This is a genomic window from Rudanella lutea DSM 19387 (assembly GCF_000383955.1).
Taxonomy (GTDB): Bacteria; Bacteroidota; Bacteroidia; order Cytophagales; family Spirosomataceae; genus Rudanella; species Rudanella lutea.
In genome coordinates this window covers 1,600,824-1,658,494 of the sequence record NZ_KB913013.1, presented here as the reverse complement: position 1 = coordinate 1,658,494, position 57,671 = coordinate 1,600,824, and the positions used below count along the sequence as shown (strand labels likewise).

Genomic DNA, 57,671 nt, shown 5'->3' with positions numbered 1-57,671 from the left:
GGAGCAAGACATCCATCGACTGCCCGTTGCCCGAGTCGCCAACCTGCCGAACCGACAACCGGTACCGGCCGGGCACAACTCCGCCTACTCCCGGTGCTACCGGCGAGTAATTACGGAAATTGTTGTAGCCGTTGTATTGACCGCTGCTGGTTGCATTGCCCCAGTTGCTGTCGGCAAACGAACCGTCGAGCCGTTCCAGCCGCATTTGTACCGCTACGGTAGCCAGAGACAACAGCTGGAAACCATGTGTCGGCATATCGTACTTATAGCCAATCGACTGAATAAGTCCGGTGGGAGCCGTCGGAGTCGGAGCGGTAGGTTGAGCCTCCGTGACGGGTTGGGTTGGTTGCGGAGCGGGCTGAGCAGGCGCTGGTGCGGGGCTTGTAACGCTACCGGCCCAGGCTTCAAACAGGCCATTGCCCAGCGTTATTTCGACCGATTGTCCATTGCCGGTATCTCCTGCCAACCGGGCCGACAGCCGGTAACGACCCGCTTCCACACCGCCCACACCCGGTGCTACCGGTGCGTAGTTACGGAAACCGTTGTAACTGCCAAACTCGCCACTCGCGGTAACAGCGCCCCAATTGGTCTGGGCAAATGGGCCGTCGAGCCGTTCGAGCCGTACTTCTACCGAACCCGTAGCATCGGTCAGGAGCTGGAACCCGTGCGAAGGCATATCGTATTTGTAGCCAATCCGTCGAATCTGGCCGCTCGTTGAGCCGCCTGTAACGGGAGCTGGCGTTGGTGCGGGCGGGGTTACGCTATTTTCGGTGGGTTGTTGCGGAATGGGCGTTGTGGTGGGCGTTGATGTACCAACTCCGGCCTGAAACTGCCCGTTTTGCAAGGTCACTTCTACCGAAACTTCGGTACCGGCGGTACCTGCCCGGCGCGCCCAAAGACGGTAGCGACCCGGCTCGACCCCACCCACGCCCGGTGCTGCGGGTGAGTAGTTGCGGAAGTAGTTGAACGCACCAAAGTTTGCTGTAATGGCACCACTTGCCCAGTTGGTTTCGCCAAACGGTCCGTCGAGTCGTTCGAGTTTGAGGTCTACGGGGCCCTGCGCCATCACCAGCAGCTGAAACCCATGCGAAGGTCTGTCGTATTTGTAGCCCAACTGGCTCACGTAATCAACCGAAGGAGTGGTTGTAACGGGGGGCGATGTCGGGGTGGTTGGTACCGATGGCGAAGTAGGCGTTGTGGGGCTTGGCTGGGTGCTGTCGGAGGTAGTGAACACCGTAGTACGGCCATTAAGCAGGTTGATTTCAACTTGCAGACCGTTGCCCGAGTCGCCGGCTTTCCGTACCGACAACCGGTAGCGGCCCGGCTCTACACCACCCACACCCCCGGCAATGGGGCTGTAATAACGCACCTTGTTGAAGCCCGGATGCTCGCCATTGTCGCCTGCCGGTGCCCAGTTGGTTTCGCCAAAGTAGCCACCGTCTACGCGTTCGAGCCGCACTTCAACCGGCCCCGATGAACTCACCAGCAAATGGAAACCGTGGCTGGGCATGTCGTAGCTGTAACCCAGACGGCTGATGCTGGCGTCGGCCGTGCCACTGATGGTAGCGGGCTGAATCGGTGTTTGTGTGCCGGTTTCGGCCGCACCGGGCACTACCCGGAACACCTCGCCGGTGGCACCCGGTACTGAATATTGCGCCGACACCACACGGGTGCGGTAATTGCCGCCGGGCAGGTTACCCGGCAGAGTGAGGGCAATGGGGTTTTGGTTACCCGCCGACGACTCGGTTACCACCCCGCCATCGCTGTTGAGGAGCTGGGCTTTAAACGAGTTGCCGGGGCTGTTGTTGAGGTACGGTACCCAAATCTGTCGACCGGGAGCCGTTGTGTTGGGCAGAACGTAACCGGCCGTTGTGGCGGGTGCGTCGGCCGAGGGGCTAACGGGCTGCGAACGGCTGAAGAAATCGTTGGACAGGCTCAGGTTCCACAGGGCAATGAGTTGAATCAGACCCGATCCGCCAAAGTGCACATCGTCGAACCGGTTTTCAGGGCCAACCAGCACGTCGGTATTAGGTCCGGCAAATACGTTCGGGACACTGTTGATGATTTGCTCCTGCGCCTGAATAATGCCGGGGTTGTTGCGGCCCTGCGTGTAGCTTACCCGCGAAACCACCCACGCCATAGATCCGGCGTTGGCCTGCTGACGGCTTTTGTCGATCACATAGCGCACATTGTCGATGTAGGCCTGACCACTGCGGTCAATATCGCCTTCGCCCTGATGCCAGAGCACCGCCCGAACACCCGTGCGGGCAATGTAGTGATACAGCACCGAACCTAACCGGCGGTACGGGAACAGCGAACCCGACAGGCTGGCGTCGCCCTCGGCCGACCGGCGCCATTCTTCGCTCGTGGTACCGGGCTGGGCAGCCCCCAGAAACAGTACGGGTACTTGTAACCGGCTCACAAGCTGATCGCCCAGTTTACCCCAGATATAAAGTGGATTGGACGGCCCTACGTTACCACCGCCATCGGCATGGCTAAATCGCATGGGCAACAGTTGTTCGTTCACATCATTATCGCGGAAATCGACAACCGAAACCCGGTCGTCGGAGGCTCCACCGGCCTCCTGAATGCCAAAGGCGTTGGACTGCCCGGCAATCACAAATACCTCGCCCACACCTACCCGGTCGATGCTCGTTTCGGCGGCCAGGTTACCGTCGGCCCAGGCCCGGACTTCGAGCCGGTACCAGCCGCCCGACCCCGTGATAGAGCCCCGGAAGGCTTTGTTGGCGTTGAGTAACCCAATTGGCGACCAGCCTGTGGTGGCGCCCCCGGTCAGAGCCACCAGCCGGGCTTCTACGCGGGTTGCATTTTGTGGGGCTGTGCCCATCACTACGATATTGGCCTGATTGGCCCCGTTGCGCTGATACACAATGCGCGATTGGGGGGCGGTAAGGTTCAACTGAGCCAATACCATCCCGGGCCACCACAACAGCAGCCACAGCAAGGAAAATTTATTCATGAACTAAAGGGGTACAATAAGGGGGTAGAAACGGATTGTCCGGGCGGTCGTGTCCGGCAATGACGTTCGGTTAGGTAGATGATCTTCGCATGCTGCCTGGCCAGATTGAGTACGCGGCCATTGACAGATCAGGCACAACCCAGAGGAGGGGTAAGGGCACTATTGATCACAGGAGGGCAAAAGACAGGGGGGCGTGTTACGCAGAAGCGAGAGGGGAGTAGGCCAGTGTAGGATCTGGCAACAAATAGGATTTTACCTCAAAGAGGTACTCCAAAAAGGCAATGTGAAGTTTAAAACGCATGATCAAACTGCTCAGAATCAAAATTGCATTACTTGGTTTCGTGATTCAAAAGTAACCAATAAGACTCTTGCGGAATTATATTTCGCCATTCAAATTGTTTAAAAAACTTTTTTAATGTCCTGTTTTATACACAGAAATTTCTTCTAAATAGGCCCCTACAATCGCCATTGGCCGTTTTTGGTCTTGAATTAAAATTTGATTTTAATTTTATATTCTCTATACCCTTAGTCGGATACGCACGAAAAGAAGAGTTAGCTCGTTTCGCGCCTGCACAAGCTTGACGTGGTCCATTCAATCATTTATTCCATTGGCTCTATGGGTATAAACAATTTTGGGCGACTATCTCAGTTGGTCATGTACCGGGGTTTATACCGACGGGTGTACTTTTTACTCAAAACATGATGAAACGTATGAAGAAGCAATGGATGTTCGTGCTTGGCTTAGCCGTAGTGACGGCGGGTGGTGTGCAGGCCCAAACTAGCCCCGCGGCTAATTCGGGTCGCGACCAAAGCGGTACCACGACCAATGCCCCAACCACAGGTGTATCGACCAATGCCGATCTGGCAGCCAGCGCAGCCCTGTCATCGGATCATTCGACTTTATTGCAGGCATTGCAGGCAGCCAGCCTGACCGACATGGCGCAGAAAGGCGGCCCTTACACAGTATTTGCGCCAACCAACGCGGCTTTTGCCAAAATTGATGCGGCTACGCTTGAGTCGCTCATGCAGCCCGCCAATCGACAGCAACTGTCGCAGTTACTGGCCTATCATGTGGTGCGGGGGCGCTACACCTCGGCTACGCTCAAAAACAATCAGACCCTCACCACGGTGCAGGGAGGCAAGCTGACCGTGAAGAAAGAAGGCAATACGCTCGCCATAACCGATGCGGCTGGTAACACTTCGACCGTCAACATGGGCGACATTACGGCCACCAACGGTATTGTGCATTCAGTCGATACGGTGCTCATGCCCGGTGCCCTGAGCACGGGTGCCAAGTAAAACGGCGGGCTTGTCCATTGCCGAACAACCGACGTCCGTAAACGGACAGGCAGCCTCTTAAAAAGCCGCTCTCTACACCGGGAGCGGCTTTTTTGTGTATCTGGCATACGCGTTGCGCATGGGTTATCATCTAGTTTTGTTGTATGATCCAGCTAACCAACGTCGCCAAATATTATCCGACCGGATTCGGAAAAACATACGTCCTGCGCCAGATCTCGCTTTCGATTGAAGAGGGCGAGTTTGTGTCTATTATGGGGCCGAGTGGGTCGGGAAAATCGACCCTATTGCATATTCTTGGGTTGCTCGAAGAACCCTCAGAGGGAGAGTATCGGTTGCTGAACGAGCCGGTGCAGAAACTGTCGGAGAAGAAACGGACCGAGCTGCACCGAACCCAGATCGGTTTCGTGTTTCAGGCCTACCACCTGATTGATGAGCTGACCGTGTACGAAAACATCGAGACACCGCTGCTGTACAAGGGCCTGTCGGGGTCGGAGCGGAAAAGCCGCGTTGCCGAACTGCTTGACCGCTTTAATATAGTGGCCAAAAAAGATCTGTTTCCGGCCCAACTATCGGGGGGGCAGCAGCAATTGGTTGGCATTGCCCGCGCTATTGCGGCCAGGCCGCGCGTCATTTTTGCCGATGAACCAACGGGCAACCTGCATTCCGATCAGGCACGCGAAATCATGGAGTTATTCCGAAAACTGAATCAGGAAGATGGCGTCACCATTGTGCAAGTGACCCATTCGGAGGGCAACGCAGCCTACGGCAACCGGGTGCTGAACCTGAAAGACGGCTGGATGGAACAGTGAACAGTAGGCAGTGGCAGTAGGCAGTAGGCAGTAGGCAGTAGGCTTACTGCCACTGCCCACTGCCACTGTCCACTGCCTACTTTGTTCCGTCCGTTTATCCCAAATCGGTAGGTACTGCCTGCTGCTTATCCTTAACATTGAACCGAAAATACGTCATGAATATGCGAGTGGAGTGGAGAAAGGCTGCCTTGATCGGGGCCCTGTGCTTACAGGCTGGAGTCGGGGCGACATGGGCGCAGAATACCCAGGCCCCCAACGCGGTTTCGCCGGGCGTCGCCACGCCGGGTGTCGCCACGCCGGGTGTCGCTACATCGAGTGCGGCCAACGGGGTGCCGGTACTGTCGTTACAACAATGTGTTGATTTGGCGTTGCAGAACAATATTCGGGTTCAGCAGGGGCAGATTCAGGTACGTGGTTCCGAATTGCAGCTTCGGCAGTCGAAGTTCAACCAGCTCCCCACGGTCAACGGGTTTGTGTCGCAGGGACTTAGCTCGGGTCGTAACATCAACCCCGGTACCAACACGTTTGTCGATCAGGCCGTTCGGTCCAACAACTTTCAGGTGGGTGCCAACGTCCCAATCTTTCAGGGCTTTCAGCTGAAAAACCAAATTCTTCAGAACCAGACCAACGTACAGGCCGCTTCGAAAGAACTATCGGCTACGCAAAACGACGCTGCTCTGCTGGTGGTGCAGCAATACCTGAATGTACTCACTGGCGCCGAGCAGCTCGAAATTGCCCGTCGACAACTGGAGGCTACGCAGGCGCAGCTCGATCGCACCCAGCGGCTGGTCAATGCAGGTTCATTGCCTGAAGCCAATTTGTTCGATTTGCGGGCCCAACTCGCCAACGATGAGCTGGCAATCGTAAACGCCCAAAACAACGTCGATCTCGCCAAACTGGCCCTGTTGCAGGCCATGAATTTGCCGGGTGGACAAAACTTTGAAATCGAGTACCTGAAGCTGCCCGATCCGCGTGTGGAAACCTACTCAGCTACGGCCCAGCAGATTTACGAAATAGCCGTAGCCTCGCAGCCGCAGGTGCTGGGTGCCGACTTGCGGACGCAGAGTGCCCGTCGGGCCATCGACATTGCCCGGGCGGGTTTGTACCCGCGCTTGTCGCTCAACGGCTCCCTGTCGTCGCTGTTTTCGAGCGTAGGACTTCAGCGCCGGATTCCCGACGGTACCGTGCAGATTCCGCAAACGGTTATTCTGCCCGATGGCTCGTCGCAGCAGATCTTTTTCTCGCAGAACAACTTCCGGTTTGAGGATTACAGTTTCTTCGATCAGCTGGGCAATAACCTGAACCGTTCGTTACAGATTTCGCTCAACGTGCCTATTTTTAATCAGCGACTGAGCCGGACTCAGATTATGAATGCCACGTTGCAGCAGCAAAATGCACAGCTCAACGCCGACAATATCCGGTTGCAGCTCCGGCAGCAGATCGAAACGGCCTACACCAACCTGACGGCTTCGCTCAACCGCTACCGGGCTACGCAGGTGCAGGTGACGGCTCTGGAGCAGGCGTTGCGGGTGGCCGAGAGCCGCTTCAACGCGGGTGCCCTCAATGGAACCGATTACAACATTGCCAAAACAAACCTTGACCGGGCTCGCGCCAGTTTGGTGCAGGCTAAGTACGACTACGTGTTCCGCACCAAGATTTTAGATTTTTATCAGAATAAACCAATTGCATTTTAATAAGCGAATGCGTGCTTGTGCGACCGTCTGACGTTTCGATGAGCGAATGCCCGCCTGGTCGGGTGCCCATCTGCTGATTCGTTTGTTCCGTATTCGCCCATTCACTCATTCACTCATTCGCTCATTATGAAGAAGAAGTCGAACCGTATCTGGTGGATTTTAGGAGGGCTGGTTGTCTTGCTGGCTGGTGGGCTGGTAGCGGCCAAACAGGCCGGGGTGATCGGCAAACCCAAAACAACCGACGTGGATTTTGCCGCCGTCAAAACAACGGACATCATCGAACGCGTCAGCGCTTCGGGACGTGTTCAGCCCGAGGTTGAGGTAAAAATCAGCCCCGACGTGTCTGGCGAAATTATCGGCCTGTACGTGAAAGAAGGCGACCCGGTCAAAGCCGGTCAGTTGCTGTGCCGGATTCGGCCCGACAACTACGAGTCGTTTCTGGCACGGGCTCGCGCTACGGTCGATCAGAGCCGCGCGCAGTTTGAACAGTCGAAAGCCAATGTGGCCCAGGCCGAAGCCCGACTGCTGCGTGCCAAAGCCGATTATGAGCGGAATCGGAAGCTGCTGGCCGACAAGGTGATCTCGTCGGCCGATTTTGAAACTTCGGAGGCTAACTACAGCGTAGCCCGGCAGGAGGTCGAAGCCGCGCGGGCCAACGTGCGGGCGGCTCAGTTCAGCATCAAAAGTGCCGAGGCCAGTCTGCGCGACGCGAGCGAGAACCTCCGCAAAACGACCATTTACTCCCCCGTCAATGGTACAGTATCCAAGCTGAACGTAGAAGCCGGTGAGCGCGTGGTAGGAACCTCGCAGATGGCCGGTACCGAAATCATGCGATTGGCCAACCTGAATAACATGGAGGTGCGGGTCAACGTCAACGAAAACGATATTGTGCGGGTAACTCTCGGCGACACAGCCGACATTGAGGTGGACTCGTACACGACTACCGGCCGCCGGTTCAAAGGGATTGTTACCGAAATTTCGAACACGGCCAACGGTATGGCAGGCAACACCAACTCGGCGGCCTCGGCCATGTCGAACGATGCCGTGACGGAGTTTGAAGTGAAAGTGAAAATCCTGAACTCGTCGTATTCCGACCTACTGGCCAGTCAGAGCAAAGGGTTTCCGTTTAAGCCCGGCATGACAGCATCGGTTGAGATCATTACCGACCGCAAGTCGAATGTACTGGCCGTGCCTATCGCGGCCGTGACAACCCGTATGCCTGAGAAAGAAGAGTCGGGCGACGAAGAAAATACCTCGGTGCAAACGCCCGAAGCCAAACCCGCCAAGAAAGAGGAGGTAAAAGAGATTGTATTTGTGAATCAGGGCGGAAAGGCCGTACAACGGGTAGTGAAGACCGGTATCAGCGACTTCGAAAATATTCAGGTTGTATCGGGCCTGAAAGCGGGTGAGCAGGTAGTAGCGGGGCCGTTCCTGGCCGTCTCGAAAACGCTCAAGGAGGGCGACCTGATTGTGAAGCGTGACCCGAACAAAGAGAAGGAGAAAAAAGAAAAGAATAAAGAATAACCCTAATTACACGAACGCCCGGCCGACATCGGCCGGGCGTTCGTGTAATTAGGGTTTAGCAAAGATTTTGACTTAGGGCTAACCAAACATGGCGGAGCTTTTGTAAATTGATAATCTTTTCTGAATGGGCCTTGTTTAGAAAGGGAAACAGGTACAACAGGAGTAGGATGAAAGAGCTCGTTTTTTTAGTTGAGGAAGACCCCGATGGCGGGTACACCGCGCAGGCCGTGGGTGAAACTATTTTCACGCAGGGAGAGACAGTAGCCGAGTTAAAAGCAATGATCAGAGATGCCATTGATTGTCACTTTGATGACCAATCGGCCTGGCCTCAGGTAATTCGACTCCATTTCGTGAGAGACGAGGTATTCAGTCTATGAAAATACCCCGTGATTTGACTGGTCTCCAGCTGATTAAATGTTTGAAACCGTTTGGCTACGAAGTGGTGCGGCAGACCGGAAGCCATATTCGTATCCAGACATGGCAAAATGGGCTGCATTTTGAGACCATTCCGGCTCACGATCCGATCAAAATTGGAACCCTCAATGCCATTTTGAAAAATATAGCCACTCATTTCGGACTCACTAAAGATGAGTTAGCCAATCAGCTGTTTGGATAAAGATATGGGTCTACACACGAACGCCCGGCCGACATCGGCCGGGCGTTCGTGTTATTAGGGTTTGGGTTTGGGATAGATCCCAAACTGGACGCGGGCTTCCAGTCGCATGGTTTTGACCATTTCCTGCACCGAGTCGATCAATTCATCCACAGCCAGGTCGGCAATCGTCGGATTCGTCTGGTACAGGTCTTTAATCCGTCGGAGGTCGCGGGTGGTTCGGTCTTTGAGCTGGTCGAGCTCGGCGGTGAACTGCCGGTAAAAGTCATGCTGGTAAGCTAATCGACGCAGTTTCTCGTCGTTTTCGCGGAGCTGGTTCAGGCTGTTTTCTGTGGCAATGAGCTGCTGCATGAGCCATCGGTTATGACGCCAGAGTATTTCATTTTGGGCACCTGGCGGCAGCGACCCAAACGGCTGGGCCGTATTGTCGGGTGGTTGAACAGAGGGAGACATGGTGAACAGAAGGTGAAGTAGGTGGGTGAGCCCGGTTCGTCAGAATCAGTTTCGTAGGGTAAGTATACAGCTCATTGGGCTACTTTCGAAACCGAAACCGTATATCTGGCGTGGTTAACCCATCATCACCAACCGAAAGTCTGTTAAGTTTGCCGTATGAAACACGACTCGCCGGTTCGTATTACTATGGTGGGCGGGGGAAGTTGGGCCACAGCGCTCATCAAAATCCTGTCCGAAAACAATGTTAGTATTAAGTGGTGGATGCGGAGCAAGACCGACGCCAACCACATTAAAACATTTCATCACAACAAGAGCTACCTCAGCGATGTACAGATTAACCCACGAAAAGTAAAAGTCTGCACCCGCGTGCGCGATGCTTTCCGGGAGAGCGAATACGTGATTCTGGCAGTGCCGGCCGCGTTTGTGAGCGACGCCCTCGCCGGGCTCGACACACGCGATTTTACCGGCAAATGCATTATTTCGGCCATCAAGGGGATGATTCCCGAGAAAAATCAGCTTGTAACCGATTGGGTCGCCGATCAGTTTGGGGTACCCAATAGTCGGATGGCCGTTATTGCCGGGCCTTGCCATGCCGAGGAGGTGGCCCTCGAAAAGCAATCGTACCTCACCATTGGCTCCACCGATCTGGCCTGTGCCGCCGAAGTAGCCCGGCTGTTGACCTGCCGGTTTGTACAGGCGTCGCCCTTAGCTGACATTTACGGCATTGAGTACAGTGCCGTTATGAAAAATATCATCGCGCTGGCCTCGGGTATCACGCGGGGCATTGGCTACGGCGATAATTTTCAGGCCGTGCTGGTCTCCAACGCCATGCAGGAAATCAAGCGGTTTGTGGATGCCGTGTACCCCCAACACCGCGACCTGAGCGGGTCGGCGTACCTCGGTGACCTGCTCGTAACGGCGTATTCGCCTTTCAGCCGTAACCGCACGTTTGGTACGCTCATCGGGCGGGGTTACACCATTCAGTCGGCGCAGGCCGAAATGAACATGATTGCCGAGGGGTATTATGCCGTGAAAAGTATTCATGCTATCAACCGGCAACACAACGTGGATATGCCTATTACCGACGCCGTTTACAATATTCTGTACGAACGGGCCTCACCGGTAGCTGAGATGAAAATCTTGCAGGGCAAACTTACCTGACAGCGAAGGGCAGCCACATGGCTGCCCTTTTTATTTGAGCACTCTCCAGGTTATCCGGCGGCCGTCGGTGGTTTCGATGGTGAGCAGGTACACCCCGGTGGGTAAATCGCTCATATCCCACTGTTCCCGGCGCGAGCGGCCTGTTAGTCCCTTTTGGCGCACGATGCGGCCCCCAACGTCGGTGAGTTGCAGGATGGAAAACGGAGCCACTGAGGGTTCGGCCTCAATCGTTAGCCACCCGACTACGGGGTTAGGAAACACCCGAATGCCCGTGTTGAGTAGGGGTTCGCTGGCCAGCGCCAGTGCACTCACGACCAAACTGTTGCGGATGGTGCCGTTAGGGCAGTTGGCGTCGATCAGGTTGCTCAGTCCAAGGGTATAATTGGTGGGTTGAGTCGCCGTGACGGTGGTCAGGTAAGGGCTCTGACTGGTCTGGACAACCTGACTGTCCCAGCGCGTGAAACGCCAGGGCGGGCTTCCCGTGAGTGCTACGCTCACGCGGGCGCTGTCGCCGAGCACAAACGCGAGTTTGTTACTACCCAGCTCGGCCGAAGGTCGGTCGGCTACGTCGATCAGCAGCGAGTCCGGCGAGCGAAGCTGCGGCTGGGTCATGGTGATGTACAGCACGTACCGGCCGGGTGTCACGGTGGGTGGCAGAAGACTTTTTGCGGTAGTCTGCCGACCCTGCGTACTCAATGCAGATGTCAGGGAGAGGGCAGGACTCGGCGCGCCCTCTCGTTTCAGCACCAGACTGAACTGGTTGCCGGCGTCTGCTTTTCCGGCCAGACTATAATCGAGTGCCAGCGTATCACCGTGGCAAAACACCTTTTGGTTTACGGTTCCCACAAGCAGTTTGGGCTGAACCGTAATGGTCAGGACTGCCTCGGATCCCGAACATCCGTTCTCTGCACACCGACTGCGGAAGGAAGTGGTGCTGGCAGGGCTTATTGGTAACTCGTTCGTTCCCCGAACAAGACGGTTTGTCACTGTATCCGACTCACTCACCCAGGACCATAGTACATCGGTGCAGCCTTTGGCTGTCAGGGTGGTACTCTCGCCAAACTGGATCGTTGTCCGGCGGGCCGTTAGCTCGGGCCGGGGTACATTAATGCAGGTAGCGTACCGCATAAGCCCAAACAGCCCACTGAACCACACATTGCCCTGCCCATCGATAGTCATGTTGTTCAGGTTGGTGTTGAAAGGCAACTCGTCGCCGAGCTTTTCCCAGCTAAGGCCGTTGGCCCGGTACAGCACATAGGGCGGGCTACCCGTAAACACATAGAGTCGGCCGGAGGGGTCGGTGGTGAGGAATTGAGCCGACGTGATAGGCCCGGTTGGGGGCACAGTCCAGGCTTGCCCATCAAACCGGACAAGGGGCGATTTGGCTGAGCGTGTAGCCTGAGCAACCCATACGTGTCCCTGTTCGTTGAGCGCAATCCGGTAGATAGAGGAACCGAGCTGTGGGGTGTTGAGCGAATTGTAGGTTTGTACGGCCCGGCTGACCGGGTCGAGCCGGAGCACTTCATTCTGCCCCAGGCTGGTGTTGTAAACGAGCATCCAGACGGCCCCGGCCCGCACCAGTAGCTGGTTGATGGTGACAGGAAACGGGGGCGTATATATCGAACCCAGTGAAAAATCGTTTATCTCACCAACGTGGTTAGACCCCGACAATACCAGCGGATTGGGGTTCAGGTATTGCGGGCTGTAGCTGTTGGTGGTGAACGTGTAGCGGTCGGTCAGGGAGCCAGTTTGCTCATCCAGCCGCCCCAACTGATTGTACAGTACTGGAAACCCATCCTTAAACGTGTTGATCGACACCCGGTTGGTCACCCAGAGGGTTCCGTTGGCATCGGCCCCGTGGGACAGCACACTGTTGCCCAGCCGGCCGTTGGTGGTGCTTTGGTTGTACACCCGTAGCCGTAAGCTGTCGAGGCCGATGCGGGTGAGCCCATTCGAAGTGCTGTACCAAAGGCTGTTGTTGCCCACCGACAGCGGGCCGTACGCGCCCCCCTGCGGCCAGTCGGGGTGGGTGGAGTTGTTGACAAACGACCACCGGTCTGATAAAGGAGCTGCCCCGGTCTGAAATGACCGCCTTACCCGCGTGAGCAACCCCAGAGGCAGGTGTGGGTTGGCTGTATTGTATTCTTCGGCACGAACGTAATACGTGGTATTAGGCAACAGATTTTTGAGCAATAAAGCGTATGTCTGTTCGTACTGAAACGCCTGACGATGTACCGGCCGGGCAAACGAGGTATCGGTAGCCACCGTGAGCACCACCTGACTCTCGCGCCCGGTCACGCTATAGTAAGCAATGGGGAGCGTCAGCGGGGCGGGCTGTGGGGGTTGAAAAGGCAGGCCTATGTAGTAATCGGGTGGGTTAATGCTGTACAGGCTTTCGGCCGACCAGGGGCCGGGTACGTTATTGACCACGGCCCGAATTCTGGCCCGCACCATACCGAATACCTGCGGACTGTACGCGTCAGTAAGGCGGCTGATGGTGAGGGTCGTAGCCGACCGGAAGAGCAGATCGGCGCTGCTTGTTACCTGAATCTGGTACATTGAGGCTCCGTCGACGGGCTGGATTGCCGCCTGAAACGCGGTCTGACCCGCATAAAAGCCGCTCGCGGGTGGTGGCAGCAGCAACGGTGCCTGCATACCCGGTGCCCGGTGCCGTTGAAGCTGCCCCGTGGCCGACCAGGCCGATGTGCCCAGGGCGTTGGTGGCTCGTACCCGCACAAAGTAGGTAGTACCAAACGGTAGCGATCCCAGCAGATACCCATTCAGACTACTGGTGTCGCTTCGGAATTTCTGGGTGAAAAGGGCATCGGTGGCTACGTCGATTTCGTAGCGGTCGGCGGAGGGTACGGGGGACCAGCTCAGAAAAGGCGTTTGGGTAAGCGTTGTGCTGGCCGGCAGGGTAGGGGCCGAGGGGAGCGTAATCCGGCCGAGCATCCGGTCGGTGGCGTTGGTCATCAGGGCCTGGCATAGCGGGTGAAACGTGAGCCGGGTGTCGGTGCAGTAGCTCATGAGCGTACCGGGGGCATTCTGAAGGGAACCACTGTAGCAGTCGCCATTGCTTGACTCAACGGTGGAGCAAAAGTCAATGGGGCCACCCGGCCACGCGCAGTTGTGCGTGTGGGGTGAGTCGAAGCAATGCCCCAGTTCGTGGGCGAGTGTAGCCACCGACGTTCGGTTGGCCGCAATAGCCTGGCTACCTCCGCCCAGCCCCCCGGCCCCCGAGGTGCTTTTGGTGGGCATGTACACCCGCTTATCGTACGGCACCGGCACAGACAATCGGGACCAAACCCCGTTCATGATCGAGTACAGCGTGTACAGATTTCCTTCGCCCCGGTACGGATCGGGTTCGGTATCTTTCCAAATGTGCACGTACACCACCACCAGCTGGGTGTTGATTTCACGCTCGAATATCCGGGATGCCTGCTCTACCCGGTTCAGGTAAAACTGCTTGATGCGGTTCGTATCCCGCTCAAATTCGACGTACGTATCCGAGTCGACTTCCAGCGCAATCCGGCAGATTTTGCGTTCGCTGGCGGCCATGCGGGCGCGTTGTTGCTGCATGAGACGGGGGAGCTGGCCCATCAGCCGAATGGTGCTGTCGGGCAAAACGCGATCATTGACTCCGCAGGGTAGCCCATCCTGGGCCGAAGTGGCCCCAATGAGTCCGAAAAGCAAAAGTGATTGGAGTAGCAGGTAACGGAATGTCATGAACAGAGGTGTTGGCCCGGACGCCGATTGTCCAACCAAGTTCCGAAGATAGCGGGCGTGCCACAAACCGATACCATTCATCGGTAGCAAGGCTTATTTTCCGGTAACAGTTTTAAGCCTTCTTGATGAGGGGGGGGCTGGCACATGGTTAAGACCCGGCCCGTATCGCCTTTTCCTCTTGTTGTTCAATGCTTCGTTTCAACCCCTTATTTCCTATTCATTGAAAAAGCTTCTGCTCTTATTTCTCTTGCCAGTGACCCTGCTGGCTCAACCCGCCGAACGGCTGGTAAAAGTGATTGTTGCCCCCGACCGCACCGACTGGACGTACAAAACCGGCGACCCGGTGCGCTTCACCATTCAGGTAATGCAACACGGCAACCCGGTGCCCAACGCCAGTGTGCGCTACGAAATCGGGCCGGAATTACAGCCCGCTACCAAAACCGAAACAGCCTCGATTGCGCAGGGACGGCTTACCGTCGACGGGGGCACGCTGCGTAATCCCGGCTTTTTACGCTGCGTGGCCAAAGTGCAGCTCGACGGCAAAGAGTACCGGGCCGTAGGAACGGCGGCATTTAGCCCTTCGGAGATTAAACCCACCGTAGAGAACCCGGCCGACTTTGATACCTTCTGGAGCAACGCCAAGGCTGACCTGGCCAAAATTCCGCTCGATGCCCGCCTGACGCTCCTGCCCGAACGATGCACTGAAAAAGTAAACGTTTACCATGTGAACCTGCAAAACTGGGGAATCGGTGCCCCTTCGCGCTGGTACGGTATTCTGTGTGTGCCCAAAGGGGAGGGTAAGTTTCCGGCCTTGTTGCAGGTGCCGGGTGCGGGTATCCGGCCTTACGCGGGTGATGTGGCCAATGCCGAACAGGGCGTTGTGACGTTTCAGGTTGGTATTCACGGGGTGCCGGTCAACCTTGACCCATCGGTGTACACGAGCCTGGCCGCCGGGCCTTTAGCCGGGTATCAGAATTTCAACCTCGACGACCGCGACCGGTACTACTACAAGCGGGTGTATCTGGGCTGTGTGCGATCCCTCGATTTTCTGGCCAGTTTGCCGCAGGTGGATGCGAGCCGGATGGCCGTAACGGGCGGCTCGCAGGGGGGCGCGCTGAGTTTGGTGACCGCCGGGCTCGACGAGCGGGTGAAATACCTGGGGGCTTATTACCCGGCCCTGTCCGACGTGACGGGCTATCTCAACGGCCGGGCGGGTGGTTGGCCGCATATGTTTGCCGGTCAGGCCACTAACTGGATGAATAAGCCTGAAAAAGTGAAAGCCGTTGCGTATTACGACGTGGTCAATTTCGCCCGCCGGGTGAAGGTGCCGGGCCGCTATTCGTGGGGTTTCAACGACGAAGTGTGCCCACCTACCTCGATGTATGCCGCTTACAACCTGATTTCGGCACCTAAAACGCTCGCCCTGTATCAGGATACCGGGCATTGGACCTATCCCGAACAAACCGAACGCATGACCGCCTGGCTCATGGAGCAGTTGAAGAAATAAAACGGCATGGCCCCGTAACGATGCGTTACGGGGCCATGCCGTTTTGTAGGTAAGGGGTCTTACAAATATTTCCGAATCTGGGCGGCTGTTTCGGCCAGTTCTTCGGCCGACGGTTTCATCTTGTTGTTGAAATTCATGTCGGCCATCGAATTGAGCGGAATCAGGTGGACGTGAGCGTGTGGCACCTCCAGGCCTACCACCGCTACGCCCACGCGTTTGCACAGAATGGCTTTCTCCACGGCAGCGGCTACGGTCTTGGCAAAGGCCATCAGACCCATGTACAGCTCATCGTCCAGATCGAAAATGTAATCTACTTCTTTCTTCGGAATCACCAGTGTATGCCCGGTGGTGGTGGGCATCACATCCAGAAACGCCAGAAACTGATCGGTCTCGGCGATTTTGTGGGCCGGAATTTCACCGGCTACTATGCGGGAAAAGATGCTGGGCATAATGTCAGTCATCAACGAACAGTGAACAACGAACAGGTATCAATGTACAGTGAGTTGTGAACAAGGGTAGTGATTAGTTGACAGCTTGAAATACTGTTCACTGTTCGTTGTTCACTGCTCGTTGTTTTTATCGATCGATTTCGATCACTTCGAACTCAAGTTTACCAGCGGGTACGGTGATTTCGGCGGAGTCGCCTACTTTCTTGCCCAGCAATCCTTTGCCAATGGGCGAACCTACCGAGATTTTCCCCTGCTTCAGGTCGGCTTCTTCTTCCGACACGAGGGTGTACGTCATCTCGGCACCGGTCTTTTTGTTCTTGATCCGAACTTTCGACAGTACCGATACCTGCGACGTGTCAATCGTCGACTCGTCGAGCAGGCGGGCATTGGCTACGATGTCTTCCAGCTTCGAGATCTTCAACTCCAGCAAACCCTGCGCGTCTTTGGCGGCATCATATTCCGCATTTTCGCTCAGGTCGCCTTTGTCGCGGGCCTCGGCAATTTGGCGGGCAATATCAGCCCGGCCTTTGGTTTTCAGGTCGTTCAGTTCAGCTTTTAGCCGGTTTAGGCCTTCCTCAGTGTAATAACTAATCTTTCCCATGATGCAAATAATCTGGAATCAACGGATTAAAACCGGGATTTTATCAAGACCAGAAGGATTACGCTAAAGGCTGGTTACGGCATATACGTACCCTCCCTATTGCGTAATCCTTCTGGCCGGAACAAAAGCCCGGTTGGTCTGATTCTGACAGGTTTCCCCCCGTTATATAAAACAAAAAACGGTCTACTGACCGTTCTGCAAGCAAAATCCATTTGTTTTGCAGCCACGTCAGATACCACCGCGGTATAGCGTATGTTTTCGCGTTTTTCGCATAGACAGTTCGCTTTCCCGATATTAAATCGGGATTACAAAAGTAGTAATTCTCCGGGCCTATATCAAGTCTCCGGCCCCGCTACGTCCAAAAACATAGGAAACGGAATATGACACCAGCAGCACGAATTATATTTATGGGGACGCCCGACTTCGCCGTGGCCAGTTTGCAGGCTCTGCTCGATGCAGGCCGTAACGTGGTTGCGGTAGTGACGGCTCCCGACCGCCCCTCGGGGCGGGGTTTGCAACTGACGCCCTCGCCTGTCAAACAGGCCGCAGTCCGGGCGGGTTTACCGGTACTACAGCCCGAAAAACTGCGTGACCCTCTTTTTCTGGAGCAATTAGCCAGTTATCAGGCTGATTTGCAGGTGGTTGTGGCTTTCCGAATGTTGCCTGAGGTGGTCTGGGCTATGCCAACCATCGGTACGTTCAACCTGCACGGCTCCCTGTTGCCGCAGTACCGGGGGGCGGCCCCCATCAACTGGGCGGTTATCAACGGCGAAACCCAGACCGGCGTGACCACCTTTTTCATCGAGAAAGAGATTGATACGGGCCAGATGATTTTTCAGGATATTGAGCCTATTCACCCCGACGACACGGCCGGTACTCTGCACGACCGCCTGATGGTGCGGGGGGCGCAGCTCGTGGTCAAAACCGTGCTGGCTATCGAAGCGGGCGATTATCCGCGTACCCCGCAGCCCGATCCCGGCGACCTCAAACCCGCACCCAAGCTGCACCGCGAAACCACCCGGATCAACTGGAACCAACCCGCAACGGCCGTGCGCAACTTTGTGCGGGGACTCTCGCCCTACCCAGCTGCCTGGACTATGCTAAATGGGCGTTTCTTTAAAATTTACGCCGTTTCGGTGCGGTCCGCCGTCGCGGCCAACGAAGCTCCCGATTTTCCCGGAACCGACGAGACCGGCCAGTCCGACGTGGCTGCGGTGTACACCGACAAGAAAACCAACATTATGGTTCGGGCGGCCGATGAGTGGCTGAACATTGAGGTGTTGCAGGCGGAGGGCAAACGCCGAATGACGGCCGAAGAATACCTGCGTGGCAATCAGCTATAAGTATTCGTGACGAAGGGTTTTTTTCGACGGAAGGTCGTTCTAATTTTACGGCCTTCCTGAACACCTAAACCCTTGTTATCATGATTTCTGTAAAGCCATTGCTGGCTTCCCTTATTGCCCTTTTTGCCGCCAATGCCGCTATGGCCCAGCCCGAACCGCAAACGTATGCCGAGAAACTGGGCTTTCCGAAAGGCAAAAAAGTGCTCGTACTGCACGTTGATGATGCCGGTATGAGCTACGAAGCCAACCGGGGCACCATCCGGTCGATGGAGCAGGGAATTGCCAACTCCACCAGCGTCATGATGCCCTGCAACTGGGTGCCTCATTTCATGAGTTACGTGAAGGCCCACCCGACCCTCGACGTGGGCGTGCACCTGACCATGACCTCCGAATGGGATAATTACCGCTGGAACCCCCTAGCGGGCAAGGCGGTAGCGCCGGGCCTGTACGACGAGCAGGGAGCCTTTTGGCATAGCGTAGCGCAAGTGGTGCAGCACGCCAGCCCCGACGAGGTTGAGACCGAAATGCGGGCGCAGATTGCCCGCTACCGGGCCTTTGGCCTCGAACCTACCCACCTCGACTCGCACATGGGCACCCTGTTCGACCCGAAGTTTCTGGAACGCTACGTGAAAGTGGGCATCTCCGAGCGCATCCCGATTTTGTTTCCGGGTGGTCATGCCACGCTGGTGAAGCAAACCACGCCGTTGGCGGCCCGGCTGGCACCCATGCTTCAGCAGGTTGGGCAGCAAATTTGGGCGGCCGGTATGCCCGTGTTCGACGATCTCGACGGCACCAGTTACGGCTGGAACCCCGACAAGCCGGGCATGAGCGATGCCGACTTACAAAAAATGAAAACCGACCGGTTCATCGACCTCTTCAAGCGTGTAAAACCCGGCCTGACGTACATTATCATGCACTCGGCCGATACCACACCCACGTTTAGCGAAGTTACCTCGTCGGGGCCGACGCGCCGGGGTGATATGCTGGCCATGCTCGACCCGCGCCTGAAACAATACATCGAACAGGAAGGTATTATTCTCACGACCTGGCGCGAGCTGGCCGAACGACGGAAAAAAATTAAATGAGTGAATCACCGGGCCATTCGATCGCTCATTCACTCAATCGCTCAATATGAAGATAAGCCTGATTGCGGCCGTTGCTCAGAACGGTACTATTGGTCGGAACGATGCGAATGGTAAACCCGATTTACCCTGGCACCTGCCCGATGATTTTAAGTTTTTTAAGGACACCACGAGTGGGCACCCCGTTATTATGGGGCGCAAATCGATGGATGCGCTGGGTAAACCTTTGCCCCGGCGCACCAATATCGTGATTACCCGCAATCCCGATTTTCAGATGCCCGGTGCCACCATTGTGCACACGCTCGAGGAGGCTCTGACCGAAGCCCGGCAGGTTGAGAATGACGAACTGTTTATCATTGGCGGAGCCGAGATTTACGCCCTGGCGCTACCTATTGCCAACACCCTGTATCTGACCGAGATTCACAAAGCGTACGAGGGAGACGCCCATTTTCCGGCTTTCGATAAAACCGAATGGCAGGAGGTGAGCCGCCGACGGCACGAAGCCGACGACCGGCACGAAACAGCCTTCGATTTTGTCCAGTACCACCGGATTTAGCGTCAATGAGCCTGACTCTGGCATTGTGAGGTGGGCAGTAAGTCGGGCAATTGTAGGGAATAAAATCCACAGTATTGGTAGATTGATTGGCGTATCTGTCTGGCAGAGAGCGCACGAAGCCCCAAAAAGCACATGGTATGTTTTTTGGGGCTTTGTCTTGTGGTAAGCTGGATAAAATGATACAAACGTTATGATCAAGAAAACATGGGTGGTGGTCTCAATGCTGGCTTCCACCGTCGGACTCTCGTCGTGTGCGTCCCTCGAAAATTGGTTGTACGGCGACTCCGGGTCGTCGAATTCATCGGGTCGGCAGGTGTCGCGCTATGAGCAGGACGACCGCCGAATGACGGATCGGAACGAAGGTCGGCGGCAACAAGACCGCTCGACCGATCGGAATAGGGATCGGGACGAAAACCGCCGGTGGGATGATCGGCGGTCGACCTCGGCAGGGCGCTACAATGACCGGAATCGGGATTCGTACGACCAGCGCATGGATATGGACGAAAATCGGTACAGTTATCGGTCAGACGATCGAGATAGCCGATCGGGAGATGAATATCGGTATAACGACGACCGCTATAGTAACCGCTACAATGATCGGGATGAACGCTACCGCGATGATCGGCAACGGGATCGTGGGCTGCCCAATGATCGGTACGGGTACCGGAGCGACGACCGCCGAATGGACGGGGATGATCGCTATAGGGATGGCGCTGGCGACCGCTATCAGGACAATCGGTATCGGGATGACCGGGACCGGGACAGCCGCTACCGCGACAGCCGTGATGAGAACCGGGGTCAGTATGCCGATGATCGGGAGTCGAGCTATGGCGACGACCGCGACCGCCGTTCGATGCGCGACGATGATCGCCCGAATGACCGGGAGCGTAACAACCGGGATAACCGAGACAGCTTTAGCACCGAACGGCGGCAGTTAGGCAATCGGATTCAGGACCAGCTCGACCGAATCGACCGCGACCTGCGCGACATGAAAGCAGAGGTAAAAGGCGAAAACCGACAGGAGCGTAAACGCCGGGAAGAGCGGGTGCAGGAGTTGGAGAAAAAGCAGAAACAGCTTGAAGACCAATACAGCAAAGTACAAAAATCGACGGAAGACGATTTCCGGTCCGTTCGTCGGGAAACCAATCGGGTAGTTGATGATATAGAAGAAGCTCTGGAAAAAGCGGCCTCCGACGTGAAAAAAGAGCTTAAAAAGTAGATGGTTGATTGCACTCCCCAGACAGTGGGCAAACACCAGCCAACAGAAGACAACCGACTTAGCTAACTTTGTCACATTGTTCACTGTTCGTTGGTGGTTGCTCACCTTTTTTTTTATGATTCTTCCTGTTCGGGGTATTCGGCCCCAGTTTGGTGAAAACTGTTGGTTTGCTCCCAACGCGACTCTGGTAGGTGATGTGGTCATGGGCCGCGATTGCACGGTCTGGTTCAACGCCGTAGTTCGGGGCGATGTAAACAGCATCCGTATCGGCGACCGCGTCAATATTCAGGATGGAGCCGTTATTCACTGTACCTATCAGAAAACGGCCACAACCATTGGTAATCAGGTATCTATCGCTCACAACGCCATTGTACACGGCTGTACTATCGAAGACAACGTGCTGATCGGGATGGGGGCCATTGTGATGGATGGAGCTGTGATTGGTACCGGCAGCATTGTGGCTGCGGGGGCTATTGTAACCCAAAATACGGTGGTGCCACCCGGTAGTATTTACGCCGGAAATCCCGCCCGGTTCCTGAAGGCCGTCAGCCCCGAAGCCGCCGAGGTGTTTGCCCGTACGGCCAATAACTACGTGATGTATGCCGGGTGGTTTAAAGACGAAGCGTAATGATCGAGGTCAGGCTTAGGCTATGACTCCCAAAACGGGAATTTTCCCGTCGGATTTTTCGGAAAAGAGTGGTATTTAGCAGAAACCTTCACAACCATGCTACCGCCAACTTCTTCCGAATCGGCCCCGGCTACCGAACCTGTTTTTGCCCGAATCGCCCTCAGTATGTCGGGGGGCGGTTTTCGGGCGGCTGCGTACAGTTTGGGCACCCTGAGCGCCCTGCACAAACTTGGCCTGCTCGACCGTGTCCACATGCTCTCGACCATCTCGGGTGGTACATTTACGGGCATGTACTACGCCATGCGTCGGAAGCAGGGGGCCGACTTCCAGACGATTTATCGGGAGTTTTCGGCCTTACTCGAAAGCGATGGTGTCCTGCCCAACGCCCTCCAGGCGTGGCAACAGACCATCGGGTCGGGTAGCCGGGATTATAAACTGATTCGGGCCTTTGCCGACGAATATCACCAAAGCCTGTTTGGTGGGCAAACCTTTGAGTTATTCTGGCAACCCGACCCTGTTGGGGCTCCGCCGTTTCCGTTGCAGACCCTGGTGTTTGGGGCCACCGAATTATACACGGGGGTTGCGTTTCGGTTTCAGTACGCCCAATTTCCTACCGAGCAATTTACCGACCGTTGGGGCAAGCAGCGCGACAATTTCCTCATCGGCAACGGCAACGTTCACATTTTGCCTCAGCGGGCCCGCGCTCTGCGTTTGGCCGATATTGTGGCTTCGTCGTCATGTTTTCCGGTGGGCTTCGAGCCGCTCGAATTTCCGGCCGATTACCCCGGTCAGCCGACGGCAAGTCCGCTATTTATGGGTCAAAACGAGACACCCCTCAGCCTGACGTCGCTCGCTATTGTCGACGGGGGTGTGTACGATAATCAGGGTATCGAGGGGCTCCTGCTGGCCAACCGCCGGAACCGGGCCTATTGTGCGTCGCCGGAGGGGCAGCAGGCTCAGAAAGACGGAAAGTCTCTGCCCAAACCAAGCACTCTATTTTTGATTGCCGATGTTGCCAGCGCCGAAACAGACCTGTACGAGGGCGTAGGCCCGGCTCCGCTGCGGGGCTCCGACAACGCGCTGGGGCAATGGGGTCGCACCTTCGAAACGCTCAAATGGGCACTGGTAGGGCTTTTGATGGTGAGCGTGCTGATTCCGCTGGGGTACGGCCGGGCGAGTTTTCTGTCGGGGATGCTGGCAGGGGTATCGGCGGTGGGTATCCTCCTGATTTTGGTGGGGCAGCGGTTGTGGACGCAGTTTTCGGATCTATTCCGCAACACGGATGCCCGAATCCATGCGTTGGCCATTCCGCCCCTACTCACGCTCACGATTTCGCAACTGGGGTATCTGCTTAAAATCCGGGCCAAAACGGCCTTTACGTTGCTCTTGTCGGTGTTTTTACGCCGGGTACGGAGTCTTAACTACGATTTGCTCTATACCGATGAAGAAGGCGACATTCAGCCGCAGGCCAATGTGTTGCCGAGTATCGTGGGCAGTATTTTACGGGATTACGAAAACCCTAGTTTTCGGGACCAACTGCGCCCTGTGTACGAAACCGTGCTGACGGCGAGCAAAATGCCCACAACCCTCTGGTGGTTGAACGACAAGTTTCGGTACAAAGCGCTGGTCGAAAGTGGTGAGATTACACTGGCGTGGCGCATCATGCGTTTCTTTGCCCGGCGCGAGTACCTGAATCAGAAAGCCCGTAAGGATGGAAAGCCTGAGCCACACCCCATTCACCCCGACGACCGGCGGGTGTGGGAAGCCGCCGAAAAGCTGTTCAGGCAATACGCTGCTGGATAGTGTTTTACTCCCTGCCGGGGTTTGGGTTAATTTATCGACTCTTCTCTCCTGAGCCTGTCGAAGGCCCTGGCGTCAGCAATTATGCATAGCTCACGTTAAATACGAAGATCTACTGCATCTCCCGGCGGGCATTGATAAACCCACGGATCACCGTAAACGTGGTAATCGCCAGGAAGAACAAGATAATGTAGTGAACGTAGTCGATGATCCACGGGAATTTCTCGCCGAAGTAATAGCCACCACCAACCAGCGACCCTACCCAGATAGCCCCGCCGAGCACGTTGTACAGCATAAAATAGCTGAAATTCATGTGGATGATGCCCGACAGCAGGGGCGCAAACGTGCGTACCACGGGCAGAAAACGAGCGATGATGAGCGTGCGGCTGCCGTATTTTTCGAAGTACTGCCGGGTGGTGTCGATATGTTTCTTTTTGAACAGCAACCCGTCGGGCCGGTTCTGAATCCGGGCCCCGAAAAAGTAGCCCGTGCCGTACCCAATAAGAGAGCCCACTACAGCCGCCCCGAAAATACAGAGCAGCAGCATCCAGAGCGGTACTGCGAGTAGTTTGGTGCCGGCAAACACGCCCGACAGAAACAGGAGGTAGTCGCCGGGTAGGAAAAAGCCGAAAATAACCCCGTTTTCGATTAGGATAATGAGCGTAATGAGCACCAGTCCGCCGGTACGGATAATCTCTTCGGAGTTGAGCAGGTAGCGGAAAAATTCAAGTAGTTGATCCATGGTGAATGGGTGAATGAGCGAACGAGTGAAAGAGCGGTTGTTCAGGGGTATAGCGGGTAGCACCACATCTTGCTCTTTCGCTCTTTCATTCTCTATGCATACTCCGCCAGTTCGAGCCAGCGGTCTGATTTGGTGGAAATTAATGCGTCGAGCTGCCCAATTTCATTAGCCCAGGCCGTCAGTTGTTCGTGATGGCCTCCGGTGTTGAGCAGTTCGGTTAGTTCGGCTTTCCGTTGTTCGAGTTCGGCAATCTCGGTTTCGAGCGTTTCGTATTCACGCTGCTCTTTAAACGAAAGCCGCTTTTTGACCGCGGGGGCCTTTGCCTGCGTAACCACAGGGGTTGTGTTTTGGTTTGTCGACCGGCCCGCATTTGGGACAGATGGCTGAACTTTGGGGACACGCGGTTGCTTGTCGCGCCATTCGCGGTAATCGGTGTAGTTGCCGGGGTAGTCGCGCACCTTGCCTTCGCCTTCCAGCACAAACACATGGTCTACGAGCCGGTCCATGAAGTAGCGGTCGTGCGTCACGATCAGGATACAGCCGGGGAAGTTGAGCAAAAACTCCTCCAGCACGTTGAGCGTCGTGATGTCGAGGTCGTTGGTGGGTTCGTCCAGAATCAGGAAGTTCGGGTTCTGCACCAGCACCAGCAGGAGCTGAAGCCGCCGTTTTTCGCCCCCGCTCAATTTGGCTACGTAATCGTACTGCTTTTGCCGGTCGAACAGAAAGTGGTGGAGCAACTGACTGGCCGTTACGGTTTCGCCCGATGCCAGTTTCATCACTTCGGCTACGTCCTGCACCACGTCGATCACGCGCTGATTTTCGGGAATGCTGATCTCCGACTGGGTATAATACCCAAACCGTACGGTGCCACCCGTCGCAATTTTGCCCGAGTCGGGCCGGGTTTGGCCGGTAATCATCTCCAGCAGGGTGGTTTTGCCCATGCCGTTCTTCCCGATCAGCCCCACCCGGTCGAGCCGTTTGAAGGTATACGTAAAGTGGTCGAGTAAGACCTTTTCGCCGTAGCGTTTGCTCAGGTTTTCGACCTCCAGAATCTTGCTGCCGAGCCGGGCCGTGCGCAGGTTTAGTTCCAGCTCACCACCCTTGCCCTTGCCGCTTACTTTTTCCTGTAGCTCGTCAAAGGCATCTTCGCGGTATTTGGCTTTGGTGCCCCGCGCCTTGGGTTGCCGACGCATCCATTCCAGCTCGCGCCGAAACAGGTTACGATCTTTTTCGAGTTCGGCTGCCTGCATCTCCTGCCGTTCGGCTTTTTTCTCCAGAAAGTACGCGTAGTTGCCTTTGTAGCCGTACAGTTGGCCCCCGTCGAGCTCTACAATCTGGTTACAGACTGCGTCGAGAAAATACCGGTCGTGCGAGACCATCAGCAGCGTACCGTTGTTGGTATTGAGGTAACCTTCGAGGTATTCGATGGCTTCCAGGTCGAGGTGGTTGGTGGGTTCGTCGAGAATCAGCAGGTCGGGATTCTGAATAAGCACCCGCGCCAGGGCCACCCGCTTACGCTGCCCGCCCGAGAGGGTACTCACCGACTGATCGACGTCGTGAATGCCCAGTTCGCCCAGCATCTGCCGCAGCTGCGACTCATAATCCCAGGCCTCCAGTTTTTCCATTTGCGCCATGGCCCGCTCCAGGGCTACGGCATCGCCTGAGTTGAGTGCTTTCTCGTAAGCCCGCACGGCTTCGAGCTGCACACTCTCGCCCGAGAGCACCTCTTCCATCACGGTGAGGGCTTCGTTGAGGGCCGGTTGCTGATCGAGGTAGCCTACGCTGATGTCTTTTCGTACACTCACGAGCCCTTCATCGGGCGGGAGAGCCCCGGCCAGAACCGACAGCAAGGTGGTTTTTCCGGAGCCATTGGCCCCGACAATCGCGACTTTATCGCCCCGGTTAATGCCAAAATTGACATTCCGAAACAGGGTACGGTCGCCGTATGTTTTGGTTAATTTCTCGGCTGAGAGATAATTCATAATGAACTGATGAGCGCGCCGTTTGGACCGAAACCCTGCCCTAAAAAGCAGGGGCCGGTTGGGGGTAACCCGCACGCCCTTGTATTTTAGGCAAAGGTACAACAAGGAAATCAGTCGTACTTTTATCTTTAATGAGAACAAACCTGAATGTATATCAACGGCATGATTCGTACCCCTATGTTTGCCCGGAAGCTTCTGTTTACGCTTTCGCTTGTTCACACCGTCGCGCTTTGTGTAGCCCAGACCAAACCCGCCCCGGCCTCACCAGCCGCTCCCGTTGTTACCGACCATAAATCATACACCCAGGCCATCAGCGGCAGCAATCAGGTGTACCCGATGGTGGCTATTCCGGGTGGCGAGTTTATGATGGGTAGCCCAGCCACCGAAAAAGGCCGCAAAGCCGACGAAGGACCGCAGCACAAGGTGAAGATTGAGCCGTTCTGGATGGGGCAGTACGAAATCACCTGGGATATTTACGACCTGTTCACGACCAAAAACATCGAGAAAGAAATGGCGGCCCGCTACCCCGAAGGTGCCGACCTGAGCAAAACCGACGCCAGCACGCGCCCCAGCCCCTCGTACGTGGATATGTCGTTTGGCATGGGCCGGTCGGGGTATCCGGCTATTAACATGACCCAGTACGCAGCCATCAAATTCTGCGCGTGGCTGTACGACAAGACCGGCATTTTTTACCGGCTCCCCACCGAAGCCGAGTGGGAATATGCCTGCCGGGCCAACACCAAAACCCCGTACTCGTTCGGGGCCGACCCCAAATTGCTGGGTCAATACGCCGTGTACAAAGTCAATAGCGATGGCGGTTACAAGAAAATCGGTACGAAAAAACCTAACCCCTGGGGCCTGTACGACATGCACGGCAACGTGATGGAGTGGACCAAAGACCAGTACATTCCGAACTACTACGCCCAAAAAGCGAGTGGTAAGGTAAACGAACCGTTTGCGCCCACCACCAAGCTGTATCCCAACTCGGTGCGTGGTGGCTCGTGGGATGACGATGCTCTGTTGCTCCGCTCGGCGGCCCGCGTGGGCTCCGACCCGGCCTGGAAAGTGATTGACCCGCAAAGCCCCAAATCTGACTGGTGGATGACTTCGGCTTCGTTTTGTGGCTTTCGGATTGTGCGGCCCGTAAACCCACCCAGCGCCGAGGAGATCCGGGCGTATTACGACATCAAGCCCATCAAAGACTTCGGATTTTAAGCCTTCAGAAGCCCTCACCAACGCACCCAGCCCCGAATTGGTATGCTGTTGTTTGATGCCATGCGCTAATTTTTTTTGCCTAAGCCAACGGGTTTGGCCGTTGTAGCGACAAACCAAAAAATACCAATGCCTATGGACAACAGCCTTACGAATGGTCAGTTAGCCGCCTTGATTTTGCGGATTGGGCTGGGGGTCAACATGTTCCTGCACGGAGCGGTGCGCTTGCCCAATCTGTCGGCTACGGTGGATAAAATGGCGGCTGGGTTTGGCGATACAATCTTGCCCGACGTGGTCACGAAGGGGTTTCTGTACAGCGTGAGCTTTATCGAGATCCTGATTGGACTGGCCATTCTGGTGGGGAGTCCGTTTGGTCGGTGGGGCTATTTTGCCGGTGGTCTGCTGATGACCGTCCTTATGTTTGGTACATCGCTCAAAATGGACTGGGCCACGGTTGCCACCCAGGTTGTGTACCTCATTGCGTTTTACTTAGCCCTGAATCATACGCCAAACCAGAGGAGTTAAGGGTGATGAGTGATGAGTGATGAACGATGAGTGATGAGCTTCGCGCGTCAGCAAACTCATCGTTCATCACTCATCGTTTCTAAAACTCCTTATCCCCAAACTCATTGCCGGGAAGTTTGGCCCGCTTGCTGACCTGTCGGAACGAGTAGCTGAGGTTAAGCAGGAAAATATCTTTCTCCTGAATGTAGTTGGTGGTGGTGAAGAAGTTAAGGCCCCGCGTGGTGATGCGCTGCTCGTTGGTGGGCAAAATACCCAGCCCAATATTCTGCCACTGCGCCATGATCGTAAGCCGTGAGCTCAATAAACTCTTTTTCACCGAGAGGTTGGGCGTCAGGAACCGGGAATCTTCGCCCTGTGCCGTAATGCGCCGGGAGAGGTAGTTCACGTTAGCCTGAACCGTGAGGGTAGGGGTCAGCTGCACCGTAGTGTTGGCATTGACCGAGTACACCCAGGCCGCCCGATCAAAAATTACCTCGTTGGCAAAAAGCTGCCCGCTTTGGGTGTAGCGGTACACGGTGCCGCCGAGGTATGCCTTCCAGGACCTGGTGAGCCGCAGGTCGGTGGCCAGTTCAACGCCCAGCCGTTGTGCCAGTCCGGCATTGGTGTAAATCCGGCTCAGGATCGTATCGGCAAAAACCCGGTTCACCCGGTTTACCACGTTCTGAATACCCTGGTAGTACACCGTGGCGATGAGCGTGCTCCGACCCACCTCTTTGGTTACGCCCACCTCGGCCAGATTGATAAACTCCGGCAACAGATTTGGGTCGCCCTGTTCGAGCGTTTCAGAGTGTTCGCGTTCGGGCAGGGGGTTGAGGGCAAAGTTGCTGTTGCGTTGCACCCGGCGACTGAATCCGGCCCGGAGTGCCAACCCCGTTTGCGGTTTGTAGAGCAGGTTAAACGATGGAAACAGGTTGTTCAGGGTAAGCCGGAAGGTTTCGTTACGTGGCAGCGACAGTACCGTTCGCTGGGCGTGTTCAAAACGGAGCCCCAGCGTAAAATCGAGTCGTTTGCGCACCGCGCCAAATTGCCCGTACCAGCTATGGATGTGGTTGGTAATGGCCGTGCGGCCCGTAAAACTGGGTACGATAAGCAGCGGCTGCCGATTGCCGTCCTGTTGTTGAAACTGGTAATTACCCGCATCGTCCTGATACCGGTACTGATACCCCCCTTCGAGTTTGCCACCCCAGACGGGCAGGCTACCGTCCAGATTGGCCCTGAAATTCTGAATGGGCCGGTTGGTGGTCGAGTAAGCGTACTGAAGTGTATCGCGGAAATTGGTTTGGCCGAGGTTGCGGTTGGCCGTGAAGCCGTCAATCAGGTCGTACTCGTACAAGGCCCCCGCACTCAGGGTTGCCTTGCCCAGAAAGGTGTGTGTGTAATCGAGGTTAGCGGTGTAAAAACGCCCCCCTTTCCGAACCAGATTACTGTTGAAATACGCCCGCTCGCTCAGGAGTTGGCCTGTGTTGAGGTTCGTGGTGGTGGTGTTGTAAAAAATGTCGGCAATGCGGTCTTCGGTGCGTTGACTTTGGTACAGACCCAGATTCCAGGCGTTGGCTTTGTTCGGGACGTAGGCAATGGCGAGCCGGTTGGTAAACGTGTACCGGTCGAAACTACGCTCCCCGTCCGACGGAAACCGCGTGAATCGGTTGCCCAGGGTTGTGCTTACATCGCCTACCCGCCGGCCCGCAATGTCGTTGCGGATATAGGCCGAACTCAGCGCCACATCCCAGCGGGCCGAGCGGAAGTTAAGGGTCAGGTCGGGGCTGTACCGAACCGGGTTGCGGGCATTGCCAAACGCGTACGTACTGGGCAGACCAATAAGCGCATTCACCTGCGCCGACCAACCCCCATCAACTCCCTTTTTGGTGACAATGGCAATGATGCCCGCCTTACCGTCGGGGTCGTAGCGGGCGTTGGGGGTTGTAATCACTTCAATGGACTCGATGCTGTTGGCCGGTAGCTGATTTAGCAGCGTGCCCAGATTAGCCTGTACCGGCTTGCCGTTGAGCAACACCAGAAACCCGTTGGCCCCCCGTAGGCTGACGTCCCCTTCGGCATTGATGGTAAGGCCAGGGAGGTTACGCAGCACATCGGTAGCGGTACCCCCGGCGGCCGACTGAAACTGCCCCGCGCGGTAGGTTTGCCGGTCGGCCTGCACTACCACGTCTGACCGTTGTCCCGCTACCCGGACTTCCTGAAGCATCCGTGACTCGCCCTCCAGTTTGAGCACACCGAGGTTGAGCGGTTGTCCCCGCACTAGGGTGACTGGCACCGAAACGGGCTTGTAGCCAACAAAAAAGGTTCGCAGGAGGTAGCTGCCAGCCCTGGCATTGGCAATGAGGTACTGTCCGGTTGAGTCGGTAATGGCACCCCCTACGGCGGTCGAATCCGACAATTGGTACAGGGCCACACTTACAAACGGTATCGGTTGATCGGTGGTTTTATCCTGAATCCGACCGCTGACGGTGGTTTGGGCCAGTACGGGGCCCGACATGAGCACTAAACCGACAAACAGATTTCGTAAAGTACGGATAAGCGGAGACATTGAAGAACGGAGAGACGGGAAGTTGGCGTACAAAGGTACACCCCTTTGTAAATACCGGGATTCGTTCTGGTATACTCTTCTATGTTATCAAATTGTGCGTGCAAGGTTTTTTGGGGGGTATGGTTTAGGGTTTATAGTTTTTCGTTTATGGCGGCCGGCGCTCCGGTGTTAGGTCCGCTAACTCATGCAGCCAACCAAAAACCGGAGCCCCCGCCCGCCACAAACCACAAACGAAAAACCAAAAACTACCAGCCACGCTTACCCCTCATAACATCGGACTTCCAGCAAACTTGCCGAAACTGCTTCCGAAGGGGTCTTCAAATGAAGGGTTAGGCTGCTGGTCTCAATAGGCTTGTCGAACCGGATGGTGTTGCGAGCCTGATAATTACCCGTTTTCTGATAAACACGCTCTTTCTGATCATTACACAGGATGTAGTCCTGCACGCAGAACGGCGAAACCGTTTCGGGATTGAGCATAATCACCGTTTCGAGCGGGTGGTCAAAATCCGTATCGAACGATAACTCCACACGGCTGATACGTTGTTTGGTTGGCCAGGTGAGAGTGAGCGTCGGGTTGGGGTCGGTGAGGTTTGCTACCCACGCATTGGGTTGAGTGGTGGGGCGTTGCAGCCCGTTTCGCACATTCTCCGGCCCGAACAACCGGATGCCGGGCTCAATGCGTAGGGCGATGTTATGCCCTTTGGGCCGCCGGTCGGGGCACCAGAATTCAAACGTTTCCACGCCAATATCCTCGGTTGGTTCCTGCTTGCCCCAGTTCGACACAGCCGGATTGGTTTTATTGAACACCGACAACACGCCCGTTGCCCGCAAGGCGCTGTACTGCAAACTAACAAGCGGGTTCTTCATAAAACAGACGAATACATACTGAGCCTCGTCGAGCGATACACTAAACGGTAACTGTACCTCCTGCCGACCTTTACGCAGCTCGACCGTCAGGGTTTGCAGGGTCACGTCGGGCGTATGGTTGTGGGGTTTGTTGCCGGGCCTTGATTGGCTTCGGCGCAACTCAACCGTGAGAGTGGTTTCGGCCTCGGCCGTTACAAACGCTGTCAGGTGGGGTACGGCTCCGGCAGGTAGCGGGAGCATCTGAGCGGCCGAGTCGGCAAGGGGTTGCAGCGGGCCGTCGGGCGGGAGGTGGCTCAGTACAAACGCGCTGCTGGCGGTCAGGGTGGCCGCGTGGGTCAGGTCGGTGGGGTCGTGCAAGGCCAGTCCCGGAATGTGCTGGCCCGATTTTAGCAGTTCCTGTTGCAGGGTACGCATCCGATCGGTATTGACCAAATCGCGGGGCAATAGTCCTCGCTGACCCGGCTCACCGGACTGACACAGGGCCGCAGCCATGCCCACGGCCTGCCCCACGTGCGCACTTGTGCCCATCACCCGCGACGACCCAAACGCTACGTGCGTCGCCGAAATAATCCGGCCCGCCAGAAACAGATTACTGATGTTGCGGCTGTACAGGCAGCGGTAAGGGATTTGATAAACGCCCTTGCTGTGCCATTGGTTGCAGCCCGGTTTCTCGGAAAAAACGCCATCGGCCGGGTGCAGGTCGATGCTCCAGCCCCCAAAGGCTACCGCGTCGGGGTGGGTGCGCTGCTCCACAATGTCGTGCTGGGTGAGCATATAGTCGCCCTCAAACCGGCGGCTTTCGCGTTTGCCGGGAATGGTCCCTACCCATTCGAGGGTCATAGTTTCGGCTTCGGGAAATTGTCCTGAGTTTTTGATGTGATTCCAGACTCCGTACACCACTTTCCAGAGTTCCCACTTGATGCGCTCGGTATCGTGCACGGTATCGAGCCGACCGCCGTACTCAATCCACCACAATTGACAGCCGTACTCTTTGGCGTTGAACCGGCGGTAGCGCGGAATCTGCGTGATGTCGTTCAGGGCGTAAGCCGGGGGCACAAACCGCACCGGCCGACCGGTATCTTTGGTGTAGAAGTACAGCGAATGGCCCAGCAGCTCGCCATAATCGGCCGAGGGGGCAAACTTTTCACCAAACTCTTCCTTCGACTCCGCCCCCATCCGGAAGGCGGCCCCGGCCTGAAACGCCACGATACCGTCGCCTGAGGCATCGCAGAATAACGGAGCCGCCAGCTCGTAGGTTGTGCTGTTTTGGGCGCAGAACGCCCGCAGGAGGCTGATGGTATCGGTCGCCGATTTTTCGACATCGTACACGGCCGTGTTGAGCAACAGGGTAATGTTGGCCTCCTGCATTACTTTTTCGAGCAGGATGGTATCGTAAATGAGGGGGTTCCCCTCAGGATTGCGGTACCAGTTTTCCACCAGAATCTCGTCGATGACGCCCCCTTCGCGGGCCCAGCGGTTGTTGTTGCCCATGTGCGAGGTGGCCCCCAGCACCCACAGGCGCACCTCGCTCGATGAGTTGCCGCCCAATACCGGGCGGTCTTGCACCAGCACCACGCGAATGCCCGCCCGGGCGGCCGTGATGGCACAACAGACGCCGGATAGCCCTCCGCCCACTACAATCAAATCGCCCTCATGCCGGACGTTTCGGAGGTTACGTTTATCGGTTGCTTGTTCGCGTATCATGCGTTACATCAATGGTTTGTGACAGAATCGAAAAGCCAGTTGGTTTGAGCACCTCTACCGTAACCGTCGGGTCGAAGCCCCGCACGGGTACCGTCAGGTCGGTACTTTGACCGGGTTGCAGGTCGGGTAGGGTGTAAGAGGTGCCGTTTAGTTTGAGTTGGTACGCCCGCAGGGGATAAGCCGGAAAATCGGCGCGGGCCGCAATGCGCAGGGTCAGGCTGTGTACGCCTTCGGGGCCGGGTTTCCAGTCGGTTTTGGCCACGGTGAGCGGGGCCATGCCCGTTTGGTGGGCCGTGTATAACGGGCGCAGGTTACGCTCAGGGCCCACCAGCCCCCACGGCCGAAATCCGTTGGCGTTGGTGGCATGGTACCGGCTGCGGTAATCGTTGAACGACCACCACGAGGCCCCGATCACGTAGGGCAGTTGCCGGATGTCGGCCAGAAACTTATCCAGATAGGCCACCTGCCCGGCTTCGGCATTGGGGCCGTCGGCGCGGGTGCCGTACTCGCTCACGAAGATCGGTTTGTCGGGGTAAAGCGCGTGAATGTGTTTGAGTACGTTGGCGTGATTACCGTAGGTGTTGGTCGATACAAAGTCGCAGTATTGGCTGGCTTCGTCTTCGGCTTTTTTGGGCAGAATATTGAGCCGCATACTCGCAAAGGTGTACAGGCGGGTGGGGTCGAGTTCGCGGGCGTAGGCAATCATGTCTTTGGTCCAGCGTTGGCCAGCGGGTTGTTCGGAGAGGTACTCGTTGCCCACGCTGTAGGCAATCACGCAGGGGTGATTCCAGTCGCGTTCGGCCATTTCGCGAAATTGTTGCCGGAATTTGGCCCGGATGGTGTCGTTGTCCATCTGCCGGGGGGTAAGCTGCCAGTTGCCTGCTTCGGTAATAATGAGCATCCCGTGCTCGTCGGCCCAGTCGTACACGGCTTCGGAGGGAGTGTAGTGCGTGAGCCGGTGCAGTTCCATACCCGCTTCTTTCATCAGTCGCATGTCTTTCTCAATCAGCCAGTCGGGTTCGAGCGAGCCTAGACCGGGGTAATCGACTACGCGGTTGCCGCCCGCCATTTTGATGGGTTCCCCGTTGAGTAGCAACTGAGCGTTGCGTACCTCAACTTTCCGAATCCCAAATCGGGTACGCAGGGTATCGCCCGCAAGGCTTGCCGTGAGCGCGTACAGATGAGGGGCATCCGGGCTCCAGCGTTTCACATCGGCGGCTTTGAGGGTGGTTTCGAGGTCAATCAGGCCCGTTTGTCCGGCCGGGATACTGGCGTTCTGGCTTTTCCAGCTCACCGTCACCGGCCGTCCCTGCTGGCTCACCGAGGCTGTCAGTTTGGGTTGTACGGCCTGCCCGGTGGTGTTGCGCACCCGCGCCCGTAGCCGCACCACGGCGGTTCCTTTGGCGAGGTCGGGCAGGGCATCGACTTTGAGGTTTTCGAGGTACACTGGCGTCTCAACCGTCAGGTACACCGGCCGAATCAGCCCGCCGTAATTCACCCAGCCCATAAAGGGGTCGTTGACCTGATTGTTGTCCTTGGCACCGGGAATACTGCCGGGTTTCCAGGTGTCGTTGTCGACCGAAACGGCCAGCGTGTTGGTGCCTTCTTTCAGAAACTCGGTGATGTCGACATGAAACGGCGTGTAACCTCCTTCGTGCGAACTCACCTTCCGGTTGTTGAGGTAAATGGTGCTGGCGTAAAAGGCGGCATCGAAATGGAGCAGCACCCGCTTGTTGGCGGTGGGTTGCCACGCAAACGCTTTACGGTACCATACTTTCCCGTTGTAGAACAAGTACCGGGGATCGGCCGTGAAGCAGTGCGGTACCGTGACTTTGTCCCAGCGGCTGAGGGGCTGATCGTCGGCAAACCAGCGGCCGGTTTCGCCCTGATCGGCCGGGTCGAGGGCAAAGTGCCAGAGGCCATGCAGCGGAATGGCGTTGGGCTGCCGAATAGTGTACTGAGCCAGCGATGGAATAGCCCAACAACACAGCAAAAGCAGTAGACCAGATAGTCGGAGTGAATTCATACAGGAGTTGACTGTCAGCACAAACTGGCGAGTCGTTTCGTTATATTTGTAAAAACTGTGAGCGCTATGGCCACCTTGCAACCACAAACTACCCGTTTGAGTAATCTTCAGATGGAGTTACTAAAACTCTATTCGTACAATGTGTCTGACGAAGAGCTGACAGACATTCGTCGTTTGCTGGCCGAGTATTTCGCTCAGAAAATCGACGATGAGATGAATGGACTCTGGGTCGATCAAGGTTGGAGCGAAGAGACAATAGAGGGCTGGAAAACGGAGCATCTTCGTAGCCCCTCTGCCTGATGATGCGGGTTGTTCTTGACATAAATGTTCTGCTCGTCGCGTTGCCAGTCAAATCTCCGTACCGTCCTATTTTCGATGCGTTGCGGGCAGGTAAATTTGAGGTGGTCGTCAGCAATGAAATTTTGTTTGAATACCATGAGAAACTGGCCGAAAAAACATCCGATAACGTTGCCGATAATGTAGTTAAGCTTCTTCTGTCGCTCGACACCTGCTTTCTGCAAACGGTACATTTTGGTTGGGGGTTAATGCACAACGATCCTGATGACAATAAGTATGTCGATTGTGCACTAATGGCCAATGTAGACCATCTGGTTTCGGAGGATCGACATTTTTCCATCCTCCGCGAAACAGCCTTTCCTTCATTATCAGTGATTCGCATTGATGAATTTCTGGAGTTGATCGTGGACTAATTCTGTCGGCGTCTGTTTCGAGGCTCGCCACGGAATAAGGGCTCCGGCCAGTACCAGTACGGCGATACCCGCCGTGATGCCGCGCCCCTCGGTCGTCAGAAAGCTCAGCCCCAGCAGCATAACCGCCGTAAATACCAGCGACACCGCAATGACCTGCAGGCCAAATCGATTTTGCTGCCGAATGGCCTGAGCTTCCTCCGGGTCGACCGCCAGGCGGGCGTCCTCGCGCTTCTGGTCGCGGGCCCGCAGGTAATTTTCGTAGTCGGGCGAGGTAGCCGTGCGCCGGGCCGCCCAAAGCTCATACGCCAGCAGCAACAGCAAGGGCAAGCCCACACCAATCACGGTTTCGGTGGCCCGCGTCAGCTTGTAGTCGAGCAGCCAGGGCGACAAGACCTTGAAAAACAGGTTGACCGACAGCCCGATGCCCGTAATCCAGAGGGTTACCTGGCTCGTCAGTCGTTTGGAGAACAAGGCCCAGAGCGGAGGAGCCAGCAGCGGCCCACCCGAAATGGCCGAAATACTCAGCACCACTTCCACAATGCCTCCGGCGGCCGGTACCAGCAGGGCAATCCCGATCATGCCCAGCCCGAAAAACCACGACGACCCCCGCGCTACCCGAATCAGTTGTTTGTCGGAGGCTCCGGGGTTAATCAGCCCCTTGTAAATGTCGTTCGTAAATACCGCCGACACCACGTTGAGGGCCGTGTTGGCCGAGGCTGAAGTTGAAAAGTACATACCCGTGAGCATGAGGCCCAGCAAACCCGGCGGCAACACTAACTGACAGATTTTGAGGTAGGCATTTTCGGTGTCGAGGCCCGTGAGCGAGGGGTCGATGGCCTTGTAAATCATTGGGGGCAGCATCCAGATAATCGGGCTGACCAGATATAGCCCGGCAAACAGAAACGCCACCTTGCGCGACGATTTAGGGCTGTCGACGCTCGTGTACCGCTGTACAAACGTCCAGTTGCCGCCGATGTAGGCAATGTGGTAAAACACAAAGGCCAGCACAAAACCAAGGGTGTATTCGCCAGCCAGAAGGTTGAAAAAATCGTCGGGGACTTTGTTCGTAAAGGCGTCAAACCCGCCCACCCGGTCGAACGAAAGCGGTAGCAGGATGAACACAGCCGCCGACAAGACCACGAATTGCAAAATATCCGTCACCATCACGGCCCAGAGGCCTCCTACGGCTGTGTAGGCAATCATGAAAATACCCAGCCCAACGGTGCAGGGTACCAGCGGCAGGTTGAGCGAGGTGCTCACCAGCTTTGCTACGGGGTACAGCACCGACCCTTTGATGAACACACTGACGAGGGTGAAAATGAAAATGTAGGCTTTCTGCACCGTCAGGCCCAGCCGTTGGCGGATAAACTCGGCTGCCGTGAGGGCCCCGGTTGCTTTCCAGCGCGGAGCCAGATACAGGCCCGTCACCAATGCACCAATGCACATGGTCCACTGAATGGTGATGGCTACCCAGCCGTACTTGTAGGCGATGCTCCCCCAGGCGACAAACGTGCCCGCTGAGAAAAAACTCATGAACAACGACAACCCCCCAATGAACCAGGGTACGGCTTCGCCCCCGGCAAAAAATGATTTGAGGTTGCGGCCCGTGCGGACAAAGAGCATTCCGATACCGAGCACAAAGGCCGAGAAAATCAGAATTACCAGTGTATCTATGGTCAGGCTCATAAAGAATGAAAGAGTGAAAGAGTGCGGGCCGCGTGCGGTAAAGAGCGCGGACCTTGGAAAAAGAGTGCGGACCGTAGAAAGTGAAACCGGAGCGCCGACCTGTGGGGCCGTGTACTTCGCTCCGGTGCACCGGGTCGGTTGAATGGGTTGATAGATTATTGGTCGATGGTGACGATGTCGAGGCCGTAAGCCGGTAGCTGTTTCGAAACGGCTGGCTTACCGGCAAGGGTTAGCTTCACCTCGGCGGGTTTGGCGTGGCTGTTCATCAGAATGACAAACGTTTTGTTGCCCTGCACAGCTTTGGCCAGAATGTGCTCTACGGCTGGGTTGTCGAGCTTCACCAGATTCTCGTCGATAATGAGCCGGGCTTTCTGTCCGTTGACCGTACCCGGCGCAAAACCGTAAGTCTGATGCGGCCCCACTTTGGGCGTCACAAACCCGCGCGGGAAGCTCACCTTCCCGTCTGAGCGCAGCTCCGCTTCGGCCATCAGGTAGTCGGTAAGCCAGCCAATTTGCCACCACGCATGGTGCGGGTACGGCCCGGCCCCCCGGTTCATGGCCTGCCAGTAATACGAGGCTACGCTTGTTTTGGCATCCACGAAGGCATGACGCCCAACGGCCCCGGCGCGGGCCATATCGGCAAAAATAGGCTCTTTGGTAAGGCCATACATCCGGATAAACAGGCCTGCATGACTCGCCAGCTGAATAGGCCCGTGGCGCGTAGCCGACCCGAAAATGCCACCGTGCTCAAAACTGAGGCCGGTTTGGCTGATCTCCCAGTCCTGGCGTTGGGTGCCGTTGACCAGCTTGGGCTGATGGCTCGCAATAGGGTGGGTGTAAATGGAGGTGGTGTAGACCTTAGCGGCCGTGATGGCGGCCTGCTTGTAGCGTTCGTCGCGGGTGAAATCGTAGAGGTCCAGAAACGCCTGCGCCGTTTGACCGGTGGCAAAGTCGGGTGCGTAACGGGCATCGCCACACACGCCCAGATAACTGCCCGTCTCAATGGCGTTTTTCAGAATCCAGTCGGCCCCTTTGCGGGCTCCGGCGAGGTATTTGGGGTCTTTGAGAAGCCGGTAGGCCACCATCAGTCCGTAAAACGTGGGCCGAACATCCTGCACATCCCGAAACACTTCGGCCTCCGTGGCCCGGTCATAAGCCACAGCCCAGCTACCGTTTGGCTTTTGCCAGCTCAGAAGCCGGTCGGCTCCGAGCCGGAGCCGGTTTTTAAGCTCACCATTGTTCGGGTCGAACAGGAGCATATTGCCCAGGTCGAGCATGATGTAGTAGGTCAGGGCAATCGGTTCAACCACTTCGCCCCATTCTTCCACAAACTTCTTTTTCTTGGCCAGATAATACTGACCAGCGGCCGCACCCTTGAAAAAACCATCAGTTGTTTGTTGTTGGGCCAGCTTGAAGTTTTCGGCATAGGGCAACACATTACGGGTCAAAAGCGAGTCGCCGGTGGCTGTAGCGAGCATCCACATGGCTCCATAATCGGAGTTTTTCATGGCGTCGCGGTCGGAGCCAACCACCCCGCCCAGGTACGACTGCGCCCCAATTTTGCGGCCGTTGTACTCTTCCACGTTCCAGAGCGACGTTTTGGGGTCGGTGAGGTAGTGGTGCATTTGCTGAATCCGGCTCGTGAGCGATTGTTTGCTCTCCCGAATCGCCACCGACTCCTTAAACCGGTACACATCGTACACGGCATGGTTGAGAGCCTTGAACCAGTCGCCGTCGGTGAGGCTATACCGGAACGTGTAGCTGAGGGTTTCGCCCGGTTGGAGGGCCGACTTTGGCTCGCCCAGCACGGGGTAGTACAGCGTGGGCGAAAGCTGGGCTTTGCGGTTCATGTGCGACAGCCCGATGTGCCAGTCGATTTGCGTGATTTTGTCCACGGCCCAGGGGTCGCGGGCGAGGCCCGGCTCGGGAATTACCGACAGCGTGAGGCCGTTGCGGGTGCTCACCATGGGCGATAGGGTGGTGGCGCAACGTTCGCGGTACACCACCGGGCGGTTCGGGATGCCGTGCCCGTAGGCGTAGGCCAGCGCGAAGTTGGGCTGAAGTTTGTTGCCCTGAAAATAACCCGGCACGGTGGCCCAGCTCATCTGCGACTCGGCCACGGTGGCCAGGCTGGGTGTAGCCAGCGAGAAAAAGCCTTTTTGTTTGGCCGTGAGGGTTTGCTTAACCACCACATCGGTCGGGAACTTCGGGTCGAGGGTCCACTCTGTTGAGATGGTGGCCGTTTCGGTTTCCTGCCGGAACGTCAGGCTATTGGGACCGGTTTTGCGGGCTTCGGTCGGGAAAAAGTGAATGGCCTGCCCGGCCGTGTTGAGCGATACCGGGTTGGTGCTTTCGGCCCATTGCACGGCCTGATAGTGGTATTTGGGCCCCGGAAACTCCTCACCCGTAAGGCTCCTGAACGTTTCAGACGGTTTGTCGGAAGGCTTTTCGGCTGCGTAGAGGAGGGTGTTTTCGCCCGAGGGCGTGCCCAATGGTTGCCAGCGACCGCCCTGCCGCACGCCAACCTGACGGATCTCGTAGCCCCGGCTTGTTTTGGCCCAGCTGATGCGCACCCGCTCGTTGGCGAGTTGGGTAGCCGGGGCCTGTGCCGACCCGGCATGCGTTAGGAGTGTAAGGGCGGAAAAGAAAAGAATCGTTCGATGTCTCATAAACTACTGGTGCCTTTGGTGGCAAATGACTTTAGCTGGCCATCCGGCCCGGTGTATAAAAGGTACGCATCCAGTTCGGGGTGCCGGGCCAGAAACCGCTTCGTTTCGGTCAGACCCATCACCAGAAAAGCGGTGTCGTAGGCGTCAGCCGTGATGGCGTCGGGGGCAAACACCGTCACGCTGAGCAGGTCGCCTGCTTCCATCATGCCCGTTTTGGGGTTGATGATGTGGCTGAACACCTGCCCGTTGACCGTGTACTGATTGCGGTAGTGAGCCGCGGTGGTCATGGCCCGGTTGGTCAGTTTGAGCGCAGTATGCAGCTGGTCGGGGTGTAAGGGGTTTTCAAGGCCTACTGTCCACGGTTGCGTGCCGGTTTTGGGGCCTTTCGTGCGGATTTCGCCCCCAATCTCAACCAGGTACTGCCCAATGCCCTGTTGCTCAAGCAATCGCGCTACCCGGTCTACTGAGTACCCCTGCGCAATGCCGTTGAGGTCAAGCCGCACGGCCGGGCCCGGCTTGCGGATGCCCTTCATGTCGAACTCGATCTGCCCGAACCCAACCAGTTTGCGCAGCGAATCCACATCGACCTCACCCGTCCGGGCCACGTTTTTAGCCCCAAACCCGTAGGCTTCTACCAGTGGCATCACCGTTGGGTCGAAGGCTCCATCTGTTTCCCGAAACACCTCGGCGGCTTTCTGCAAAACCGGGTAAAAGTGCTCTGACCGAAAGCGGTGTTCGCGGCCCCGGTTAAAGACCGATAGCTCAGAGTCGGGCCGGTAGAGCGAGAGGCACCGGTCAATATCGGCCAGCAGCGAATCGACCGCCGGTTTGAGGTTGCGCTGTCGGTCGTCGCGGTATTTAATGTGGTACGTAGTGCCCTGCGCTTCGCCCTCCAGACTGACCAACGGGCTCTCCTGCCCTGTGCCGAACAGGAGCAGTAGGGGCAGGAGGCCGAGGGCCGCCCGGTTAGGGCTTAATGGAAGCCGTTGGTTCATCTTTGATAATCGCCATCAGTTCGGGCAGGTGCGTTTGGTACACCCCTCTCGGTGTGGTGTTGTGCTTCTTGCTCAGGTAAGCGGCCATGCCCACCACTTCGCCCATCATGCCACAGGTACGCATCACGCGTGTGCTGCCAAAGGCAACGTGGGTGGTGCTGATGTTGCGACCGGCCATAAACAGGTTGCTGATGTTTTTGGAGTACAGGCAGCGGTACGGAATGGTGTAAGGAGCCACTTTGATGTGCTTGGTGCCCGCAAAAAACTCTTGCCCTTCGAAGTACTTTTTGTTACGCTCGTCGGGAAAATGCAGGTCAATGGTCCAGGTGGCCGTAACGGTGCCGTCGGGGTGCTGCTTGCCCTCCTGAATATCCATCTGATTCAGGATATGGTCGCCAATGAGTCGGCGCGATTCGCGCTTGCCGCCGATGTAAGCCACCCAGGCCAGTTCGCGCTTGCCGTATTTGGCCTGTTTGTTGTTTTTCAGATACGACCAGTTGCCAAAAATAGCCCGCAGGTTGTGATCGCGGATTTTTTCGGCATCGGTGATCGTGTTGAAATTGCCAAAGCCGGTTTCCCACTGCCAGTCGGCCCGGGCTTCGTCGATGTGGTATTCGTCTGAAAACTGAATAGCCCAGGGCGTTTCGGGAAACGACGATACCGTGTCGCGTTCGAGCGAGGCCCAGAGGTTGGAGGTGCCAAGGGTAAAATCGTCGGCTTTCTCCGACGCCAGCGACTCACCCGTTTCGGCCTTGCTCTCGCGGCCAAACCGGTATTGCGCCCCGGCCAAATGCCCCACCGTACCGTCGCCGGTGCAGTCGGAGAAGTACGTGCCCCGGAACCGGGTTTCGGCATTGGTGGCAATATCGCGGCCCACCACGGCCACAATCCGGTCGCCTTCTTTTTCCACTTTGTGAACGTGGGTGTTCAGAAAAAGCGTGATGTTGCGCTCGCCTTTCACAATGGCAATTTTGCGGTCATCGCCGTATTCTTTGCCTTCGGGGTGACCATTGCCGGGGTCGCCGTTGTCCATTTCGCGGACAATCCGGCCCAGCTTGGGATAATGGTTTTTATCGACGTCGCCCCGGAGGTGCACCCGGATTTCGGAGCTGTTGTTGCCGCCCAGCACCGGCCGATCCTGAATCAGGGCGACTTTCAGGCCCAGCCGGGCCGCCGAAATAGCCGCGCAGGTGCCTGCAATACCCCCGCCCACCACCACCAGATCAAACTGCCCGGCGTCGGCTGTTTTGCCCGTCAGGTTCAGTTGTTTGTTCCGGAAGGCCGTGAGGGCTTCGGCTCCGTCGGGCGGGGTGAATTTGGGCGCGTTGGTAAACAGAATGGCGTCGCAGCGGCCGTTGAAGCCCGTCAGGTCGTGCAGGGCCATCGTGACCTGCTCGCTCTGAATGTCGGTTTCGCCCCCGTAGTACCATTTCCAGGTATCGGAGCCGCTTTCGCCAAACACGGTGTTTAGGGGCTTGCCGTTCAAGGCGACCTGAAACTTACCCGGCCCTTTCGGAAACGGTGCCCAGTCTTTGGTGCGCACCCAAATCTGATACTTGCCTTTTTTCGGAAACCGCACGGTGGTGGTGGCATCTTTTACGGGCCGACCCATTCCGTGCGCCATCAGGTACGACGAGCCGATGACCACAAACGACTGTTGGTCGATGACCCAGCCACCTTTGTTTTCAAACGATTCGGTCTCGACAAAAACGTGGTCCTGAGCGCTTACCCGCAGGGCCAATAGCAAGAGGACAATTAGGCGAATTGTAGTTTTCATGTCAGTGTTGGGTTTGAACAGGTTTGGACGGGAAACGGGCCATCTGAGCCAGTACGGCCCGGTTTCGGGGGCGTAGGCTCGTCAGCAGCTGGTAAATCCGGGCGGTATAGTCCGGGTTGGCCCCATTCAGTTGCCCGGCCAGATTTACCTGGGTTTTGTCGGATAAGCCGGGTTGCGCGGCCAGCAGGTTAAGCAATAAAGTAAATTGTTCGGGGTTGGCATTGGGCAGGTGCCCGGCCAGGGGTTCGGTTAGGGTAGGCAGGAGCCGGATAGTGGTCAGTTTTTTCAGAATGGCCAGTTGCAGAGTGTACCCCGCCGACAGGTAGGTGTCCCAGAGCCAGCGTTGGCGCTGCGGGTCGTTCCAGAAATCGGGGGCCACTTTTTGCAGGGCGTAGCGAGCCGTAAATATGTTTTTGCCCCGAACCACGCCCTGCACATCGGCCGCAAACGTCGGCGGTACCTGCCCGCCCGGTCCCAGCACCCGGTCCAGCGCCCAGTACTGGTAGTGGTGGTTGGCGCCCGTCAGAAACCGGTGGAGCAGGGCCTCGTTCCGGTACGACTCGGTGATACGCTGCATTTCACTCACCACCTTGCCGTGGGCAATATGCCAGAGGGTGTAACAGGTGTACACGGCCCCCTCGATTACTTCGTTTTTTACGGTTTTGAGGGTCGCCCCGGCTTTGGCATCCACCGAGTCGGCCAGATTTTCGGTGCCCTTGCCAACCAGGTCTTCCATCGCCACCTGCTTAAACAGGGAGTTGGTATTGGCCAGAATGGTCTGCAATTTCTCGTAGTCTTCGGGCTTAAACGGCTTGTGATCCATTTTGGTGAGCTCCTCGCCGGGCGGAAAATCAAAGCGGGTGTAGTTGCCCAGCAAGTCCCAGTAGAAGTTGATATACACCGGTTTGCACTCGCCCGTGAGGCAAACCGGTGTAAACACATTCCGAAAAAAGTAAGCGGGTTGTCCGGTCCCGTCGAGGGCCAGGTGTAGCACATAAACAGTGGTGTCGTTTTCGGTGATGGTGTACGACCGCACCGACTCAGCTTTCGGCGCGGGCATGGGTTTGCCCTCCGAAATACCGGTCAGCCCGAGTAGCAGGGCCATCCAGAAACCAAGCCAACTGTCTGCTTTTTGCATAATGAGTGAGTGATTGAGTGAATGAGCGATTGAGTTTTTCAGTACTGGGCATTCGGACCGCAGATATTAGACGTTAGACTTACTACCATTCTGTAGGGAGGTCTAATGTCTAATGTCCAACATCTAATGTCCAGTACTGAAATTGGGTTTACAATTCACTCAATCACTCATTCGCTCAATTATTTCCAGTCTGGGTTTTGTTCGAGTTTGGGGTTGGCGTTCAACTCGTCCTGCGGAATCGGGAAGTACTTGTTCTTGGCCTGTACGTTTCGGGTTGGGTACACGCTGTTGACCGCCTTCGGAATCACTGTCAGGAACTTACCCGTGCGAGTGAGGTCGTACCAGCGGTCGCCCTCGGCGAAGAACTCCCACGCCCGCTCCTGCAGCACGGCCTCGATAAAGGCATCTTTGCTCAGGCCTGTAGCGAGGTCGGGCAGGCCTGCTCGCTTCCGCACGGCGTTGATGTTGGCGTAGGCGGTTGCTGTAGCCCCGTTGAGCCGGGCCTCGGCCTCGGCCGCAATCAGGTACATGTCGGGCAAACGCAGAATCGGGATGTTTGGAATAATATTCACCGTCGAGACTGGGTCCTGGTATTTCTTGATGAGTACCCCATCGGTGGTGATGGGCGTCACGCTCCGTTGCGGCACCACTTTGCCCGCTTTGTCGACGTAGTTGGTGTCGAGCAACTGCCGACGTTTGTCGAGGGGGTTGAAGCTGCGGAAAAACGACATGTACGCAAACATTGACCCGAAGGTGGTGCGGCCGTACTCGGGGCCGGCGCTACCCGGAGGACCGCAGAGGCCGGTCATCTGGTGTGAGCGGCCCGGCGAAAACGGATCAACTTCGTAAGCCCACATATTCTCAATCCGGGCGGCATCTTCCACATCGTAGCGGTACACGTTGCGCACATCGGGCATGAGCGAGTACTTGCCCGATGTGATTACGGCCTGCGCTTTTTCGAGGGCTTTGGCCCAGTCTTCGTTGTAGAGCGCGGCCTTGGCGTACAGGGCATTGACTACCTCTTTGCTCGGACGGCCCTTATCAACGGCCGGGTACGAGGGCAACCCAGCGGCAAAGGCCATGTCGAGGTCGCTGTAAATCTGCTTGTAGACCTCCGCTTTGGGGCTTTTACCCACAATAGCGTCGGCCTCCGAGTAGCTCGGCGTGGTTTTGATGGGCACATCCCCAAAGTTTTTGGTCAACATCCACAGATAAAAGGCCCGCAGAAAATACGCTTCGCCGATGATCTGCTTCTTGCGGGTTTCGGGCATGACCGCGTCGGGCACCTTGGCGATAATCCAGTTGGCCTTTTCGATACCGTCGTAGCCCGACGCCCAGATCTGCTGGGGCGACTCGTTGGTGCGCGAGTTGCTTTTCTGCACCGTATAGTTTACATCGTAGGTGAACAGGGTGAGTGTATTACGGCCCACCACCCCACGCGGGTAGGTTTGGTCGTCGCTGAAGTCGGACACAAGCGTTGCCGCCGGTCCGCCGTACATATCGCCGAGGGGGTCGTAAGCCGCAATAAGCCCTTTTTCGGCGTCGGCGGCCGTTTTGTAAAAGGCCTCCGTGTAAATCGACGAGTAAATGGTTTCTTCCAGCTCGCAGCCTGTCAGAGCCAGCAGCGGAAGCAGGTATATGAGTTTCTTTTTCATTGTAAAGAGTGAAAGAGCGGAAGAGTGAAAGAGTGAGTGCGTGTGTGAATGAGTGTGGGTGGCGGATAGAGATGGACTCGTACCCGCTCCGATTTTCACTTACTCACGCAATCGCTCATTCACTCAATAAGCTAAAAGGTTACCTGAATGCCCCCGAGGAACGATTTGGCCTGCGGATACACGAGATTGTCAATACCAATGGCGGTGTTTGAACCCGCATAGGTGTTCACTTCCGGGTCGAACCCGCTGTAGTTGGTCACCGTAAACAGGTTGTTGGCACTGGCATACACCCGAATGTTCTGGAAGCCCTTAATGGCGGGCAGCGTGTAGCCGAGGGTGATGTTTTTGCACCGCAGGTACGAGCCGTCTTCCATCACGTAGTTGGAGATCGGTAACCGGCCGCCCTGAAAACCACTCACGTACTGGTTGCTGGGGTTGGTAGCCGACCAGCGGTTGACCACGCCCTTGAACTGGTTGCGCTGACCCAGCGGCATCTCGAACGACAAACGGCTGGCGTTGTAGATGTCATTGCCCTGCGAACCAGCCAGAAACGCGCTGAAATCGAACCGCTTAAACGACAGGTTGGTCGAGAAACCGTAGATGAAATCGGGGTTGGGGTCACCCGTGATAGTCTGGTCGGCAGCCGTGATGGTGTTGTCGCCGTTGAGATCGCGGACTTTGTGGCCCCCCACGCGGCCGTCGTAGCCGGGCAGAATTGTTTCGCCGGTCTGGTTTACTCCGTCGAACACATAGGTTTTGAAAATACCGAGCGGGCTGCCCACTTGCAGCAACGAGTACGCTGTGATAAACCGCTCTCTGGTGGTGCCGCCGTCGAGGTCGAGCACCTTATTGCGGTTTACGGTCATGTTGCCCGACACGCTCCACTTGAGCGGTCCGTCGAGCAGTCGGGCGTTGACGGCGAACTCAAGTCCCCGGTTCTGCAACGAGGCAAAGTTGCCCGTAATCGTGCTGTACCCTGAGCTGAGGGGCAGGGCTTTTACGTAGAGCAGATCGCGGGTGGTTTTCTGGTACACGTCCACAATGATGCTGAACCGGTTGTTCAACAGGCCGATGTCCAGACCAATGTCCGACTGCGCCGACCGTTCCCAGCGGAGGTCGGGGTTGGCAATACCCGAGGGGTTGATACCTGTCACGTAGGCGTGGTTGATGTTGTAATCGCTCCCCGAAGCCGACACCGTCGCCAGCGACTGATAAGGGTTCAAACCAGCGGCATTCCCCGTGATTCCGTAGCTGGCTCGCAGTTTCAGGTCCGAAAGCCACGAAACGTTTTTGATGAACGGCTCTTCGATGATACGCCAGGCTGCCGAAATGGCCGGGAACAAGCCGTACTTGTGGTTCGCCCCGAACTTACTTGACCCATCCACACGGGCCGTCAGATCCAGAAAATATTTGTCCCGAAAACCGTAGTTCACCCGCGCCAGGTACGAGTCGAGCCGTTGGCTGCTGCGGCTGCTGTTTACCGTGCGGTTGAGGGCCAGTTGCAGGGCTTCGTTTTGGGTAGCGTCGTTGGGGAAACCCGTGGCGCTGATGCTGTTGGCGTTGCCGTTTTCCACCTGCGTGGCATACACCGCCGTCGCTTTGAGCGAGTGGTTGGTGCCAAACATCGTGTTGTAGGTCAGAATGCTCTCGTGCAGCAGAGCCAGGTTGTTGACGTTGGTCTTGGAGCCCGAACCGGAGTTGTCGTTCAAATCGGCGAGGGCTACGTTGGCGCGGGGCGAGTAGTTGTCCTGCAGGCGGCTCTGCATATCCACGTTGAACGAAGCCCGGTAGGTAAGCCCTTTTACGAGGTTGAAATCAGCGTAAACATTGGCCAGCGTGCGCCGGATGTCGTTGCGATTCAGTATGTTGGCAAACGAAAGCGGGTTGGTTACCTCGCGGTACTGCCCATTGGCCTGCTCGCCAAACGGAAACAGGGTGCCGTTGGGTCGGTAGGGGAGCAGGGTAGGCGGTGCCCCGATGGCTGCGCCCAGAATAGACCCCGTTACTACGGCTCCATCGCCGATGGTGGTTGAGCCGGTGGTGATGCCGTTGTTGATGGCGTAGCTACCCAGAATACTCGTTCCGATTTTGACGCGCTCGCTGATGCGGTGATCGACGTTGAGCCGGAACGAATACCGCTTGAAATCGGAGTTGACGATTATCCCTTTCTGGTCGAAGTAGTTGGCCGAGAGGGCAATCTGGGTCTTGTCGTTCCCGCCATTCACCGATAGCTGATGGTTCTGAATAGGGGCTTCGCGGAAAATAACGTCCTGCCAGTTGATCCCTTCGCCGAGTGACGATGGGTTGGGGTAGTAGTTGTTGCGGAACACTTCGTTTTCGAGCTGCGCGAACTCTGCTGCGTTGAGTACCGGCAGCTGTTTGGCTGCATTCTGTACACCGTAATAGCTGTCGAGCGTGACGCGGGTAGCGCCTGTGCGGCCCCGCTTGGTCGTGATGAGCACCACGCCGTTGGCCGCCCGCGACCCGTAAATAGCCGAGGCTGATGCATCTTTCAGAATCTCAACCGACTCAATATCATTAGGGTTGATCGTTGAAAGGGGGCTTACTTCGTTGATGCCTCCGCCGTTCGAAATCTGAATTCCGTCCACTACGTAGAGTGGCTCCGAGTTACCGTTGATGGAGTTAGTGCCCCGAATCCGGACGCTGATGTTACCACCCGGTGCGCCCGTGTTCTGGTTTACCTGCACCCCAGCCACGCGGGCCTGCAAGCCCTGCGCTACGTTGGCTACCGGAGTCTGTACCAGCTCGGCCGATTTCACTGACGCAATGGAGCCGGTCGTTTCGATTTTGCGCTGGGTACCGTACCCAACCACCACCACTTCCGACAGCGAGCGGTCATCAGCTTTGAGTGTTACGTTGAGGCTCGATTGGTTGCCCACCTGAATTTCCTGCGTTACGTACCCAATGTACGAGAACGTCAGGCTTACGTTTCCGGCCGGAATCGACAGGGTAAAACGGCCGTCGGCATTGGTAGTGGCCCCCTGTTGGGTGCCTTTCACCACTACGTTGACACCCGGCAACGGATCGCCTGAGTCGTCGGATACCCGCCCACTAACCGAGCGGGTTTGTGCCAGCACCAGTTGCGCTGCCAGCAGAACCAGTAGCAGGGTAGCTGCTACGCATTGTACAATCTTTGTCATACGCATGTGGGATAGGGAAAATTCAATTTTTAGGAGGTTTGATATTGTTTTTCATAGGGAATTGTGGGTTTAGGCTAATCGTTTGTTTATCAGTTATTTGCGACTGATTTCGAGCAGCTCTATTATTAATTTACCCCCACTTCTGACCGATGGCAAGAAAAAATTTGATTATTTGTTTGGGAATGTTCCCAAAACTGATTGGGAATGTTCCCAAAAAAGGTGTGAAATTTGAGTAACTTCTGAGCTTGAATTGTTTATTATTTCGGAATAATCCAAAATGCACCAGCCAACCATTATCGATATTGCCCGGCAGCTCGGTATCTCCAAATCGACGGTGTCGCGGGCGCTCACCGCGCATCCGAACGTGAATGAGAAAACCCGGCAGCGCGTGCTCGAACTGGCCGAAAAACTCGACTATCAGCGGAATCAATTGGCCATTTCGCTACTCACCAATCAGACCCGCACCATCGGGATTATGGTGCCGGAGTTTATTAGTTTCTTTTTCCCGAAGGTGATTATTGGGGCGCAGGAAGAACTGGCCAAGGCGGGGTATAACGTGGTGATTTGCCACTCCAATGAGTCGTACGAAATTGAAGTGACCAACGCGAAGTCCTTGTTTGCGAGTCGGGTCGATGGGCTCATTGTGTCGCATACGAAAGAGACCCGCAACTTCGATCACTTTCGCACGTTTACCCGAAAGAGCATTCCGGTGGTGTTTTTCAACCGGGTTTGGGAGAGCGACGAGGTCTCGAAAGTAGTAGTTGATGACTACACGGGGGCGTATCAGGCGGTGGAGCATCTGGTGCAGACCGGCCGCCGACGCATTGCGCACCTCTCCGGCCCCGACTCGCTACCCAATAGCCGCAGCCGCCTGAATGGGTATCTCGACGCCCTGCGGCATTACGGGGTTCCGGTCGATCCGTCGTTGATTATCTCGTATGATTTGACCCTTGAGAAAGCCAATATTTACGTCAATCACTTGCTCAGCCTGCCCGAACCACCCGACGCCCTGTTTACCATCAACGACCCAACGGCCATTGAGGCTATTCAGGTAATCAAAGGGCGAGGCCTTCGCATTCCGCAGGATGTGGCCGTGGTGGGGTTCAGCGATGACCCGATTTCGGCCCTCATCGAACCGGGACTCACGACAGTGGCCCAACCCGTCGATGAAATTGGTCGGCAGGCCGCTGCCTGTCTGCTCGCTCAGCTACAAGCCCCCGACCCCGTTGCCGAGGTACAAACGGTCGTGTTGCCTACCCGGCTTATTGTGCGGGGCTCCAGCTGAGCCGGGGCCGTTGCCCGGGTGGAGCAGGTTACCTCCGTACTGGACATTTTTCCAGCAATGCGTGCCAATTCATTTCAATTAGCCGATCAGATCAATAGCACGCGGATGACGCGGGTCGGGCAGATGCACGCCCATTTCCTTTAATAATCCGCGAAAATTGGCCTAATCCGTGTCATCCGCGTGCTAATTCCTTGCCACTGGAAAAAAAAAGTCCAGTAGCGAAGTAGGTTACGTGACTTCCAGAATAAGCGTCTGTAAACGAATGGGTTGGTCGTGTACCGGATAATGCCTGTTTGCCGTTGGGGCAAATACGGTAACTTATGCCAAGTCAAATGGGTTATATAGGTAACTACTCTAACTGACTATGAACGAATTGAATGGACCGGGGAGCCTCCAACCCGATACCGAAAAACCGAGAGCTAACCGGCACGATGGTGTGTTTGCGCTCGAAAACGTAACCCAGCTGCGGGAGGCCATTGAGCAGGTGGTGTACACCGATAATGAAGCCGATACGCACACGCCCGACGAGCGGGCCGAAACCATTGAAGCGCTGACGACCCTCGGTCAGATGGGTATTTTGACTGAGACCGACCTTGACGAGGCCCGCAAAGGCACAATTTGAGTATAATCAGCCCTTAGCAGTTATGCTTTTGCCCCGTGGGGGCTGCATGTTGGTAGCTAAGGTGGGTTTGAATTTCGCCCGCGTGCCGTAGGTACGCCATATCGGTCCATTGCTTACGTACCTACGGCACGGGCACTCTGTTTCTACTAACACCAGGAGTTTAAGGAGCCCCTATTTTAACAGGCTTTATTTTTCAAACTGAAAGATCTTCTCCATCAGCACCCATTTTTCGCCCGGTTTGGCGTTGGGTAAGGGTTTCTGAAATTTCCACATCAGCTCTTCCCAGGCGGCTACCTTAGGCTCCTGCGCGTCGAGGGCCCGCTTCTTTTCAAAGGTAAAATGGTCGTCGGTTTCCAGAATCATAAACATCCGGGTGCCAGTGCGGTAGATTTGCAGGTCGAGAATACCGGCGTTGAGGTCGTTCTGCCGGACTTCGGGCCAACCCGCGCCGGGGCTATGCCAGCGTTCGTATTCGGCAATCAGGTCGGCATCGTCAACAAGGTCGAGGGCTAAACAGAAACGTTGCATACGCTTGTGCTTTGTTGTTTTTGGTTTGTTGTTTATGGTGCTGGACATTCGGACTTCAGACATTAGACTTTCTACCATTCTGTAGAGAAGGGGTGTCGGACAAGTTTGTGCAGACCAACCATCCATTGCCGGCTTACCGACTTCAACCACCCCCCAGCCCCCTCCTAAAAACAGGAGGGGGAGCCAATGAAGGCCCCTTTTCTGCTCCCCCTCCTTAGTTCAAGGAGGGGGCCGGGGGGTGGTTTAAAGAATGGTTGGCAAACTTGTCCGACACCTGTAGAGAAGTCTAATAAACCCCAGACCCGCTACCCAAAATACCGTCGGTACGAGTCGATGGTTTGGCGGGCGGCTGTGTCGGGGTCGGGCCACGGAAAGGCTTCGGCCGACACAAAGCGCGTGTAACCAACATCGCGGAGTGCCTGCACAATGTCGGGCATGGCCGTGTGGCCGCCACCGATGGGCCGTCGGTTGCTGTCGGCAAAATGCACGTGACCAATCCACGCCCCAGCCTGCCGGATACTGTCGGGTAAGGAAGCTTCCTCAATGTTCATGTGGAACAAATCGGCCAGCAGCCGGACGTTGCGGGTACGGAGCGATTCGAGCAATTGCACCCCATCAGCGAGCCGATTGATCAGGTTGGTTTCGTAACGGTTCAGTGGCTCGTAGATGAGCGTCACCCCCCGGCTTTCGGCATGATGCCCCAGGGCTTCGAGCCCCTCGGCCAGCCACGTCAGCGCCTGTGTGTGCGACACACCCGCTCCGGCATTGCCCTGCATGGAGCCGATAATGGCCGGAGCCTGCACCGATGCACCAAAATCGATCATATCCTGAATAAAGGCTACGGCTTGTGCCCGCACCTCGGCGTTGGGGTCTGTAAGGGTAAGCCCATGCAGCACTTTGCCAGCCCCCGTACCGACGGCCCCGATACGCAGGCCGGTGTCGGCCATGAGTTGCCGGAGTATATCGGTCGGAACGGCCCCGGTCGATTCAGTGAAGAGTTCAACGGCGTCGAACCCGAGCGCGGCCGCTTTTTCCATACCGCTTTGGAGGTCGTGCCAGTAAATCCAGGGCCCCGCCTGAATAGCCGGGACCAGAGCAATAGTTACGCAGGATTGCATAAGGGCTTATGAGTCAAGACAGACCATAATTTTCGTGATGGGGCCGGGGTTGGCCGACCACTCGGCGAGGGCCGCGCCCGCTTCGTCGAGCGACACCGTCCGGCTGATGACCTCCTGCACCGGAAACCGCCCCGATTCCAGATACGCAATGACCTCCGGGAACTCGCCCAGACAGTTACGCGAACCCAGAATCTCGATCTCTTTCCGAACAAACGTCCCGGTCTGATAATCAACCGGCTTTTTGGCATAGCCAATGTACACCACCCGGCCTGTGTAAGCCACCTCATCCACGGCAGCCCGGTACGTGGCGGGATTGCCAACGGCTTCGATAATCACATCGGGGCCGTCGCCGTGGGTAATGGCCGCGAGCGCTTCGTGCAGATCGACCTTCGCTGAGTTGACCGTATGGGTGGCCCCGGCTTTGCGGGCAATGGCTAGCTTGCTATCGTCAATATCAACGGCAATCACCTGCGCCCCCCGGTAGGCCGATGCGGCCAAAGCGCCCATGCCCACAATGCCGCAACCAATGACGGCAACGGTATCGGATGCGGCTACCCGGCCCCGCGCGGCTGCATGAAAACCAACGGTAAGAGGCTCTACCAGAGCCAGTTCCTGCAACGAGAGTTTGTCGGACGTATGCAATTTTTGCCAGGGCACCACAATGTACGGGGTCATGGCCCCGGCCCGGCGTACGCCCATCGTTTTGTTGTCCTGACAGGCGTTGGTGCGCCCTTTTCGGCACGAAAGACAGGTGCCGCAATGCTGGTACGGATTCACGGTAACGCGCATGCCCGGCTGCAATGTGTCGGGTACACCCGGCCCCGTTTCGACCACGGTAGCGCCGACCTCATGACCCAGCACATTGGGGTACTCCTGCAACTCAAACAGCCCCCGGAACCCGTTGAGGTCGCCCCCGCAGAAGCCCACCCAGCTCACGTGAAGAAGCACCTCGCCCTCGGCGGGTGCGGGTTTGTCGATTTCCCAAATCTCGGTTTGGCCCGGCTCGGTGAGCACTAAGGCTTTCATTTTGGTCATGCTATAGGGTCGGTTTATGGATATTATTTTCGGGACGACCTTCAAACCACATCCAGTTTTTGACGGGCGCCACCAGCGCGTGAATCGCGTCGAGCAGGCCATCGGGGATGACGAAATCGAGAACCGCCACGTTTTGTTCGACCTGCCGCTGCTCCGACATGCCCACAATGGTCGTGGCAATCACCGGGTGGTCTATGGCGAACCGCAGGGCCACATCGCTCAACGACACGCCATAGTCGCGGCAGAGCCTGATAAGCTGGGGTTGGAGGTCTTTTACGGGTTGGGGTGAGTTCTGCCAGGCCGGTACGGGGGCTTCTGACAGAATGCGCTGCATGAGCGGGGCTGCATTGAGCAAACCAAACCCTTTTTGCTCCGACAGGGGCACCAGTTCATCGTTGATCTCATCGTCGAGCAGGGTGTAGTGTCCCCACGACAGCACCGTGTCGACCTCTACCTGCCGGGCAATCTGGGCGAGGTAGCGCACAGGCAGGCCCGAGAACCCCACGTACCGCGCCTTGCCCATTTCTTTGGCTTTAAGCACGGCCGGAATGGCCTCGTTCAGGACCTGCTCGCGGTCGCCAAATTCAATGTCGTGCACCTGCAACAGGTCGACGTAATCGGTTTTTAGCCGGGCCAGCGACTCGTCGATGCTCGACAGCACGCGGTCGTACGAAAAATCGAAATGCCCGTTTGCGTAACGGCAGCACTTGGTTGCCAGAAAAATAGACGAGCGTTTGGTTTGTAGGGCCTTACCCAGCCGCGTTTCAGCGAGGGTGTCGCCGTAAAAAGGGGCTACATCAAAGAAATTGATGCCTCGGTCGATGGCGGTATGTACGGCTCGGATGCCTTCGGCCTCGTCGGTGGTATCGAATACATCGCCGAGTGGAGAGGCACCAAACGCCAGTACCGAAACATCCATATCTGTTTTACCCAGCCTTCGGTATTGCATGAATAAAGAGTGAAAGAGTGAAAAAGTGTGGGCCGTCTGTGGTTCGGCAGTGAGCGTGTGAGGCAGTTTTCAGCGTTTCGCTCTTTTCTCAATGTCTTTTGAGGTAAGTCTTCTACTCATTCGGGCGGGATTTTCTGAAAGGAGACGGCGCTGAGAGGCTATCGGGGTTATTGCGGGTGTACTGGATATTCGGACTTCAGACACTGGACGTTAGACTTACTACAAGGTCGGAAAATTTTGTAGAGAAGTCCGGAGTCTGACGGCTACCATCTAATGTCCAGTACTGAGTGAATACATAAGAGATACAGTTACCGTGTGAACAGCCAGATTAATCCAGATAAATTAGTCTCTGGAGGGGTAGATTCCTCGAAAAAGACAATTTTTACTCTGTATCAGATAGTCTACTGTATTGACCATTTGGCTAATTTGCGGCACTATTCAGCCACAGAGCCTTCCGTCGGTACTATCGACGACTCGCTAAGTAAGTCGGCTCTGATCAACGCCTTTTACCGGCATCACCCACGTCTAATATTTACCAGATGACGTTCAGAACGCGCTCATCTAACCCATAGTAACTATGTGGATCGTCCGCTTAGCGTTAGAAAAAAAGTACACGATTGCCGTCATGGCGCTCCTGATTCTGATTATGGGGGGCGTTTCGGTGCTTCAGATGCCGACCGATATTTTTCCCCGGATCAATATTCCGGTGGTGTCGGTGCTATGGGGGTACAACGGCCTGTCGACCAACGAGATGGAGAAGATGATTACCAACTTCTCCGAAACCTCGATCATCAACAACGTAGGTGATATTCAGCGGGTTGAGTCGCAGACGTACAATGGCGTGGCGGTGATTAAGATCTATTTTCAGCCCACCGTCAAGATTGAGGAGGCTCTGGCGCAGGTATCGGCCATTTCGCAGACGATTCTGGTCCGAATGCCGCCCGGCACTCAGCCCCCGCTCATTGTGCGCTACAACGCTACCGACGTGCCGGTACTGCAACTTGGTTTGTCGTCGGATAGCCTGAGCGAAACCCAGATTACCGATTATGCGGCTACCCGCATTCGGCCTCAGATTTCGACCGTACCGGGCAGCCGACTGTCGCAGCCGTTTGGGGGCAAAAGTCGGCAGATTGTAGTCGATCTGGAGCCCGAACAACTGCTGGCGCACGGGGTTACGCCCGAAGAGGTGGTCAACGCGGTGTCGGCCCAAAACCTGACCCTGCCCAGCGGAAACCTGCGCTTAGCTGAGCGCGAATACGCGGTGCGGCTCAACTCCAAACCCGAAATCATCTCGACTCTTAACGATATTCCTATCAAAGCGGTAGGGAGTACCACCGTACACATGCGCGACATTGCCAACGTGCACGACGGCTCGGCGGTACAAACCAACGTTGTGAAGCAGGACGGCAGCCGGGGGGTACTCATGAGTATCGTAAAAACCGGTAATGCGTCGACCACGCGGATTGTGGATGAGTTGCGCAACCGGGTACTGCCCACGGTTCGGGCGGCTGCGCCTTCGGGCCTGCGGGTGGTTGAGCTGTTCGACCAATCGGTATTCGTGCGGGCGTCGATTGAGGGCGTAGTGGTAGAAGGCCTGATTGCGGCCCTGCTCACGGCAGCCATGATTCTCCTGTTTCTGGGGAGCTGGCGGAGCACGCTCATTGTGGCCGTTTCGATCCCGCTCTCGATTCTGGCGTCGCTGTCGATTCTGTACCTGCTGGGCGAGACCCTCAACATTATGACCCTCGGCGGGTTGGCGCTGGCTATCGGGATTTTGGTCGATGATGCAACGGTGACTATCGAAAACATTCACCGCAACGAAGAACTGGGCTTGCCGCTCCGGCAGGCTATTCTGGAAGGAGCCCATCAGATTGCGACACCGACGCTCGTGGCAACCCTCACCATCTGTATCGTGTTTGTGTCGGTGCTGTTTCTGGAAGGCCCCGCCCGGTTTCTGTTTGGGCCGCTGGCTATGGCCGTGGTGTTCGCCATGCTGGCTTCGTACGTGCTGTCGCGCACGCTGGTGCCCATGCTGGCCGACCTGATGCTGCGCGGAGAAAACCACGGACACGGGGCCGAGAGCGGGGATGGCAACCGCTTTTTGCAGGCTTTCAATCGGGGCTTCGATCGGTTTCAGAGCCGGTACATGCGGGCGCTGACCTGGACACTCAACCACCGTAAAGCCGTTTTTGGCGTTTTTGTGCTCATATTGGGCGTAACAGCGGCTATGTTGCCGTTTATCGGGCGCGACTTTTTCCCGAAGGTCGATGCCGGGCAGATTAAGCTGCACCTACGGGCACCGGCCGGGTCGCGGCTGGAAGAAACCGAGCGCATTGCGGCCGAAACCGAAGCGGTGGTCCGGCGCATAATTCCCGAAGCTGAGGTGGGCTCGGTCATCAGCAACATTGGCCTCACGGGCGAGCGGTACAACTTTGTGTTTACCGACAACTCGGCCACCGGCTCAGCCGATGCCGAACTGCTTATTTCGCTCACCGACGAACGCTCGCAGCCTACCGACGACTACATCCGGCAACTTCGCGAAACCCTGCGCGACGAAATGCCCGAAGTGACGTACTTTTTCCTCGCGGCTGATATTGTCGGGCAGATTCTGAACTTCGGCCTTACCTCGCCCATCGACGTGCAGGTGAGTGGCTTCGACCGGGCCAATAACCTCCGCATTGCCAAAGAAATTGTACAGCGCGTAAGTCAGATTCCGGGGGCGGTAGATGTCCACCTTCACCAACTGCTCGACGCGCCCGAGCTTTACCTCGAGATCGACCGCGAACGGGCGAGTCAGTTCGGCCTGACTGAGCAGCGGGTAGCCAGCAACCTGAATATTTCGCTCAGTGGCACGGGGCAGGTGCGCCCTAACTTCTGGGCCGACCCCGTCACGGGCTTCCCGTACCTGATTGTGGTGCAAACCCCACCTTACAAGCTCGATAGCTACGAAAAGCTCATGCGGACACCCCTCTCGCCGGGCGTGACTACTGTCTCTAATTCGAGCGAACAGGCCGTGTTGCCCCAGATGTTGAGTAACGTAGCGACTATGAAACGTACCTCCACGCCCGTCATCATCAACCGGGTAAATACCCAGCCGGCTTACGATGTGTACGCATCCGTGGAGCGTACCGACCTGGGTTCGGTAGCCAACGAGCTGAACAAGATTGCCAAAGAATACGAAAGTCAGCTGAAGCCCGGCAACCGGATTCAGATTCGGGGGCAGGTCGAAAGTATGGAGAGTGCGTTTAGCCGCTTGGGCATCGGCATTGTGTTTGCGGCCGTGCTGGTGTACCTGC

41 protein-coding genes and 1 pseudogene (2 of these 42 cut by a window edge) are annotated in these 57,671 nt (G+C 56.4%); 20 read left to right on the top strand and 22 right to left on the bottom strand.

Annotation, left to right across the window (positions count from 1 at the left end):
• Positions 1-2,980, bottom strand: partial view of a sialate O-acetylesterase gene (locus RUDLU_RS28675; RefSeq protein WP_019987624.1) — the 5' portion only. Its footprint begins 317 nt before the window's first position; 2,980 of the gene's 3,297 nt are visible here — the first part of the coding sequence; the start codon lies at positions 2,978-2,980; its stop codon lies off the left edge, out of view.
• A 711-nt stretch (positions 2,981-3,691) separates the two neighbouring features.
• On the opposite strand from RUDLU_RS28675, the gene RUDLU_RS0106875 reads away from it, so the two are divergent.
• From RUDLU_RS0106875 to RUDLU_RS0106850, 5 genes are all read left to right on the top strand, one after another.
• Positions 3,692-4,279, top strand: coding sequence for a fasciclin domain-containing protein (locus RUDLU_RS0106875; protein ID WP_157580559.1), 588 nt, complete (start codon positions 3,692-3,694; stop codon positions 4,277-4,279).
• Positions 4,280-4,422: 143 nt separating this feature from the next.
• Complete coding sequence (locus RUDLU_RS0106870) at positions 4,423-5,088, top strand: ABC transporter ATP-binding protein (RefSeq protein WP_019987622.1); 666 nt, start codon at positions 4,423-4,425, stop codon at positions 5,086-5,088.
• 155 nt (positions 5,089-5,243) lie between these two features.
• On the top strand, positions 5,244-6,782 hold the full coding sequence (locus RUDLU_RS0106865; RefSeq protein WP_245581637.1) for a TolC family protein: 1,539 nt from the start codon (positions 5,244-5,246) through the stop codon (positions 6,780-6,782).
• 126 nt (positions 6,783-6,908) lie between these two features.
• A complete protein-coding gene (locus tag RUDLU_RS0106860) occupies positions 6,909-8,306 on the top strand; it encodes an efflux RND transporter periplasmic adaptor subunit (RefSeq protein WP_019987619.1) in 1,398 nt (465 codons plus the stop codon).
• 373 nt (positions 8,307-8,679) lie between these two features.
• On the top strand, positions 8,680-8,922 hold the full coding sequence (locus RUDLU_RS0106850; RefSeq protein WP_019987617.1) for a type II toxin-antitoxin system HicA family toxin: 243 nt from the start codon (positions 8,680-8,682) through the stop codon (positions 8,920-8,922).
• Positions 8,923-8,976: 54 nt separating this feature from the next.
• Here RUDLU_RS0106850 and RUDLU_RS0106845 read toward each other — a convergent pair whose 3' ends face one another.
• Positions 8,977-9,372: a hypothetical protein gene (locus tag RUDLU_RS0106845; protein ID WP_157580112.1), complete on the bottom strand. Its 396-nt coding sequence runs from the start codon at positions 9,370-9,372 to the stop codon at positions 8,977-8,979.
• 156 nt (positions 9,373-9,528) lie between these two features.
• Here RUDLU_RS0106845 and RUDLU_RS0106840 point away from each other — a divergent pair, with 156 nt between their 5' ends.
• Entirely contained in the window at positions 9,529-10,533 is a 1,005-nt protein-coding gene (locus tag RUDLU_RS0106840; RefSeq protein WP_019987615.1) for an NAD(P)H-dependent glycerol-3-phosphate dehydrogenase, read from the top strand.
• 30 nt (positions 10,534-10,563) lie between these two features.
• Here the strand turns inward: RUDLU_RS0106840 and RUDLU_RS0106835 are convergent, their stop codons facing one another.
• Positions 10,564-14,259 carry a M12 family metallo-peptidase gene (locus RUDLU_RS0106835; protein ID WP_083940663.1) on the bottom strand — a complete coding sequence of 1,232 codons (3,696 nt, stop codon included), beginning with the start codon at positions 14,257-14,259 and terminating at the stop codon, positions 10,564-10,566.
• A gap of 220 nt (positions 14,260-14,479) precedes the next feature.
• On the opposite strand from RUDLU_RS0106835, the gene RUDLU_RS0106830 reads away from it, so the two are divergent.
• Positions 14,480-15,766, top strand: a complete 1,287-nt coding sequence (locus RUDLU_RS0106830) for an acetylxylan esterase (protein WP_019987613.1) — start codon at positions 14,480-14,482, stop codon at positions 15,764-15,766.
• A gap of 59 nt (positions 15,767-15,825) precedes the next feature.
• On the opposite strand, the gene RUDLU_RS0106825 is transcribed toward RUDLU_RS0106830, so the two are convergent.
• Both RUDLU_RS0106825 and greA read right to left on the bottom strand, forming a co-directional pair.
• On the bottom strand, positions 15,826-16,215 hold the full coding sequence (locus RUDLU_RS0106825) for an HIT family protein (protein ID WP_027302839.1): 390 nt from the start codon (positions 16,213-16,215) through the stop codon (positions 15,826-15,828).
• Between the two features lie 127 nt (positions 16,216-16,342).
• The gene (gene greA / locus RUDLU_RS0106820; protein WP_019987611.1) at positions 16,343-16,816 is read right to left on the bottom strand and encodes a transcription elongation factor GreA; all 474 of its coding nucleotides are present in this window, start codon (positions 16,814-16,816) and stop codon (positions 16,343-16,345) included.
• A 380-nt stretch (positions 16,817-17,196) separates the two neighbouring features.
• Here greA and fmt point away from each other — a divergent pair, with 380 nt between their 5' ends.
• The 6 genes from fmt (at position 17,197) to RUDLU_RS0106790 (ending at position 23,447) form a co-directional block, all read left to right on the top strand.
• Positions 17,197-18,159, top strand: coding sequence for a methionyl-tRNA formyltransferase (fmt, locus tag RUDLU_RS0106815; RefSeq protein ID WP_245581636.1), 963 nt, complete (start codon positions 17,197-17,199; stop codon positions 18,157-18,159).
• Between the two features lie 80 nt (positions 18,160-18,239).
• A complete protein-coding gene (locus RUDLU_RS0106810; RefSeq protein ID WP_019987609.1) occupies positions 18,240-19,244 on the top strand; it encodes a polysaccharide deacetylase family protein in 1,005 nt (334 codons plus the stop codon).
• A 46-nt stretch (positions 19,245-19,290) separates the two neighbouring features.
• Entirely contained in the window at positions 19,291-19,797 is a 507-nt protein-coding gene (locus tag RUDLU_RS0106805) for a dihydrofolate reductase (protein WP_019987608.1), read from the top strand.
• Between the two features lie 190 nt (positions 19,798-19,987).
• On the top strand, positions 19,988-21,016 hold the full coding sequence (locus RUDLU_RS28670; protein WP_019987607.1) for a sll1863 family stress response protein: 1,029 nt from the start codon (positions 19,988-19,990) through the stop codon (positions 21,014-21,016).
• A 115-nt stretch (positions 21,017-21,131) separates the two neighbouring features.
• Entirely contained in the window at positions 21,132-21,644 is a 513-nt protein-coding gene (locus tag RUDLU_RS0106795; protein WP_044130022.1) for a gamma carbonic anhydrase family protein, read from the top strand.
• A gap of 96 nt (positions 21,645-21,740) precedes the next feature.
• Positions 21,741-23,447 carry a patatin-like phospholipase family protein gene (locus RUDLU_RS0106790; protein ID WP_019987605.1) on the top strand — a complete coding sequence of 569 codons (1,707 nt, stop codon included), beginning with the start codon at positions 21,741-21,743 and terminating at the stop codon, positions 23,445-23,447.
• A 109-nt stretch (positions 23,448-23,556) separates the two neighbouring features.
• On the opposite strand, the gene RUDLU_RS0106785 is transcribed toward RUDLU_RS0106790, so the two are convergent.
• The 3 genes and pseudogenes from RUDLU_RS0106785 to RUDLU_RS30585 form a co-directional block, all read right to left on the bottom strand.
• A complete protein-coding gene (locus tag RUDLU_RS0106785; RefSeq protein WP_019987604.1) occupies positions 23,557-24,186 on the bottom strand; it encodes a DedA family protein in 630 nt (209 codons plus the stop codon).
• Between the two features lie 92 nt (positions 24,187-24,278).
• Positions 24,279-25,565 (bottom strand): ABC-F family ATP-binding cassette domain-containing protein, encoded by a 1,287-nt coding sequence (locus RUDLU_RS0106780; protein ID WP_425414141.1) that lies wholly within the window; start codon positions 25,563-25,565, stop codon positions 24,279-24,281.
• 126 nt (positions 25,566-25,691) lie between these two features.
• Positions 25,692-26,123, bottom strand: a pseudogene (locus tag RUDLU_RS30585) (ATP-binding cassette domain-containing protein); the annotation flags it as partial.
• A gap of 207 nt (positions 26,124-26,330) precedes the next feature.
• On the opposite strand from RUDLU_RS30585, the gene RUDLU_RS0106775 reads away from it, so the two are divergent.
• Positions 26,331-27,383, top strand: coding sequence for a formylglycine-generating enzyme family protein (locus RUDLU_RS0106775; protein WP_245581635.1), 1,053 nt, complete (start codon positions 26,331-26,333; stop codon positions 27,381-27,383).
• Positions 27,384-27,515: 132 nt separating this feature from the next.
• Positions 27,516-27,905 (top strand): DoxX family membrane protein, encoded by a 390-nt coding sequence (locus tag RUDLU_RS0106770; RefSeq protein ID WP_019987601.1) that lies wholly within the window; start codon positions 27,516-27,518, stop codon positions 27,903-27,905.
• 79 nt (positions 27,906-27,984) lie between these two features.
• Here RUDLU_RS0106770 and RUDLU_RS0106765 read toward each other — a convergent pair whose 3' ends face one another.
• The 3 genes from RUDLU_RS0106765 to RUDLU_RS0106755 all read right to left on the bottom strand — a co-directional run bounded on the left by RUDLU_RS0106765 (position 27,985) and on the right by RUDLU_RS0106755 (position 35,047).
• On the bottom strand, positions 27,985-30,450 hold the full coding sequence (locus RUDLU_RS0106765) for a TonB-dependent receptor (RefSeq protein ID WP_157580111.1): 2,466 nt from the start codon (positions 30,448-30,450) through the stop codon (positions 27,985-27,987).
• A gap of 258 nt (positions 30,451-30,708) precedes the next feature.
• Complete coding sequence (locus tag RUDLU_RS0106760) at positions 30,709-33,021, bottom strand: FAD-dependent oxidoreductase (RefSeq protein ID WP_019987599.1); 2,313 nt, start codon at positions 33,019-33,021, stop codon at positions 30,709-30,711.
• Positions 32,996-35,047: a glycoside hydrolase family 2 protein gene (locus RUDLU_RS0106755; protein ID WP_044129369.1), complete on the bottom strand. Its 2,052-nt coding sequence runs from the start codon at positions 35,045-35,047 to the stop codon at positions 32,996-32,998. Before RUDLU_RS0106755 ends, RUDLU_RS0106760 begins: the two co-directional genes overlap by 26 nt.
• Before the next feature lie 66 nt (positions 35,048-35,113).
• Here RUDLU_RS0106755 and RUDLU_RS0106750 point away from each other — a divergent pair, with 66 nt between their 5' ends.
• Positions 35,114-35,347, top strand: a complete 234-nt coding sequence (locus RUDLU_RS0106750) for a hypothetical protein (RefSeq protein ID WP_019987597.1) — start codon at positions 35,114-35,116, stop codon at positions 35,345-35,347.
• Complete coding sequence (locus tag RUDLU_RS0106745) at positions 35,347-35,757, top strand: putative toxin-antitoxin system toxin component, PIN family (RefSeq protein ID WP_019987596.1); 411 nt, start codon at positions 35,347-35,349, stop codon at positions 35,755-35,757. Before RUDLU_RS0106750 ends, RUDLU_RS0106745 begins: the two co-directional genes overlap by 1 nt.
• Here RUDLU_RS0106745 and RUDLU_RS0106740 read toward each other — a convergent pair.
• The 7 genes from RUDLU_RS0106740 to RUDLU_RS0106710 form a co-directional block, all read right to left on the bottom strand.
• Positions 35,713-37,443, bottom strand: coding sequence for a sodium:solute symporter family protein (locus RUDLU_RS0106740; protein WP_019987595.1), 1,731 nt, complete (start codon positions 37,441-37,443; stop codon positions 35,713-35,715). The genes RUDLU_RS0106745 and RUDLU_RS0106740 overlap by 45 nt on opposite strands.
• A gap of 155 nt (positions 37,444-37,598) precedes the next feature.
• Positions 37,599-40,112: a glycoside hydrolase family protein gene (locus RUDLU_RS0106735; RefSeq protein ID WP_019987594.1), complete on the bottom strand. Its 2,514-nt coding sequence runs from the start codon at positions 40,110-40,112 to the stop codon at positions 37,599-37,601.
• The gene (locus RUDLU_RS0106730) at positions 40,109-41,107 is read right to left on the bottom strand and encodes an FAD:protein FMN transferase (RefSeq protein WP_019987593.1); all 999 of its coding nucleotides are present in this window, start codon (positions 41,105-41,107) and stop codon (positions 40,109-40,111) included. Before RUDLU_RS0106730 ends, RUDLU_RS0106735 begins: the two co-directional genes overlap by 4 nt.
• Positions 41,079-42,884, bottom strand: a complete 1,806-nt coding sequence (locus RUDLU_RS0106725; protein WP_019987592.1) for an FAD-dependent oxidoreductase — start codon at positions 42,882-42,884, stop codon at positions 41,079-41,081. The genes RUDLU_RS0106730 and RUDLU_RS0106725 overlap by 29 nt, the downstream gene beginning before the upstream one ends.
• A 1-nt stretch (position 42,885) precedes the next feature.
• Positions 42,886-44,022 carry a hypothetical protein gene (locus tag RUDLU_RS0106720; protein ID WP_019987591.1) on the bottom strand — a complete coding sequence of 379 codons (1,137 nt, stop codon included), beginning with the start codon at positions 44,020-44,022 and terminating at the stop codon, positions 42,886-42,888.
• A 179-nt stretch (positions 44,023-44,201) separates the two neighbouring features.
• Complete coding sequence (locus tag RUDLU_RS0106715) at positions 44,202-45,677, bottom strand: RagB/SusD family nutrient uptake outer membrane protein (protein ID WP_019987590.1); 1,476 nt, start codon at positions 45,675-45,677, stop codon at positions 44,202-44,204.
• A gap of 131 nt (positions 45,678-45,808) precedes the next feature.
• On the bottom strand, positions 45,809-48,844 hold the full coding sequence (locus RUDLU_RS0106710; RefSeq protein WP_019987589.1) for a SusC/RagA family TonB-linked outer membrane protein: 3,036 nt from the start codon (positions 48,842-48,844) through the stop codon (positions 45,809-45,811).
• A gap of 271 nt (positions 48,845-49,115) precedes the next feature.
• On the opposite strand from RUDLU_RS0106710, the gene RUDLU_RS0106705 reads away from it, so the two are divergent.
• Positions 49,116-50,123, top strand: coding sequence for a LacI family DNA-binding transcriptional regulator (locus RUDLU_RS0106705; RefSeq protein ID WP_019987588.1), 1,008 nt, complete (start codon positions 49,116-49,118; stop codon positions 50,121-50,123).
• Positions 50,124-50,487: 364 nt separating this feature from the next.
• The gene (locus tag RUDLU_RS0106700) at positions 50,488-50,745 is read left to right on the top strand and encodes a hypothetical protein (protein WP_019987587.1); all 258 of its coding nucleotides are present in this window, start codon (positions 50,488-50,490) and stop codon (positions 50,743-50,745) included.
• Between the two features lie 186 nt (positions 50,746-50,931).
• Here the strand turns inward: RUDLU_RS0106700 and RUDLU_RS0106695 are convergent, their stop codons facing one another.
• The 4 genes from RUDLU_RS0106695 to RUDLU_RS0106680 form a co-directional block, all read right to left on the bottom strand.
• Positions 50,932-51,273, bottom strand: coding sequence for an L-rhamnose mutarotase (locus RUDLU_RS0106695; protein WP_019987586.1), 342 nt, complete (start codon positions 51,271-51,273; stop codon positions 50,932-50,934).
• Between the two features lie 305 nt (positions 51,274-51,578).
• On the bottom strand, positions 51,579-52,391 hold the full coding sequence (locus RUDLU_RS0106690; protein WP_019987585.1) for a sugar phosphate isomerase/epimerase family protein: 813 nt from the start codon (positions 52,389-52,391) through the stop codon (positions 51,579-51,581).
• A gap of 6 nt (positions 52,392-52,397) precedes the next feature.
• Positions 52,398-53,426, bottom strand: a complete 1,029-nt coding sequence (locus tag RUDLU_RS0106685; protein ID WP_019987584.1) for a zinc-binding alcohol dehydrogenase family protein — start codon at positions 53,424-53,426, stop codon at positions 52,398-52,400.
• A gap of 1 nt (position 53,427) precedes the next feature.
• Complete coding sequence (locus RUDLU_RS0106680; RefSeq protein ID WP_027302833.1) at positions 53,428-54,375, bottom strand: aldo/keto reductase; 948 nt, start codon at positions 54,373-54,375, stop codon at positions 53,428-53,430.
• A 577-nt stretch (positions 54,376-54,952) separates the two neighbouring features.
• Here RUDLU_RS0106680 and RUDLU_RS0106675 point away from each other — a divergent pair.
• Positions 54,953-57,671: the 5' portion of an efflux RND transporter permease subunit gene (locus RUDLU_RS0106675; protein ID WP_019987582.1), read on the top strand. The gene runs 461 nt beyond the window's last position; 2,719 of the gene's 3,180 nt are visible here — the first part of the coding sequence; the start codon lies at positions 54,953-54,955; its stop codon lies beyond the right edge, outside the window.

Bases quoted from the DNA above. Each gene is read 5' to 3' on its own strand.
- RUDLU_RS0106875 (WP_157580559.1), top strand. From the start codon at position 3,692: ATGAAGAAGCAATGGATGTTCGTGCTTGGCTTAGCCGTAGTGACGGCG.
- RUDLU_RS0106870 (WP_019987622.1), top strand. From the start codon at position 4,423: ATGATCCAGCTAACCAACGTCGCCAAATATTATCCGACCGGATTCGGA.
- RUDLU_RS0106865 (WP_245581637.1), top strand. From the start codon at position 5,244: ATGAATATGCGAGTGGAGTGGAGAAAGGCTGCCTTGATCGGGGCCCTG.
- RUDLU_RS0106860 (WP_019987619.1), top strand. From the start codon at position 6,909: ATGAAGAAGAAGTCGAACCGTATCTGGTGGATTTTAGGAGGGCTGGTT.
- RUDLU_RS0106850 (WP_019987617.1), top strand. From the start codon at position 8,680: ATGAAAATACCCCGTGATTTGACTGGTCTCCAGCTGATTAAATGTTTG.
- RUDLU_RS0106845 (WP_157580112.1), bottom strand. From the start codon at position 9,372: ATGTCTCCCTCTGTTCAACCACCCGACAATACGGCCCAGCCGTTTGGG.
- RUDLU_RS0106840 (WP_019987615.1), top strand. From the start codon at position 9,529: ATGAAACACGACTCGCCGGTTCGTATTACTATGGTGGGCGGGGGAAGT.
- RUDLU_RS0106835 (WP_083940663.1), bottom strand. From the start codon at position 14,259: ATGACATTCCGTTACCTGCTACTCCAATCACTTTTGCTTTTCGGACTC.
- RUDLU_RS0106825 (WP_027302839.1), bottom strand. From the start codon at position 16,215: ATGCCCAGCATCTTTTCCCGCATAGTAGCCGGTGAAATTCCGGCCCAC.
- greA (WP_019987611.1), bottom strand. From the start codon at position 16,816: ATGGGAAAGATTAGTTATTACACTGAGGAAGGCCTAAACCGGCTAAAA.
- fmt (WP_245581636.1), top strand. From the start codon at position 17,197: ATGACACCAGCAGCACGAATTATATTTATGGGGACGCCCGACTTCGCC.
- RUDLU_RS0106810 (WP_019987609.1), top strand. From the start codon at position 18,240: ATGATTTCTGTAAAGCCATTGCTGGCTTCCCTTATTGCCCTTTTTGCC.
- RUDLU_RS0106805 (WP_019987608.1), top strand. From the start codon at position 19,291: ATGAAGATAAGCCTGATTGCGGCCGTTGCTCAGAACGGTACTATTGGT.
- RUDLU_RS28670 (WP_019987607.1), top strand. From the start codon at position 19,988: ATGATCAAGAAAACATGGGTGGTGGTCTCAATGCTGGCTTCCACCGTC.
- RUDLU_RS0106795 (WP_044130022.1), top strand. From the start codon at position 21,132: ATGATTCTTCCTGTTCGGGGTATTCGGCCCCAGTTTGGTGAAAACTGT.
- RUDLU_RS0106790 (WP_019987605.1), top strand. From the start codon at position 21,741: ATGCTACCGCCAACTTCTTCCGAATCGGCCCCGGCTACCGAACCTGTT.
- RUDLU_RS0106785 (WP_019987604.1), bottom strand. From the start codon at position 24,186: ATGGATCAACTACTTGAATTTTTCCGCTACCTGCTCAACTCCGAAGAG.
- RUDLU_RS0106780 (WP_425414141.1), bottom strand. From the start codon at position 25,565: ATGGTCTCGCACGACCGGTATTTTCTCGACGCAGTCTGTAACCAGATT.
- RUDLU_RS0106775 (WP_245581635.1), top strand. From the start codon at position 26,331: ATGATTCGTACCCCTATGTTTGCCCGGAAGCTTCTGTTTACGCTTTCG.
- RUDLU_RS0106770 (WP_019987601.1), top strand. From the start codon at position 27,516: ATGGACAACAGCCTTACGAATGGTCAGTTAGCCGCCTTGATTTTGCGG.
- RUDLU_RS0106765 (WP_157580111.1), bottom strand. From the start codon at position 30,450: ATGTCTCCGCTTATCCGTACTTTACGAAATCTGTTTGTCGGTTTAGTG.
- RUDLU_RS0106760 (WP_019987599.1), bottom strand. From the start codon at position 33,021: ATGATACGCGAACAAGCAACCGATAAACGTAACCTCCGAAACGTCCGG.
- RUDLU_RS0106755 (WP_044129369.1), bottom strand. From the start codon at position 35,047: ATGAATTCACTCCGACTATCTGGTCTACTGCTTTTGCTGTGTTGTTGG.
- RUDLU_RS0106750 (WP_019987597.1), top strand. From the start codon at position 35,114: ATGGCCACCTTGCAACCACAAACTACCCGTTTGAGTAATCTTCAGATG.
- RUDLU_RS0106745 (WP_019987596.1), top strand. From the start codon at position 35,347: ATGATGCGGGTTGTTCTTGACATAAATGTTCTGCTCGTCGCGTTGCCA.
- RUDLU_RS0106740 (WP_019987595.1), bottom strand. From the start codon at position 37,443: ATGAGCCTGACCATAGATACACTGGTAATTCTGATTTTCTCGGCCTTT.
- RUDLU_RS0106735 (WP_019987594.1), bottom strand. From the start codon at position 40,112: ATGAGACATCGAACGATTCTTTTCTTTTCCGCCCTTACACTCCTAACG.
- RUDLU_RS0106730 (WP_019987593.1), bottom strand. From the start codon at position 41,107: ATGAACCAACGGCTTCCATTAAGCCCTAACCGGGCGGCCCTCGGCCTC.
- RUDLU_RS0106725 (WP_019987592.1), bottom strand. From the start codon at position 42,884: ATGAAAACTACAATTCGCCTAATTGTCCTCTTGCTATTGGCCCTGCGG.
- RUDLU_RS0106720 (WP_019987591.1), bottom strand. From the start codon at position 44,022: ATGCAAAAAGCAGACAGTTGGCTTGGTTTCTGGATGGCCCTGCTACTC.
- RUDLU_RS0106715 (WP_019987590.1), bottom strand. From the start codon at position 45,677: ATGAAAAAGAAACTCATATACCTGCTTCCGCTGCTGGCTCTGACAGGC.
- RUDLU_RS0106710 (WP_019987589.1), bottom strand. From the start codon at position 48,844: ATGCGTATGACAAAGATTGTACAATGCGTAGCAGCTACCCTGCTACTG.
- RUDLU_RS0106705 (WP_019987588.1), top strand. From the start codon at position 49,116: ATGCACCAGCCAACCATTATCGATATTGCCCGGCAGCTCGGTATCTCC.
- RUDLU_RS0106700 (WP_019987587.1), top strand. From the start codon at position 50,488: ATGAACGAATTGAATGGACCGGGGAGCCTCCAACCCGATACCGAAAAA.
- RUDLU_RS0106695 (WP_019987586.1), bottom strand. From the start codon at position 51,273: ATGCAACGTTTCTGTTTAGCCCTCGACCTTGTTGACGATGCCGACCTG.
- RUDLU_RS0106690 (WP_019987585.1), bottom strand. From the start codon at position 52,391: ATGCAATCCTGCGTAACTATTGCTCTGGTCCCGGCTATTCAGGCGGGG.
- RUDLU_RS0106685 (WP_019987584.1), bottom strand. From the start codon at position 53,426: ATGACCAAAATGAAAGCCTTAGTGCTCACCGAGCCGGGCCAAACCGAG.
- RUDLU_RS0106680 (WP_027302833.1), bottom strand. From the start codon at position 54,375: ATGCAATACCGAAGGCTGGGTAAAACAGATATGGATGTTTCGGTACTG.